We start from the raw sequence: 55815 nt of genomic DNA, 5'->3' as shown, positions 1-55815 counted from the left end.
TTCGCGATCAAAGCGCTGGAGCTTCTGGATCAACTGCACGTCCTGCAACAGGGTCGGACCGTTGGGGCCTGCGGTCTGCGAGTTCTGGTTATCGCCGACAGCCGCTCCGTTATCCCGGGTCAGGGTCGCCGCGTTGACAGACAAAGACAACAGGCTGGCGGTCAACACAACAAAAGCGCGGCGATGGGAGTGAATCCCGTGGCCAAGGGAAGTGTTCATAAAGATGTTCCTCTGATGTTATAGAGCGCATCCATGTGCGCCATCCAGAGGCTAGTGCTCGAAAAAGCAAAACCTAAATAGAAATGCCATACCGCGTTGATAGAAAAAACCTTGTAGGGACTCGAGCGGAAACCGCGTATCACGCGCGATTGATGGCATTTTGCAAACTTTTCATCCAGACCCGGGTCGATAGCTGAGACTTTTCAGGCCAGTGTGTTAAGCAGGACTCGCTGGACTGACTTACACTGGCATTCATCTTTCATCTGTCAAAAGGAATAACTCATGGGCGTGCTAAGCGAGTTCAAGGCCTTCGCGGTCAAGGGCAATGTCGTCGACATGGCCGTCGGGATTATCATCGGCGCCGCTTTCGGCAAGATCGTTTCGTCCTTCGTTGGCGACGTGGTCATGCCTCCGGTTGGCCTGCTGATCGGCGGGGTGGATTTCAGCGACCTGGCCATTACGCTCAAGGCCGCCCAGGGTGATGCGCCCGCAGTCGTATTGGCCTACGGCAAATTCATCCAGAGCACTATCGACTTCATCATCGTCGCGTTCGCCATCTTCATGGGCGTCAAGGCCATCAACCGCCTCAAACGCGAAGAAGCCGTGGCCCCGAGTGCGCCCCCTGTGCCGACCAAGGAAGAACTGCTACTGAGCGAAATCCGCGACCTGCTGAAGGCCCAGAACGAACGCTCCTGATGACATGAAAAGGGCGTCCTCAGGACGCCCTCTTCCTACCAATAATTTTCCACCGCCACCTGGCCCGGCCGACGGCTCAAGCTCAATTGCAGCCCCCTGGTCTTGAGCAACTGGCGCGTGTCATCGATCATTTGCGGATTGCCGCACAGCATGACGCGGGAATGCTCTGGCGTCAGCTCGACACCGGCCGCCCGCTCCAGCTCGCCATTCTCGATCAACGTGGTGATTCGCCCACTGAGCGCCCCCGGCCGCTGTTCACGGGTGACGGTCGCAATGAACCGGAACTTGTGAGCGAACTCGGCCAGGTAATCGCGCTGGGTCAACCCCTTGATCAGCTCCTGATACGCCAACTCCCGGGCCTCGCGCACGCTGTACACGAGGATGATCCGCTCGAATCTTTCCCAGGCTTCGAAGTCCTGCAGGATCGAAAGAAACGGCGCGACGCCCGTCCCGGTGGACAACAGCCACAGATCCCGTCCACCCACGAAGCGATCCAGCGTCAGGTAGCCAAACGCCAGGCGCTCCACCAGCAAATCGTCGCCCGGTCGCAAACGGCTCAGTTCACTGGTGAACTCACCCTGGGGAACGACAATGGAAAAGAATTCGAGAAACTCGTCGAACGGCGAAGACACCATGGAATAGGCGCGCCAGACCGTCGTGCCGTCCGCCTTGGTCACCCCCAGCCGGGCGAATTGACCGGCGCGAAAACGAAAGCCGCGGTCGCGGGTAGTGCGCAACGTAAACAGATGAGACGTCACCGGCTGGACGTCGAGCAGGGTCTGACGGGTGAACTTCTCTTCGCTGACAGTCATGAGCCACTCCAATGGGGCGAGATCATAGTGTCCCGCAAAGTGGTCAACATAACCACTGACAAACAGTAATGGCATTTAGTCATGATCTTGCGTTCAAATTCGTTTATCCCTCACAAAACTTATACAACCATAAGATTTTGTAAAATAAACAATTAAACAACCATAAAGAACGTAAGGCGAAATAAAAAATTCAACTGAAAGTTAGGAATAGTCCTACACTCAAAATTCCATCATGGATTGGATCCCACAAGGATGTATCAACCCAGGAGAGAGCGATGGACAAGTGGAAGGACTTGCAGCTGAGGAAGTTAGCCCATGAGAAAGACTTGCAGACCGCCTATCGTCTAGTGCTGAATTTCTTTAACAATCAAGGATTTGAATATTGCGCATTCGCAGCCTACCTCGGCACTCCCGACCAGCACACCAGCAAGGTGAACTTGAATAATTACCCCTATGGGTGGAACAAGTTTTATGAACAGAACGGCCATGCTTTCAATGATCCAATAGTGGCGCATTGCAATCAATCGCCGCTTCCCATCCTGTGGGATGAAAACGTTTTTGCACAAGCTCCAAAGTTATGGCGCGAACTTAACCGCCAGGGCCTCAAGTATGGTTGGACCCAGGCTGTACATGGTGCACCGGGGAGCCATTGCAGCCTGTTCAGCCTGGCACGAACCCACGGTCCCATCGACATCGAGGAGCACTATAGCAATCTCGGCTACGCCATCTTCGCCAGTCAAACGCTGCATGTGCTGGCGAGCGAGAAATTATCCGACGTCGTCGGGCAGAAATACCATCTGTCCCCCCGGGAAATCGAAGTGTTGAGGTGGTCCGCCGAAGGCAAGACAGCGTCCGAGGTGGGCAGAATCCTTTGCCTTTCCGAACGCACGGTGAATTTCCATGTTTGCAGTTGCATGCGAAAACTCAATGTCAGCAACAAGATTTCAGCCGTCGCCAAGGCGGCCCACATCCACGTGATCTGAACAGCAAGCCGGCACCGAACAGAAAACCCACGAGTAAAGTCCAACAAAAAAACGTAACATTTACGGTTCCCCTTGAATGATGACGCGCCTGGCGCGCGACGCAGTTCATTCAAGCGGTCCCGCTCAGATACCAGCCCCAGGGCAGCGGGACATTCGTTGATTTGCAGAGTCCCAGCCATGCCCTTGCTCGAAAGCCCCTTCGCCCAACTCGACCTGATCCGCCAACCCGAACAGCAGAACGAACCTCTGCAAGCTTTCGATGCGGCCGATGAATACCTGCTCGCGCACCTGGCCGGGCAACAGCCCGCCGCGTCGACCCGGGTCCTGGTGCTCAACGACAGCTTCGGCGCTCTGGCGGCCAGCCTGGCCGGCAAGGTCGAGGTCACCAGCAGCAGCGACTCGTTCCTGGCCTTGCAGGCCCTGGGGAAAAACCTGGTGCGCAATGGGCTGCCTTTCGATGCGGTGCCGACTGTGCCGGCCAGCGAGCCGTGGGATGGGTTTTTCGATCGGGTCCTGATCAAGGTCCCGAAAACCCTGGCGCTCCTGGAAGAACAACTGATTCGCTTGCAAGGCCACCTGGCCCCGGGCGCCCAGGTGATTGCCGCGGCGATGGTCAAGCACTTGCCACGGGCCGCGGGTGATTTGCTGGAGCGCTACATCGGTCCCGTGATGGCTTCCCTGGCGGTGAAAAAGGCGCGGCTGTTGATTGCCACGCCCGAAACCAAGGCGCCCGCCGTGTCGCCCTACCCCACCCGCTATTGGCTGGACGAACCCAGGATCGAACTGCGCAACCACGCCAACGTCTTTTGCCGTGAAGGCCTGGACATCGGCACCCGTGCGTTCCTGCCGCACTTGCCGCAGAACCTCGGGACAGCCCGCGTCGCAGACCTGGGATGCGGCAACGGCGTACTGGCCATCGCCAGCGCACTGCACAATCCCGAGGCCCACTACACCCTGGTGGATGAGTCGTACATGGCCGTGCAATCGGCAGCCGAGAACTGGCGGGCCGCATTGGGCGAGCGCGACGTGACCTTGCGCGCCGCCGATGGCCTGGCCGGGCAGCCAGCCCAGTCACTGGATGTGGTGCTGTGCAATCCACCCTTCCACCAGCTGCAGGTCGTGGGGGATTTCCTCGCCTGGCGCATGTTCCAGCAAGCGCGCGAAGCCTTGGTGGTGGGTGGTGCGCTGTACATCGTCGGCAACCGCCACCTGGGTTACCACAGCAAACTGGCGCGGCTGTTCCGCGGAGTCGAGCAAGTGGCCGCGACGCCGAAATTCGTGATCCTCAAAGCGAGGAAATAACCTGGGGAGCGAGGCTTGCCCCACAAATCATCAGTGAGTGGTCAGGCCGGCAGCGTTCATGAACATGCGCATCAGGCTGGCGACGATGAACAACGCCAGCACACTCCCCGCCCAGATCGCCAACAACCAGCCGAGCCGCTGCCAGAGCGGTTTGCGCTCGGCAGCCTCGATCTCTTTCAAATCAGGTTTGGCCATGTCCAGCGCTCCGCCGGTCGATCAATGGTAGCCGTCATCGTGGGTCACCTTGCCGCGGAACACGTAGTAGCTCCAGAAGGTGTACACCAGGATCAACGGGATGATGAACAACGTGCCGACCAGCATGAAGCCCTGGCTCTGGGGCGGTGACGAGGCGTCCCAGATCGAGATGGACGGCGGCACGATGTTCGGCCACAGGCTGATGCCCAGGCCGCTGTAGCCCAGGAAGATCAACACCAGCGTCAGGATGAACGGGGTGTAATGGGCATTGCGGGCCACCGCACGGAGCAACCCGTACAGCGTCACCAACACCAGGATCGGCACCGGCAGGAACCAGAACAGGTTCGGCAGGGTGAACCAGCGCGCCGCGATGTCGGCGTGGGCCAGGGGAGTCCAGAGACTGACGACACCGATCACCGCCAGCACAACGAACGCCAGGGGCCGGGCCAGGTCATGCATCTGCTCTTGCAACTTGCCTTCGGTTTTCATGATCAGCCAGGTGCAGCCAAGCAACGCATAAGCGACGATCAACGCCAGGCCGCAGAACACCGTGAACGGCGTGAACCAATCCAGCGAGCCACCGGCGAACTGGCGATTGACCACCTCGAATCCGTCGATGAACGCCCCCAGCGCCACACCCTGGAAGAAGGTGGCCGTCAGCGAGCCACCAATGAATGCCTTGTCCCAGAGGTGACGCTTCTCAGCCTTGGCCTTGAAGCGGAACTCAAAGGCCACGCCGCGGAAGATCAGGCCGATGAGCATCAGGATCAACGGCAGGTACAGTGCCGAAAGCACCACCGAGTAGGCCAGCGGAAACGCTCCGAACAGCCCGGCACCGCCCAGAACCAACCAGGTTTCGTTACCGTCCCAGACCGGTGCCACGGTGTTCATCATCACGTCGCGGTCGCGGTCGCCCTTGACGAAGGGGAAGAGAATGCCGATCCCCAGGTCGAAGCCGTCCATGATCACGTACATCATGATGCCGAAGATGATGACCACGGCCCAGATCAGCGGAAGATCAATACCCATGATTCAATTCCCCTTGTTCGAGCGTTCGTTATGGTCCATGTCGTCGCCGTCATCGGCGGCCGACAAGGGCCGGGCCGGCGTACGTTTCTGACCCGGGCCACCGTCGCTCGGCTCCGTTTCGTGGGCCTCCGGCCCCTTGCGCACCAGACGCATCATGTAGCTCAGGCCGGCGCCGAACAGCGCGAAATACACCACGACGAACAGCAGCAGGGTGATGCTCATCTGCGCGAAGCTGTGGCCGGACGAAGCATCGGCCGTGCGCATCAAGCCATAGACCACCCACGGCTGGCGGCCGATCTCCGTGGTAAACCAGCCGGCCAGTATCGCGACCAGTCCGGACGGCCCCATCCACAGCACCATGTAGAGAAACGGTCGGGATTGATAGATCCGGTCGTTGCGGCGCAGCCACAAGCTGCATAGCCCAGTGAAAATCATCAGCAAGCCGAGGCCGACCATGACCCGGAACGACCAGAACACGATGGTCGAGTTCGGTCGGTCCTCAGGCGGGAATTCCTTGAGGGCCGGCACTTGCTTGTCCAGGCTGTGGGTCAGGATCAGGCTGCCTAGGTAAGGAATTTCCACAGCGAAGCGGGTTTTTTCTGCTTGCATGTCCGGCAATCCGAACAGGATCAGCGGGGTCGGTTCATTGCCAACGTTTTCCCAATGCCCCTCGATGGCGGCGATTTTCGCCGGCTGGTGCTTGAGGGTGTTCAAGCCATGGAAGTCGCCGATGACTGCCTGCACCGGCGCCACCAACAAAGCCATCCACATGGCCATCGACAACATACGGCGGATGGCCGGGTTATCGCGCCCGCGCAGTAAATGCCAGGCCGCCGACGAGCCGACAAAAAACGCCGTGGCGACAAACGCCGCCGTGGACATGTGCAACAGTCGATAAGGGAACGAGGGGTTGAACACCACCGCCAGCCAATCCACCGGAATCACCCGGCCATCGACGATTTCGTAGCCCTGCGGGGTCTGCATCCAGCTGTTGGAAGAGAGGATCCAGAAGGTCGAGATCAACGTGCCGATGGCTACCATGACCGTGGAGAAGAAGTGCAGGCCGCGGCCAACGCGATTCCAGCCGAACAGCATCACGCCCAGGAAACCCGCTTCGAGGAAGAACGCCGTGAGCACCTCGTAGGTCAGCAACGGCCCGGTGATCGCACCGGCGAAGTCCGAGAAACGGCTCCAGTTGGTGCCGAACTGATAGGCCATGACCAGGCCGGACACCACCCCCATACCGAAGTTGACGGCAAAGATCTTCGACCAGAAGTGGTACAGGTCGCGGTAGGTGTCATCACGGGTCTTGAGCCACAAGCCCTCGAGTACCGCCAGGTAACTCGCCAGGCCAATGGTGATGGCGGGAAACAGGATGTGGAACGAGATGGTGAACGCGAACTGGATTCGGGCGAGATCGAGCGCCTCCAAACCGAACATAAATCTTCCTCTGTCAGGTAAACCGGCTGCGGGTGGGGCTTGCATCGCGTCCCACAGCGAATAGGAGTGCGATGCTTTTCAAATCGTTCTTTTTAAAACCGTCACAACGCAGGACTCTGGCCCGGAGGCCGTCAGCACAACGCCCCGAAGGAAATTGACCTGGGTCAAGCAATGTTCAAAGAGTAGCCGCATTCCGCTTGAGGAACCGCGTGGTCTTTTGCCGCGTGGCAGGTTGTCTCAGTACCCATGCAAGGAACCGCGCGCCCTGCTGAAGTCCTTTGTGGCACCGTCCCGCTATGCGGGAGCAAAGCTTGCTCGCGAAACAGACCTCCGATCCCTTGAAAGACTGCGTCGTCTTCATCGCGGGCAAGCCTTGCTCCCACAGAATCTTCACGCCAGCAGGATTGCTGGCTAGAGATCGATGTTTGGCTAACTATTTTTCCCGCGACCGCAACCTCCGGTTACAGCTCGGTGATAATCTCATTGCCCTCATCACCGGACCTCTTCCAGATGCCCAGCCAAGCACCGCTGCTGCTCCGTCACCACCGTCCCTTCATCGCCTTCTGGCTGGCCCGGATCTTTACCGCCAGCGGCTTCCAGATGCTCACCGTGGCCATTGGCTGGAACCTCTACCAACTGACCGGCAACGTATTGGACCTGGGGCTCGTCGGGTTGGTGGAGTTCGCCCCACGCGTGCTGTTCATGCTGCACACCGGGCACGTGGCCGACCGCTATGACCGCCGCAAGGTCGCGGCCATCTGCCAGTCGTTGCAGGCGATGATCGCCCTGGCGCTGGCAATTGGCAGCGCCACCGACCAGGTCACGCGGGAGATGATCTTCATCTTCGCCTTCGTGCTCGGCGCCGCCCGCTCCTTCGAATTGCCGACCACCCAGGCGTTGCTGCCGAGTATCGTGCCCACCGCGTTGTTTCCCCGTGCCGTGGCCGCCGCGCAGTCGGCCCAGCAATCGGCCACCATCGTCGCCCCGGCGCTCGGCGGCTTGCTTTATGCCTTTGGCAGTGTCTGGGTCTACGGCCCGACGGTGCTGCTTTACTGCATCGCCTGCTGCCTGATGCTCAACCTGCCCGCCCGCCAGACACCGTTGAACACCGGCAAGGCGACCCTGGATTCGCTGCTGGCCGGGATTCGCTTTATCCGCAGCCGTCCGGACATCCTCGGGGCGATTTCCCTGGACCTGTTCGCCGTGCTGCTGGGCGGCGCGACGGCGCTGCTACCAGTGTTCGCCAAGGACATCCTGCTCACCGGTCCCTGGGGCCTGGGCCTGCTGCGCTCGGCACCGGCAGTGGGGGCCTTGCTGATGTCGCTGTGGCTGGCGCGGTTCGCGGTGGAACGCAAGGTCGGCCGGGTGATGTTCACCGCCGTGGGCGTGTTCGGCGTCGCCACCATCGCCTTCGGCCTGTCCACCTCGTTCTGGTTTTCCCTGGCGGTGCTGGTGGTGCTGGGCGCGGCGGACATGATCAGCATGGTGATCCGCGCCTCCTTCGTGCAGTTGGAGACGCCGGATGAAATGCGTGGTCGGGTCAGCGCAGTGAACGGGTTGTTCATCGGTGCTTCGAACCAGTTGGGCGAGTTCGAATCCGGCCTGACCGCCCACTGGTTCGGCACAGTGCCGGCGGTGGTCATGGGCGGCGTGGGGACGCTGTTGGTGACCGGGGCCTGGATCAAACTGTTCCCGACCCTGGCCCACCGCGACCGTATGCACGAACCGCTGGACGCGAACGCCTGATATCCCTCAGGCCAGCAACTCCGCCGCCACCACACTCCTCACGCCCTTGCCGGACAGTTGCTCCACCAGCGTCAGCGCAAACGCCACGGCGGCGGCCGAGCCCTGGGCGGTGATGCAGTTGCCGTCCACCACCACCGGCTGGTCGACGAAGGTGCAACCCGACAACTGTTGGCTCACCGCCGGCAGGCAGGTCATGCGACGTTGGCGTAGCACGCCTGATGCTTGCAGTACCAGCGCCGGGGCTTCGGCAATGGCGGCGAAGAACCGACCGGTGGCCGCGTGGTCCTTGATCAGTTGTTGCAGCGGCTGATGGGCCGCCAGGTGCTGCGCGCCGATAATGCCGCCGGGCAAGACGATCAGATCGAACGTCTGCACCAGCAGGTCCACCAGCATGCCATCGGCGGTCAAGCGCGTGCCGCGGGCGCAGGTGAGCATCCGCCGCCCTTCGATGCTCGCCACCACCACTTCGACCTGGGCGCGACGCAGCACATCGATCAGGGTCACGGTCTGCAGGTCGTCGACACCCTGGGCGACGGCGATCAGGGCTCGGGGGATCTTGGTTCCAGGAATCATGGGGACTCTCCACGGGGTCATGCCTGTAGTGTAGGACCTGCCGCCGAGGAGGTTATTTGATGTACAGCTGGGTCGACATCCGGTTGCCCGGGGCGTTGATCGACTGGTTGCTGAAGCTGAAGGTGCCTTCTTGCCGACCCTTCAGGTCGAAGATGTACAAATAGCCAACGACTTTGGTCCGCGTCGAACAATCGTTGAGATTGCCATTGCTGAACGCACACACCGGCGAGCGGGTGCCGTCGACTTCGAAGCCGTCCAGGGTGACGTGGGGCTGGCGGCCATAGCCGACTTCCAGCACGTAGACCTTGATGTTCGGGCCACTGTGGTCGCAACGGGTCTGCGCCTGCCCGGCCGCGATGTCCTCGAAGCCACAGGCCGGCGATTCGACCTTGAGCACCTTGACCTCGCTCAACGGTGGCGCCGACGCGGCGTTCGCCGCCTGCCCGGTTAACCACAAGCCCAGCGCACAGCCCACTGCCGTCATCCATTTTTTGTTCATGCAATACATAGCGATCTCCCGAAACCGCGCGCAGTATGGCCCAGTTGTCACGTTGGCAAAACATCGGCGAGGATCGCAGCCATATCGCTACGCTGCTGGTATCATGCGCGGCTTTTTCCGACCCGCAGAAAATTCCAGGCGCCACGGGCGACCTGTGCTTTGCTGTTTGAGGTCGATACATTCACGGCGCCCGGCGCGCCACGGGGAGCAGACATGCTGGAAAGGCTGTTTCAACTCAAGGCACACAACACCAACGTGCGGACCGAGATCCTGGCGGGCGTCACGACCTTCCTGGCCATGGCCTACATCCTGTTCGTCAACCCGAGCATCCTCGGTGAAACCGGCATGGACAAAGGCGCGGTGTTCGTCGCCACCTGCCTGGCGGCGGCCATCGGCTCCACGGTCATGGGCCTGATCGCCAACTACCCGATCGCCCTCGCGCCGGGCATGGGCCTCAATGCCTTTTTCACCTACACCGTGGTCCTGCACATGGGCCATACCTGGCAAGTCGCGCTGGGGGCGGTGTTCGTCTCTGCCGTGCTGTTCTTCCTGCTGTCGATCTTTCGTATCCGCGAGTGGATCATCAACAGCATCCCGCTGGCGCTGCGTTCGGCCATCGCCGCCGGCATCGGCCTGTTCCTGGCGCTGATCGCCCTGCATAACGCCGACATCGTGGTGGGAAACCCGGCGACCATGGTCGGCCTCGGCGATCTGAAGAAACCGGCACCGATCCTCGCGACCCTGGGCTTCGTCCTGATCGTCGCCCTCGAGGCGTTGAAAGTGCGCGGCGCAGTGCTGATCGGCATCCTGACAGTGACCATCGTCTCGATCCTGATGGGCTTCTCGCCGTTCGGCGGTGTCATCTCCACGCCGCCGTCCCTGGCCCCGACCTTCCTGCAACTGGACATCAAGGGCGCCTTGGATATCGGCCTGGTGAGCGTGATCTTCGCCTTCCTGTTCGTCGACCTGTTCGACAATTCCGGCACCCTGATCGGCGTCGCCAAGCGCGCCGGGCTGATGGGCAAGGACGGCCACATGCCGAAGATGGGCCGCGCGCTGATCGCCGACAGCACCGCTGCCATGGCCGGCTCGCTGCTGGGCACCTCCACCACCACCAGTTACATCGAATCGGCGGTGGGCGTCAGCGCCGGCGGCCGCACGGGGCTGACCGCCATCGTCGTGGCCATCCTGTTCCTGCTGGCGCTGTTCTTCTCGCCGCTGGCCGCTAGCGTGCCGGCCTTCGCCACCGCACCGGCCCTGCTGTTCGTGGCCGTGCTGATGACCTCCGGCCTGGCGGAAATCGACTGGGACGACATCACCGTTGCCGCCCCTGTGCTGGTCACCGCCCTGGCCATGCCATTCACTTACTCCATCGCCAACGGCATCGCCTTCGGTTTCATCGCCTGGACCGCCATCAAGCTGGTGTCCGGCCGTGGCCGTGAGCTGAACCCGGCGCTGGTCATCCTGTCGATCCTGTTCGTGATCAAGTTGGGTTGGTTCAACGCATGACTTTCGATTCCCAGGCCTACGCCACCCAACTCCAGGACAAGGTCACCCGCTTGCGTGACCTGTTGGCGCCGTTCGATGCTCCGCAGCCGGACGTCTTCGACTCGCCGTTGCAAAACTTCCGCCTGCGTGCCGAGTTCCGTCTCTGGCGCGAGGCCGGCGAGCGGCATTACGCGATGTTCTCCCAGGAGGACAAGCGCACGCCGATCCTCATCGAGCAGTTCCCCATCGCCAGCCTGCGCATCAATCAGTTGATGCCGCAACTCAAGGCCGCCTGGCAGGCCAGCGCGCCCCTGAGCCATAAGTTGTTCCAGGTGGAGTTCCTGACCACCCTGGCCGGCGATGCGATGATCACCCTGTGCTATCACCGCCCGCTGGACGAGCACTGGCACGCCGCGGCGTCGAAACTGGCGAGCGACCTGGGCGTCAGCATCATCGGTCGTTCCAAGGGCAAGCGCGAAGTGATCGGCCACGACTACGTGGTGGAGAAACTCGACGTGGGCGGTCGCACCTTCAGCTATCGCCAGCCGGAAGGCGCCTTCACCCAGCCCAACGGCACGGTGAACCAGAAGATGCTCAACTGGGCTTACGAGGCGTTGGGCGATCGCAGCGACGATCTGCTGGAGCTGTACTGCGGCAATGGCAACTTCACCCTGCCCCTGGCCACCCGCGTGCGCAAGGTGCTGGCGACAGAGATCAGCAAGACTTCGGTGAACGCGGCGCTGAGCAACCTCAGCGAAAACGCTGTGGATAACGTCACGCTGGTGCGCCTGTCGGCCGAAGAGCTGACCGAAGCCCTGAACGAAGTCCGCCCGTTCCGGCGCCTGCAGGGCATCGACCTGAAAAGCTATGAGTTCGGTAGCGTCTTCGTCGACCCGCCCCGTGCCGGCATGGACCCGGACACCTGCGAGCTGACCCGGCGGTTCGAGAACATCCTGTACATCTCCTGCAACCCGGAAACCCTCGCGGCCAACATCGCGCAATTGCACGACACCCACCGCATCATGCGCTGCGCGCTGTTCGACCAATTCCCCTGGACCCATCACATGGAGTCCGGGGTGTTGTTGACTCGGCGTTAAGCGCTGACGGGACAGGGCAAAGCTATGTGAGTGCATGGCTTGCCCGCGATACAGGCGACTCAATTTTTGAAAACCGCGTCGCCTGTATCGCGGGCAAGCCTTGCTCCCAGAGATAAGTGCCCTCGCCACAAGTAATCCCTTCCCCCCAAACCCAAGGCAATGTTCGATCATCGAACACTTATTAGCCCATGACAGCGGCTTCGTTTGACCAAATTAACCATCTAGTACAATTTATCTCCACCGGCATACAGCTGCGTCATGCCAACAATAAAAGTGGAGAAAATCGCAATGCCTCCGATCATCCTGGTGCTCAACGGCCCGAACCTGAATCTGCTCGGCACTCGCGAGCCGGCGACCTACGGCCATGAAACCCTGGCGGACATTTCGGCACTGTGCGGTCGCGCCGCCGAAGAATTGGGCCTGGCGGTGGAGTTTCGCCAGACCAACCAGGAAGGCGAATTGCTCGACTGGATTCACGGTGCCCGCGGCCGGTGTGCCGGTATCGTCATCAATCCGGCGGCCTGGACCCACACCTCGGTGGCAATCCGCGACGCCCTGATCGCCAGCGAAGTCCCGGTCATCGAAGTCCACCTGTCCAACGTCCACGCCCGCGAGACCTTCCGCCACCACTCCTTCGTCTCATCCATCGCCATCGGCGTGATGTGCGGGTTTGGCAGCCACGGCTATCGCCTGGCACTGGAACATTTCAGCCAGCGGTTGAAGGGTTGATGCGTATGTCGAATATCACCGTGCTTGCCGGCCTGATCGGCGCGGGCATCCAGGCGTCGCGCACACCTACCCTGCACGAACAGGAAGGCGATGCCCAGGGCATGCGCTACCTCTATCGGTTGATCGATCTCGATGCACTGCACCTCGACAGCAGCGCCCTGCCCGATCTGCTGAAGGCTGCCGAGCGCATGGACTTCACCGGCCTGAACATCACCTTCCCCTGCAAGCAGGCGATCATCCCGCTGCTTGATGAGCTGTCGCCCGAGGCCCGTGGCATCGGCGCGGTCAACACCGTGGTGCTCAAGGACGGCAAGCGCATCGGCCACAACACCGATTGCCTGGGCTTTGCCGAAGGTTTTCGCCGTGGCCTGGGTGATGCGCCACGGTGTCACGTGGTCCAGATGGGGGCTGGCGGTGCCGGCGCGGCGGTTGCCCACGCGCTGTTGGCGGAAGGCGTGCAAACACTGGACATTTTTGACGTCGAGGCCGACCGTGCCGAAGCCTTGGCCCATAACCTGAACCAGCACTTCGGCGCCAGCCGCGCCCGGGCCGGGCATGACCTGCCCAGCGCCATGGCGAACGCGGACGGCCTGGTCAACACCACGCCCATGGGCATGGCGAAACTACCGGGCACGCCGGTGCCGGTCGAGCTGCTGCGCAGCGAATTGTGGGTGGCGGAAATCGTCTACTTCCCGCTGGAAACCGAACTGCTGCGCCATGCCCGCGCCCTGGGCTGCCGCACGCTGGACGGTGGCAACATGGCGGTGTTCCAGGCGGTGAAAGCGTTCGAACTGTTCAGCGGCGTCGCGCCGGACGCGCAGCGGATGCTGGCGCATTTCCAGAGCATGAATCACTGAAACCAGCTCCCCGCCCCTATGGGAGCCTGTTCCCACTGGGGCCCCAGGATCAGGCTTGCAGGTAGCGCAACACCGACTCGCAAATCATCTGCCGATGGCGCTGCCTGATCGCTTCGTCCGAAAAATCGATCTGGAAGATCTCGCCGAACGTCTGGCGGTTGGACACGCGATAGAAACAGAACGAGTTGATCAACAGGTGCACGTCCAGCGGCTCGAGGCCGGCGCGGAACACGCCCTCCTCGGCGCCGCGGCGCAGGATCACGCCCAGGGAGTCGAGAATGGTATTGGTCATCGCCTTGATCGCGCCGGATTGCTTGACGTATTCGGCGTTGTGGATGTTCTCGATGCAGACGATGCGCACGAAATCGACGTTGCGGTCGTGGTGGTCGAAGGTGAACTCCACCAGGCGTCGGATGGCATCCACCGGTGCGAGCTCGGCCAGGTGCAGGCGGCTCTCGGTGTTGCGGATGTTACCGTAGAGTTTTTCCAGCACCTCGACGTACAACTGCTCCTTGCTGCCGAAGTAGTAATAGATCATGCGCTTCGAGGTGTGGATGCGCTCGGCGATGGCATCGACCCGGGCACCAGCCAAGCCTTGCTGGACGAACTCGACGATGGCTTCCTGGAGGATGTTTTCCCGGGTTTTCTCCGGGTTGTTCTTGCGTCCCTTGCGCGTTGCGACGACAGGCGCGTCAAGTTCTGTCGCTGGCTCTGGATTCATAGTCATTGCGGGCTCACGGCCATCACTGCACAAGCCGACGATTATGGGCCGCGCCGTGCAGTGAAGAAAGCCACGGGGCGGCCCATTACCGCCACCGTTACGATTTACCTACAACTTGGCGTGTCGCAAACCACCGCTGCGGGATTTGGCCATGGCCGCCAACCGCACCGCGACGTTGGCCGCGCCGTAGCCGGCATAGCCGTTCTTGCGCTGGATGATTTCAAAGAAAAACCGCCCTTCGAACGGCTCGGTGTAGACGTGGAACAGCTCGCCCCCTTGGCCATCCCGGTCGTACAGCACATTGAAATACGCCAGTTCGCTGAGAAACTCGTCGTCGAAATCGAAGCGCGCCGCCAAGTCGTCGTAATAGTTGAGCGGGATGTCCAGCAACGGCACCCCGGCCTCCTTGGCCCGGCTGACCTGGGCGAAGATGTCATCGCAGTCGAAAGCAATGTGATGCACGCCGGAGCCGCGATAACTCGACAGCGCGTGGGAGATCGCGGTGTTGCGGTTTTCGGAAATGTTCAGCGGCAGTCGAATCGAGCTGCAACGACTGCGCAACGCCCGGCTCTTGACCAGGCCATAAGGGTCGGGCAGCACCACTTCGTCGTCGGCCTCGAAATCCAGCAGGCTCTTGTAGAACAGCACCCAACTGTCGAGGCTGTCGGCCGGCAGCGCCATCGCCATGTGGTCGATGCGCTTGAGCCCGGCACCGATGACGGCACCCGGTTGCAGGTTGAAATCGGTGCCGTAGACATCGGCGTCCTGGTCCACCAGGTAGATCAGGCTGCCATCCGGTGCGCGCACCGCCGCCAGCTCCAGCTCGTTGGGCCCCACCAAACCACGATAGGGCTGGCCCTTGTAGGCCACGGCGCGTTTCAGGGCGCTGGCGCTGTCCTTGACCCGCGCGGCGGTGGCGCACAACGATGGCCCGTGGGCCTCGAAAAAACTGTGGCCGAAGGAATAGGGTTCACTGTTGAGAATCAGGTTGATGTCGCCCTGGCGCAGCAGGCTCACGTTCTTGGAGCGATGCTGGCCCGCCTTGACGAACCCGAGGCGCTCCAGCCAATGGCCCAGCTTGGCGCCGAGGTTGTCGTCGACGGCGAACTCCAGGAACTCGATGCCGTCGTACTCGCTGGCCGGCGGGGTGGCGAAGAGGATATCGGCCGTGCTCGCAGGTGCAGCCTCCGTGGCCAGGCGCTGGCGGGTCTTTTCTTCCAGGTACAACAACGAACGCAGGCCGTCGGCGGCATTGGCCCTCGGCGGTGCGGCGCGAAAACCGTCATTGAAGATTTCCAGCGACAGCGGCCCGGTGTAGCCACTCTTGATGATCGGCGCCAAAAAGCCTGGCAAATCGAATTCGCCCTGGCCCGGGAAGCAGCGGAAATGCCGGCTCCACTCCAGCACATCCATCGCCAGGATCGGCGCGTCGGCCATTTGCACGAAGAAAATTTTCTCGCCGGGGATCTGCGCAATGGCGCTCGGGTCACCCTTGAGGGACAAGGTGTGGAAGCTGTCGAGCAACACGCCGAGGCTCTCGTGATCGGCCTGGCGCACGATGTTCCAGACCTGTTGATAAGTGTTCACATGCCGGCCCCAGGCCAGGGCTTCATAACCGATGCGCAAGCCACGGGCTCCGGCCCGTTCGGCCAGCAAGCGCAGGTCATCGATCAGAATGCGTTCGTCGCCGAGGCTATCGGCCGAGGCATTGCTGCACACCAGCACCAGGTCGGTGCCCAGCTCCTGCATCAGGTCGAACTTGCGCTCGGCCCGCTCCAGATTGCGTGCCAAGCGATCGCGGCGGCAGCCTTCGAAGTCACGGAACGGCTGAAACAGGGTGATGGCGATGCCCAGGTCGGCACACATCTGGCGAATGTCCCGAGGGCTGCCGTCGTAGTAGAGCAGGTCATTTTCGAAGATCTCCACCCCGTCGAAACCGGCGGCGGCAATGGCTTCGAGTTTTTCCGGCAGGGTGCCGCTCAAGGATACGGTTGCAATGGATCGCTGCATGACTTCGGCTCCCGCACAACGTGCGCCGCTTTTGAAAGAGTGAGCCGATTATTGGTGGGTCATTTCCTTTGGGCAATTCAATATGTACCATTCGGTTAGTTTTTTGGGCGATTATCGAACAAAATGCCGGTTGCTCAATTGACGATTTTTTGTCCACTGCGCACCATCGCCCCACATCGACGCCGGCCCTGAACACCGGCACCGATGAACAGCCCCAGACCAACCCATAAGAATTTCAAAAACGGGTACACACTATGATTCCTTCCCAAAGCTCCCGCCTTGCTGCTGGCCTGGGTGCCTCGACTGGCGGTATCGGCGACAAGATCCGTGGCGCCATGGCCGTGGGCAAGACCCGTTGGGTCATGCTCGCCCTGGTGTTCTTCGCCACCACCCTGAACTACATCGATCGCGCCGCCCTGGGCGTGATGCAGCCCATCCTCGCCAAGGAAATGAGCTGGACGGCGATGGACTACGCCAATATCAACTTCTGGTTCCAGGTCGGTTATGCCGTCGGCTTCGTGCTGCAAGGCCGATTGATCGACCGGATCGGCGTCAAGCGCGTGTTCTTCTGCGCCGTGCTGCTCTGGAGTCTGGCGACCGGCGCCCATGGCCTGGCCACTTCGGCGGTGGGCTTCATGGTCTGCCGCTTCATCCTCGGCCTGACCGAAGCCGCCAACTACCCGGCTTGCGTGAAGACCACCCGGTTGTGGTTCCCGGCCGGTGAACGCGCGGTCGCCACCGGCATCTTCAACGCCGGGACCAACGTCGGTGCGATGTTCACCCCGATGCTGCTGCCATTGGTGCTGCACGTGTGGGGCTGGCAGGCGGCATTCCTGTGCATGGCCGCACTGGGCGGTATCTGGTTGCTGTTCTGGGGCCTGAAGTACTTCAACCCGGAAGACCACCCTACCGTCAAACAGTCGGAACTGGATTACATCCAAGGCGCAGGCGAACCGGACCAGGTCCGCGTGCCGTTCTCGCGCATCCTGCGCATGCGCGGCACCTGGGCATTCGCCCTGGCCTACTCGATCACCGCGCCGGTGTTCTGGTTCTACCTCTACTGGCTGCCGCCGTTCCTCAACCAGCAATACAACCTGGGGATCAACGTGACCCAGATGGGCATTCCGCTGATCATCATCTACCTCACCGCCGACTTCGGCAGCGTGGGCGGCGGGATCCTCTCTTCGTTCCTGATCGGACGCGGGCTCAATCCGATCAAGGCGCGCCTGGTGTCCATGCTGTTGTTCGCCTGCTGCATCATCGGGGTGATCCTGGCCGCCGGCGCCAGCAACCTGTGGATGGCAGTGTTTGCCATTTCCCTGGCCATCGGCGCGCACCAGGCCTGGACCGCCAATATCTGGGGCCTGGTGATGGACTACACGCCCAAGCACATGATGAGCACGGTGTTCGGTTTCGGCGGCATGTGCGCGGCCATCGGCGGGATGTTCATGACCCAGTTGGTGGGCCACATCCTGACGGTGACCAACAACAACTACACCGTGCTGTTCACCCTCATCCCGGCGATGTATTTCATTGCCCTGACCTGGCTGTACTTCATGGCGCCGCGCAAGGTGCCGACACTGGAAAGCTGACGCCAGCCAGCCCAGGATCCTGCATCCCCCTGTGGGAGCAAGGCTTGCCCGCGATGCAGACGACTCGGTTCACTTAAGACCGCATCGTCTGCATCGCAGGCAAGCCTTGCTCCCACACTCCCCTCTTCACGTTCTGCGTCACCCCCGTCGCTGTTGCCACGCCGCCGCCAACCCACTCAAGCAGATCAGGGTAATGCCCACCACCGTGGTCAACGTTGGCGTATGGCTGAACAACAACCAGCCCAATAACCCAGCGAACACGATCTGGCAGTAGCCGAACGGCGCGAGCAACGCCGGGGCGGCGAAGCGGAAGGCCTGGGTCAGCATCAGGTGCGCCGTCATCCCGCACGTTCCCAGCGCCAGCATCATCGCGCCGTGCACCAGGCTCGGCACTTGCCAGAAGAACGGCACCAGCGCACTCATCACCAAGGTATTGCACAGGCCGGCGAAGAAATTGCTGGTGGTCGGGCTGTCGACCTCACTGAGCTTGCGCGTGAGCAGTTGGTAGAAGCAGAAGAACAACGCCGAACAGAACGGCAACACCACCGCCGGGGTGAACAGGTCGCCGCCGGGATGGACGATGATCAATACCCCGATAAAACCGAAGATCACCGCCACCCATTGTCCACGCGTCACCCGCTCGCCCAGCAACGGCACCGACAACGCCGTCACCAGCACCGGGGCCAGGAAGTTGACCGCCGTCGCCTCGGCCAACGGGATGTACAGCAGCGCCGTGGTAAAGAACAGGCTGGTGCCCAACAGGCACAAGGCCCGGGCCAGTTGCCAGAGCGGACGCTTGGTACGCAGCACCCGCAAGCCCGAACGGGGCAGGAAAATACCGGCCATCAACAAGGTGTGCACCAGGTAACGGGCCCACACCACCATGATGATCGGATAAAAACCCGACAGATACTTGGACAACGCGTCATGACTGGAGAACAGGAACGTTGCGACCAGAATCAGCACGATGCCCTTGAAAGGCCGATTGACGCCGGAGAGCGGGGTGCTGACGGTCATAAGGGAAACCTGCGTTGCTGGATGTAAGGGCCGTGACGCACGCTGCAGTGCTTGGGCCGGGAAGGACCGGATAAGTTCTGCAGCCCGAAGTGTAATGAAAATCCGCGAACCCGGCAGGATCGCTTTACCCATGAACCAAAACCCGTATCCGTTGCCTGACAGCTCAAGCGCGGCGCGCACCTTGGGCGCCTGAACGCTAGACTCACCCCAACGGCAGGCACACTCTTCACAGGGCCAATCAGAGGATTTCGCCATGTTATGGAAAAAAGGTCGCCGCAGTGACAACGTGGTGGACGCTCGCGGGGACGACGGGGGCGGTGGCGGGCTGCGTTTCGGCGGCGGCAAGGGGTTGAGCCTGACAGCCATTGTCCTGATCGTCGGCATCGGCTGGATCACCGGCCAGGACCCTATGCAGATCCTCGGTCAACTGGCCGGGCAGATGGACCAGTCCGCCCCCACATCATCGCAAACCCGCCAGGCGCCACCGGCCAACGACGAACAAGCCGAATTCGTGCGCGCGATCCTCGGCGACACCGAAGACACCTGGGGCCAGATTTTCCAGCAAGCCGGGCGCCAATACCAGCAACCGAAGCTGGTGCTGTTCAGCGGTCGGGTCAACTCGGCCTGCGGCCTGGCCTCTTCGGCGACCGGGCCGTTCTATTGCCCGGCGGACCGGCAGGTCTACCTGGACATGAGTTTCTTCAAGGAAATGACCCAGCGTTTCGCGGCCGCCGGCGACTTCGCCCAGGCCTACGTCATTGCCCATGAAGTCGGCCACCATGTGCAGACGTTGCTCGGCGTGTCGGCGAAAATCCAGCAGGCACGCCAGCAAGGCCGGCAGATGGAAGGCGACGGCGGCTTGCTGGTTCGCCAGGAGTTGCAGGCCGATTGCCTGGCTGGCGTCTGGGCCAACCATGCGCAAAAACGCCTGAACTGGCTCGAGCCCGGCGACATCGAAGAGGCCTTGAACGCCGCCAACGCCATCGGCGACGACCGCTTGCAGCAACAGGGCCAGGGCCGCGTGGTGCCAGACTCCTTCACCCATGGCACCTCGGCGCAGCGCGTGCGCTGGTTCAAGGCCGGCTTTACCCAGGGCCAGGTCGGCCAGTGCGACACCTTCGCGGCGAAAAACCTGTAGATGATGAAGTGGGGGACGTTGATCGGCCTGTCGCTGTGTTGCCTGCTCGCCCAGGCAAACGAACACGGCGTGAATGAGGTCGCTCAAGGACGCCTGCAACTCCAGGGCGGTGCCATGGCGGTTGCCGTAAGCCCGCCGCCCGCGTCCATCCAGCGCGTGCTGATCATCGTCCACGGGCGGTTGCGCAACGCCGACACCTATCTGCGCAGCGCCGAAACAGCAGCCGGGCTCGCCGGGCAACTGGACACGACCCTGATCATTGCCCCGCAGTTTCTCAACGAGCAGGACGTGGCTCGCCATCAACTGCCCAATGACCTCCTGCGCTGGCAAGGCAATGACTGGATGGCCGGCGGTTTATCCACAGGGCCGAATCCGGTGAGTTCGTTCCAGGTCCTGGACGACATCGTGGCGCGGGTCAGCGACCGCCAGCAGTTTCCCGAAGTGAAGGAGATCGTCATCGCCGGCCACTCCGGCGGCGCCCAGGTGGTCCAGCGCTATGCCCTGCTCGCCCATGGCGAATACCGGATCAGCCCGCGTTTCGTCGTTGCCAACCCATCGTCCTATGCCTATTTCGACGGACAGCGGCCCATGGCCTTTGCCCTTGCCAGTTGCCCGGGCTTCAATCATTGGAAATATGGCCTGGAAAATCTGCCCACCTATGCCGTCGGACAAACACCGGCTCAGTTGGAAGAAAACTACGTCAAGCGCGACGTCGTCTATCTGCTGGGACAACAGGACGTCGACCCGGAACAGCCGGCGCTGGATAAAGGCTGTGAGGCACAGACCCAAGGACCGTATCGGTTATTGCGCGGGCACTTCTTTTTCGACTACCTGACCCGGCGCCATCCCGTGGGGTTGAACCAGCGACTGATCGAAGTGCCCGGGGTCGGGCATAGCGGCGAGGGAATGTTCAATTCGGCGCAGGGGCTAAAGGCGTTGTTCGAGCCGTGAGCCTTGTGTCGACCGGAAGCGATCAGCCAGTCCACACAAAATCTCAAGCCAACAGCATCCGCCGCAACTCGAAACAGTCCCGCGCATGCCAATCCGTCAGCTCCGGCCAGGGATTGTCCGGCAGGTTCACCAGCACCGTGCGCGCACCCGCCGCGCGGCCGCAGTCGAGGTCGAAGCGGTAGTCGCCAACCATGACCATCGTCTCGGGCGCAACGGCCCAGGCCTCGGCCAACTTCAACAAGCCACCGGGGTGTGGCTTGGGCGGCGCTTCGTCACGGCCCAGCACATCCTCCACGGCAAAACAGTCCGCCAGGCCGATGGCCTCGAGGGTCACGTGGGCCAGCTCGCGGGCGTTACGGGTCAGGATGCCCAGCCGATAGCCGCGCCCCGCCAGCTCCCGCACCAGCTCGACCGCTCCGGGCGCGGGCCTGGACCCCAGCGCCAGGTCCCGCTCGTGCTCCAGCAGCCAGGCATGCTTGGCTGCCGCCTCCTGCGCCGGCAACGCGGCCAGGTGGGTCAGGATGTCATCCTCAGGGGGAATCGCCAGGGCCACGCGGATCGCCGCAAAATCGTGCACGGCGATGGTCAGCGTGCCGTCCATGTCGAACACCCAATGCCGGACATCCGCCAGGCTCATGCCCAATCCTTGCGATGGCGAATCAGGCCTTCCTGGGTCACCGAGGCCACCAGTTGCCCGGCGCGGTTGAACACGCTGCCACGGGAAAACCCACGGGAATTACCGGCCCAAGGGCTGTCCATGGCATAGAGCAACCAGTCGTCGGCGCGCAGGTCGGCGTGGAACCACAAGGCGTGATCGAGGCTGGCGACCTGCATGTCCTTGTGCCACACCGATTTGCCATGGGGCAGCATCGAGGTGGTCAACAGGCCGAAATCCGACGCGTAGGCCAGCAGGTATTTGTGCAAGGCCGGAGAGTCCGCCAGGGCGCCGTCAGCCCGGAACCATACGTACTTGATCGGGTCCGCCGGCTGCGGGTTGTAAGGGTCTTTTTCGGTGACCGGGCGCACCTCGATCGGCTTGGGGCACAGCAGTTTTTCGCGCATGTGTTCGGGCAACAGGTGCGCACGCTGCTGAGTCAGTTCGAGTTCGGAAGGCAGGTTCTCCGGCCCCACCACCTGCGGCATGCTGCTCTGGTGCTCGAAACCCTGTTCGTCGTACTGGAAGGAAGCACTGCAGGTGAAGATCGGATGACCTTTCTGGATCGCCGTGACCCGGCGGGTACTGAAACTGCCGCCGTCGCGTACCCGATCCACCTGGTAGACCACTGGCAACGCCGCGTCACCGGGGCGCAGGAAATAGCCGTGCATCGAATGCACATGGCGCGCCGGCTCCACGGTCTGGCTGGCCGCCGACAGCGACTGGCCGAGCACCTGGCCGCCGAACAGTTGGCGGAACCCCAGGTCCTGGCTGCGCCCGCGAAACAGGTTCTCTTCGATCGATTCCAGGGTCAGCAGGTCGACCAGATCTTCCAACACGTGGCTCATTCAGACTTTCCTCACACAGCACAATACCGCGCAGTCTGTGCTGCGGCGGTGGATCGATTGTCGGCCCGGGCCGTTCAGGCGGGCATTGTGACATCCATGTTAACCCTGCAGGGTCTGTAACCACTGCTCCCGATTGATGCGATAGAGCACATGGTGCCGCAATGGATGACCGACGGCGAGTTTGGGGTGTTCGAAGTCGTCCGCCGGGTCGTGTTGCATGCCGATGGCCTGCATGACCTTTTGCGACGGCAGGTTATCGACGGCGGTGAACGCCACCACTTCCTCCAGCGACAACCGGTCGAAGGCACAACGCAACGCCGTCCATGCTGCCTCGCTGGCATACCCCAGCCCCCAATGTCGCCGGGCCAGGCGCCAGCCTATCTCGACGGCCGGGGTAAAGTGCGCGTCGAAACCGACCACGCCGAGCCCGGTGAAGCCGATGAACGCGCCGGTGTCCTTGCGTTCCAGTGCCCACAAACCAAAGCCATGCTCGGCAAAATGCCCACGCACGCGGCCGATCAAGGCAGCACTTTCCAGGCGACTCAGGGGGGCCGGGAAATAACGCATCACCTGCGGATCGGCCGACATGGCCGCAAACTCCGCCAAGTCATCATCACGCCACTGCCGCAAGAGCAGGCGTGCGCTTTGCAGTTCGAGTATCGGCTCCATCTTCGCTCCCTTTCCATGCCCCAGAGTCTACAACGCTGGTAGGGTTTGTACGAAAAGTGCCTGCGCGACGATCAGGCTGCGTTGAAAACAGGCTCGTGCGCGAGTCCGATCGGAATGCTCATGTACTCCAGTACACTGCGCTTCCTCGCCTGTTTTCGCCTTGCCTGATCGCCGCTCGGCGACTTTTCGTACAAACCCAGGATCCGTCACATCACCACCGCTGAAAACACCATGCCCCTGCCGCTTATCTATCACGAAGACTACAGCCCCGACTTCCCGGCCGAACATCGCTTCCCCATGGACAAGTTTCGCCTGCTGCGCGATCACTTGGTGGACAGCGGGCTGGTCCATGACGCCGACCTGCTGCGCCCGGCGCTCTGCCCGCCGGATATCCTCGCCCTGGCTCATGACCGCGCGTACATCGAACGCTACATGGGCGGCGAGTTGTCCCGTGAAGACCAACGGCGACTCGGCCTGCCCTGGAGCGAGGCCTTGGCCCGCCGGACAGTACGCGCCGTGGGCGGCTCTATCCTGGCCGCCGAACAGGCCCTCGAGCATGGATTGGCCTGCCATCTGGCCGGAGGCACCCATCACGCCCATTACGACCACCCGGCCGGCTTTTGCATTTTCAATGACCTGGCGGTGATCAGCCGTTACTTCCTGGCCAGCGGCCGGGTCTCGCGGGTGTTGATCTTCGACTGCGATGTGCATCAGGGCGACGGCACCGCCCGAATACTCCATGACACGCCGGACGCCGTGACAGTTTCCTTGCATTGCGAAAAGAATTTTCCCGCACGCAAGGCCCAGAGCGACTGGGACATCCCCCTGCCCATGGGCATGGAGGACGCGGCCTACCTGAAGGTGCTGGACGATGCCCTCAACTACCTGCTGCCGCTCTACCAACCGGACCTGGTGCTGTACGACGCCGGCGTCGATGTGCACAAGGACGACGCCCTCGGTTACCTGAAGCTGACAGACGAAGGCCTCGCCGCCCGCGACGAGCGCGTGATGCGCCATTGCCTGGGGCGCGACATCCCGGTGGTCGGCGTGATCGGCGGCGGCTACAGCAAGGACCGCAAGGCGCTGGCCCGCCGCCACGGGATCCTGCATCACAGCGCACAACGGGTGTGGACGTCATCAGGTTGTCATTGAAACCTGGGCGCGTTACCCACAGTGTCTGTGGAGCGGCCTGTGGATAACCTGAGCGAAACGGCCTCCAGGCTATGCCGCACAGCGCTTGCAGGGCCCTGGATGTTTTTTGATCACTTGTTGGAAAGCACCACTGAATGTGCAAGCGGTGCTGGTAGAATGCCCCGCCTATTCCAGCCCCCACAGTTCAAATCATGACCTCGACCGCCCAGCCCTCTACCCCCACCATCGCCATCATCGGCGGCGGCCCCGCCGGCCTGATGGCAGCCGAGGTGTTGAGCCAGGCCGGCGTCCGGGTGGATCTGTACGACGGCATGCCTTCGGTGGGCAGGAAATTCCTCCTGGCCGGCGTGGGCGGCATGAACATTACCCATTCCGAAGACTTTCCCGCGTTCCTGTCCCGCTATGGCGAACGAGCACCGAATATCGCCCCGCTGCTGCGGGCGTTCGGGGCGGATGATTTATGCAAATGGATTCACGGGCTGGGCATCGACACCTTTGTCGGCAGCTCCGGACGGGTGTTCCCGACCGACATGAAGGCAGCCCCGCTGCTGCGCGCCTGGCTCAAGCGCCTGCGCGAAGCCGGCGTAGTGATCCACACGCGCCATCGCTGGCTCGGCTGGAACCCCGATGGCAGCTTGCGAATCGCGGCGCCGGAAGGGGAAAAAGCCCTACGACCCAACGCGACATTACTGGCGCTGGGCGGCGGCAGTTGGTCGCGCCTGGGCTCCGACGGTGCCTGGATGCTGCCCTTGGAACAGCGCGGCGTCGCCCTCGCGCCGTTGCAACCTAGCAATTGCGGCTTCGACGTGCAGGCCTGGAGCGAGTTGATGGTCAGCAAATTCGCCGGCGTCCCGCTGAAAAATATCGCCATCGGCTTGAACGACGACGTGCCGCGCCTCGGCGAATGCGTGATCACCGCCACCGGCATTGAAGGCAGCCTGATCTACGCCCTGTCGGCGCCGATTCGCGACGCCATCGACCAGCACGGCAGCGCGACGATCCATTTGGACCTGCTGCCAGGCCGGCCTGTGGACAAAATCCAACAAGCCCTGAACAAACCACGCGGCTCGCGCTCGATGGCCAAACACCTGCACAGCCAACTGGGGCTCGATGGGGTCAAGGCGGCGCTGTTGCGCGAACTAACGCCCGCCGAATGCTTCGCGGCCCCGGCGCACCTGGCCCAGGCGATCAAGGCCCTGCCGCTGACGCTGGTGAAGCCCCGTCCCCTGGACGAAGCCATCAGCAGCGCTGGCGGGGTGAAGTTCGAAGCCCTGGACGAACGCCTGATGCTCAAGCAAGTGCCCGGCGTGTTCTGCGCCGGGGAAATGCTCGACTGGGAAGCGCCGACCGGTGGCTACCTGCTGACAGCATGCTTTGCCAGCGGTCGGGCGGCAGGGTTGGGGATGCTGGAGTTTCTACGAAACAGCCAGTAAGCCAAATAAGCTGAGAGCTGCGAGCGTAAATCTTTAGCTCGAAGCTCGAAGCTTGCAGCTACCTTTAAGGCTTACGCTTACGCGGTCCGGTATTGAACACCGGCACTTTGCGCACCGGCTTGATCGCTGGCTCCACGGGGCCCGAATCACCACTGTCTACCCATTTGCCCAGGTTGCGCTTGCCGCCACCGCCGGAAACCTTCGGTTTCTTCGGCTTTTTCGGTTTCTTGATCACCTGGCCGCTGGCGTCGGTGTCCGGCACCCGGTGCTCAGGCTCGAAATCCTGCTCCATCTGGCGAGCCAGCGTTTTGCGCGTCAGCATCTCGATGGCCGACAGCAGGTTCACCTCATCGGCGCAGACCAGGGAAATCGCCTCCCCGCTAGAGCCCGCCCGACCGGTGCGACCGATCCGGTGGATGTAGTCCTCGGCGACGATCGGCAGGTCGAAGTTCACCACCAGCGGCAAGTCCTCGATGTCCAGGCCACGGGCCGCGACGTCGGTGGCCACCAGGATCTGGACCTCACCCAACTTGAACCGGTCCAGCGCACGCTGGCGGGTGGCCTGTGGTTTGTCGCCATGAATGCCATCGGCATTGACGCCAATGCCCTGGAGTTTCTCCACCAGCGCATCGACACCATTGCGGGTCTTGGCGAAAACCAACACTTGTTTCCACTTGTTCTTGCGCAGCAAGTGCACGAACAGCTCCGGCTTGCGCTTCTTGTCCACCGTCACCACCCACTGCTTGACGGTGCTGGCGGCGACGTTGCGCGGGCTCACTTCAATGCTCAGCGGGTCGTTGAGCATCTGCCCGGCCAACAGGCGGATCGCGTCGGAAAAGGTCGCCGAGAACAGCAGCGTCTGGCGCTTCTTCGGCAACGCCTTGTAGATGTTCGCCAGTTCCTCGGAAAAACCCAGGTCGAGCATGCGGTCGGCTTCGTCCAACACCAGGGTCTGCAACTGATTGAACTTCACCGCGTTCTGGCGGAACAGGTCGAGCAGGCGGCCCGGCGTGGCGACCAGCAGGTCAACGCCCCGACGCAGCTTCATCATCTGCGGGTTGATGCTGACGCCGCCGTACACCGCGTAAGTGCTCAACGGCAGGTTCTGCGCGTACTGGCGCACGCTTTCATGGACCTGCTCGGCCAGTTCACGGGTTGGCACCAGGATCAGCGCCCGCACCGAGTTGGCGGCGACCTTCGGCCCTTCGGTGGTCAGCACCTGCAGCAACGGCACGGCGAAACCGGCGGTCTTGCCGGTGCCGGTCTGGGCCGCGGCCATCAGGTCGCGACCGGCCAGCACCGCCGGCATGGCTTGGGCCTGCACCGGGGTCGGGGTCTGGTAGCCAAGCGTCTCGAGGGCGCGCAACAAGGGTTCGATCAGGCCAAGGGTGGCGAAAGTCATGGGAGTACCGTAGGAAAATTCAGTGCAGGGTGTGTGCAAAGGTGCAATGCGCCAAAGTTTACCCTAAATCAGGATTCGGCCGACGCAGGCTTGGGCTTGCGCCACTGCGGCAAGCCGATCAACACCACGGCACTGATGATCACCAGCATCGCCATGCCCTCCTCCATGCCAATGCTTTCACCGGCAAACACGATGCCCAGCAACACCGCCACTGCCGGGTTGACGTAGGCGTAGCTGGTGGCCGCTGCCGGCCGCACATGCTTGAGCAGGTACATGTAGGCGTTGAAGGCGATGATCGAACCGAAGCAAGTCAGGTAGGCCAGTGCGAACCAGCCTTCCAGCGGCGGGACGCTCGCCAGGCGTTCGCCGCTGGCCACGCTGCCGATCAACAACACCACGCCGCCCGCGAGCATTTCCACGGCACTGGCCATCGCCCCCGCCGGCAACGGCACATGTTTGCTCAGCACCGAACCGAAAGCCCACGACGCCGCCGCGAACACCAGCAAGGTCGCTCCCAAGGGGCTCGACTGCAAGTTGGAACCCAGGTTAAGCATGGCGATGCCGATCAGCCCCAGCACAATCCCCGCCCACTCCAGGCGGGTGTTACGCGTGCCCCAGAAATAGCCACAAAGCAAGGTAAACAACGGCACCGTCGCCACGGCCAGCGCCGCCACCCCGGACGCCACGCCCGTATGCTCGGCCACACTGACCGCACCATTGCCGAAACTGAGCAACAACACACCAATGACCACCCCGGCCTTCCATTGCGCCCAAGTCGGCGCCGGCGCCCCGCGCCAGCGCAGGAAGCCGTACATCAGCGATCCGGCCAGCACAAAACGGATCCCGGCCAACAGCAAGGGCGGCCAATGCTCAACCCCGATGCGAATCACCAGGTAGGTCGAACCCCAGATGACATACAGGGCAAAAAAAGCCGCAATCAACGGCAAGGGAAAACGGCGTGGGCCAGGCATGGACGGCTCGGAATCAGGACAGTGAGGGAAGCTATTCTAGAAAGGCAACACAGGGAAAATAAGTTACAAAACCTGTTTATCCGAGCCATACACTTTTCAAAACACGGAGATGAACGCTATAAACCGTGTTTTCCAAAGATCGCTCATCAGGAGCCCGAACCGTGGACAAATACGATCGCATGCTGCTCGGCGCCCTGTTGGAAAACGGTCGTGCCTCCTACGCCGACCTGGCCCGCAAAGTAAACCTCTCAGCCCCGGCCGTGGCCGAGCGGGTCGCCAAACTGGAAGCCTGCGGCGTGATCACCGGTTACCAGGCCAAAGTCGACATGGCGAAGATCGGCCTGCCGATCCAATGCGTCATCGAACTGCGGATGAACCAGCACGGCAAACAATCGACCTACGACGAACTGTGCAAAATCCCACAACTGACCGAATGCCATCGGGTCACCGGCGACCCATGCGTGATCATGCAAGCGGCGGTCGGCTCGATGCCGGAACTGGAAGAGCTGATCAACCGCATCGCCCAGTTCGGCTTCAGCAAGACCTCGATCGTGCTGTCCAGCGCCATTGAAAAGCGGGTGCCGTTGGGGCAGTTGGAAGGCAACGGCAAATAACCTGCTTCCACTAGGTCTAGAACCCGCGATGCCGCTTGAGATGCTCATTGATCTTCGCCGCCGGCACTTTCTGCAAGCTGCACAGCAAGTCATGGGACAACGCTCGCAGCCCGTGCTTGTGCCGCAGTTCCGAGGCCAGGTGGGCGGTGAGGTTGGCGGCCATTTCGGCGTCGGCCATGGCCCGGTGGGCCTGGCCGGTATGGGGCAGGCCGGCGAAGACGTTGAGGGTGCCGAGCTTGTGGTTGGGCGCCGCCGGCATCAGGCGCCGGGCCAACAGCAGTGAGCAGGCAAAATTTTGCAGGCGGGTGCGTTTGATGCGCCCCAGTTCGAAGTCCCAGAACTTCTGGTCGAACGCGGCGTTGTGCGCCAGCAGTGGCGTGGTGCCGACGAATTCGTTGACCTCGTTCATCACCTTTTCCGCCGACGGTGCGTTGCGCAGCATGGCATTGCTGATGCCGGTCAGTTGCTCGATGAAGGCCGGGACACGTACGCCCGCGTTCATCAGGCTCTGATAGCGGTCGACGATCTGGCCGCGCTCAAGCATCACCACGGCGATTTCGGTGGCTCGACAACTGCTGCTCGGGGTAATGCCGGTGGTTTCAAAGTCGATGACTGCAATGCGTTCCAAACCTGCTGGACTCCCTGGAAATCAATTCTTGAGCAACAACGCGCCTTCGATCGGCACGTAGCGGCTGGCGGCGCGGATCAGCGAATTGGCGGTCAGCCCCGGCACGCCATAGGCCACCGCCTGCACGCCGTGCTTGTGGATGATGCGTTCGAGCAGCATGTCGAAATCGCCGTCACCCGAGGCCAGCACCACTTCGTCGACGTGGTCGGCGGCGTCCATGATGTCCAGCGTGATGCCTACGTCCCAGTCACCCTTGGCCGAGCCGTCGCTGCGCTGGATGTAGGGCTTGAGCTTTACGATGAAGCCCAGGTTGCGCAGGATCTGCTGGAATTGCTGCTGCTTGCTGTCGCCGCGGTCGATCGCATAGGCGTAGGCCTCGACGATCTGCCCATGCTTGCTGACATCGGCCCACAGGGCGGCGTAGTTGAAATGGCAGCCATAGGCCTGGCGCACGGTGTAGTAGAGGTTCTGGACATCGGCGAACACTGCAATTTTTTTCACCGCGTTTCCTCTTGAATGCACACGCACACAGACCACCGGGGCCGAAAAGTCGCCCAGTATGCCAGCCAGAAGGATTGTTCCGCGAATAATCGGTCCGGGGCACCAGGGCACCCCGGACGAATGGCAGGTCAGACGTAGGAATCGTCGTCGCCGAAGAAAGACGAATCGTCGGTGTAGTCCGCGTCGCTGAAACCGCCCTGGTCATTGCCATAGCTGTCGTTGTCCGCCACGCGCTGGTCGTCGCCCCAACCACGGTCAGCGTTGTCGTTGCTGGGTTGGACCGGTTCTTCCTTGATGATTTCGACGATTTCCTGGGGTTGCTGGTTGCTGTGGAACAGGCTGCTGATGCCTTGGGCCAGCATCACGCCACCTGCCACGCCAGCCGCGGTTTTCAACGCGCCGCCCAGGAAGCTGCTCGCGGCCGGGGCTTGCTGTTGCGGTGCGCCATAATTGACCGGTGGCGCACCGAAACCTTGCTGGGGTTGCGCATTGAAAGGCGGTGCATTGAAGGACGGCTCGCGCCAGCCGCCACCGCCGGATGCCGGAGCGCTCGGCGCAGGTGCCGGGCGCGAATCCCGGGAGCTGCTGCCGAAAATACTCGAGAGAAAACCACCCCCGCCACTGGGTGCCGAAGCCTGGTTGCGGGCCTGTTGCAGTTCGCCGCGCAATTGCTCGACTTGCTGGTTGAGCTGCTTGTTCTGCTCATCGAGACGCTTGATCGCCGCCTCTTGCACCAGGATCGCCTGAGCCATGAAGTAGCCCGCTGCGGGCTGGCTCGCCAGGTGTTCCTTGATCCGCGCCTCGGCCTGGGCGTCGCGCGGGGCTGAATCCCTTTCGGCCTGTTGCAGCCGTGAAAACAGTCCATCGATCAGGGTTTGTTCTTCGCTGTTCATGGCGACCTCATCAGATTGCCGGGTAGAAAACCATGCCGGTCCCAAGGACCGGCGCCCATCAGTAATGGGGCTCGGCAACCAAGTTTCAACGGTCTTTACCTGATGTTTACGTTTGCTTGTGGCACGGCCTGATCGGTTAAAGTGTCTGACCGCTTTATTGAGCTGCGATACCGACCCATGAATCCGTTTGACGTGCTGCGCGACTCTTTGTATTTCTTCAAACGCCATCTGGGCCGGATCGCCCAACTGTGCCTGCCACTGGTCGTACTCGAAGCCGTGTTGCAACAAGGGGTCGACAACATCGCCGATCCCGAGGGTTTTCCCGGCTACAGCCTGATCCTCGGGTTGTTGGTCTATCCCCTGTACACCGCCGTGTTGATCCTGTTTCTCGATGCCCGGACTCGTGGCGAATCACCGCGCTCCCGTGACCTGCTCGCCGCCGCCGTCGCCCTGTGGCCACGCTTTGCCTTGCTGACGGCCATCAATACGTTGCTGATCCTGGTGGGCGTCTCGCTGTACCTGTTGCCAGGCCTGTGGTTGATGGTGACCCTGGCCTTCAGCGAATACCTGCTGGTATTGAGGGGCCTGGCACCGCTGGCAGCGATGAGGGAAAGCCTGAACCTGACCCGAGGTCATTTCTGGCGGATCCTGCTGTGCATACTCGCCGTGATGGGCCCACTGTGGCTGCTCAAGGGCGCCAGTGTCTCGGTGTACCCGCATCCCCACCCGCTGGTCAGCCTGCTGATCGACAGCGCGCACAGCTTCTTGCAACTGTTCACCAGCGTGGTGCTGTTCCGGATGTTCATGCTGATTGCCGAAAAACCTCAGCCATGACCCGTCCATTGCGCAACATTTTGCTGGGCCTGGCGTTGATCCTCGGCGTCGCGGTCTTCGCCGTCTACGGCCTGACCTGGCGCCCCCAGCCGCGGGAAACGCTGCCGGTCAGTTGTACCGCCAATGCCGCACCGTTGGTGCCCGGCCAGGCCTTGAAGGTGATGACCTGGAACGTGCAATTTCTGGCCGGCAAACGCTACGTGTTCTGGCATGACCTGGCCCAGGGCGACGACGAAAGCCCGACCCTGGAGGACATGGCCTTCAGCCTCGACGAAGTGGCACGGGTCATCCGCGACGAACAGCCCGACGTCGTGCTGCTCCAGGAACTGGACGACGGCGCCAAGGCCAGCGACTACCAGAACCAGCTGAAGTTGCTACAGGAACGCCTCGCCGACCTCTACCCCTGCGTGATCAGTGCCTTCGACTGGAAGGCCGATTTCATCCCCGCCCCGCACATCTTCGGCAGTGTCGGCCGGCAGTTGGCGACCCTGAGTCGCTACCGCATCGACCGGGCCGAGCGGGTGCAGCTACCGGTGGCCGAGGCCAACTTCATCAGCCGCCAGTTCCAGCCGAAAGACGCCTTGTTGGTGAGCTATTTGCCGCTCAGCGACGGCAGCCAACTGGCGGTAGTCAACACCCATCTGGAGCGGGCCACGCAGCCGGACCAGACCCTGGCGAACCAGGTCAGCGCCGTGGCCGGGGCACTCGACAAATTCGAATCCCAGGGTGCGCCCTGGCTGATCGGCGGCGATTTCAACCTGCTGCCCCTCGGCCAATACCGGCGCCTGCCCGACGAACAACGCACGCCCTACTCCGCCGACAGCCCACTGCACCTGCTGTGGGAAAAATACCCGATGATCCCCACCAACGACGAGGCCAGCGGCATCGACCGCGAACACTGGCTGACCCACTACCCGAACGACCCCGGCCTCAACGGCCCCGACCGCACCGTCGACTACCTGTTCTACAGCCCACGGATCAAACGGGTCGAAGCCCAGGTACGACAGGACGATACCTTGCGCATTTCCGATCATCTGCCGGTGATTGCGCGATTTTTGTTGCCGGCGATGCCTTAGGCTTTGTATTTCATATCCTGAATTCCCTCAGCTCACTTACGCGGCTTCACCCGCGCCGTCGCCTCCGCCACCAGCGGATCGTCCGGCCAGTAATGCTTGGGATAACGCCCCTTGAGGTCCTTCTTCACCTCGGCGTAGGTGCTGCGCCAGAAATTCGCCAGATCCTGGGTCACCTGCACGGGGCGGCGCGCCGGTGACAGCAGGTGCAGCTTGACCACCTGCCGGCCGCCGGCGATGCGCGGGGTGTCGGCCAGGCCGAAGAGTTCCTGCAAGCGCACCGCGAGAATGGGCGGATGCTCGCTGTAGTCCAGCCGGATCGACGAGCCCGAGGGCACGCTCAGGTGATGGGGTGCCAGTTCATCCAGGCGTTGCGGCAACGGCCAGGGCAACAGGTCGTGGACAATGCTCGACAGGTCCAGGTTGGCGAAATGGCTGAGGCGCGAAACCCGCCCCAGGTACGGCATCAGCCAATGTTCGAGGCTGTCCAGCAACGCCGCGTCGCTGACGTCGGGCCATTCGCTCTCGCTCTTCGCTTCCAGGTCGAGCCGACGCAACAGCGCCACCCGCGCCTGCCATTGCCGCAACTCTGGGGTCCAGGGCAGCAGCTCCAGGCCCTTGCGCCGCACCAGGTTCACCAGGGCCTGGTTGCGGGCCGACTCATCCAGGCCGGTCAACGGTTCACGGCTGAGCACCAGTTCGCCGACCTTGCGCTGGCGCTCGGCCCGCAGCACGCCTTCGCGCTCGTCCCAATCCAATTGATCCACCACGCGCACCTGCTCGGCCAACACCGAATCGAACAGCGCCGGGTCGAAATCCGTTGCCAGATAAATGCGTTCCTCACGCTGCCCCTGACGGCTGCCGAGGTCGGCGATCACCAGCCAGGGTTGTTTCATCAGGCTATCGACTTCGGCGAACAACGCCGCACGGCCGTTGGCCAGACGATACTCGGCGCCGCCGGCACGGCGCTGCTGGGCGACGCGATCCGGATAGGCCAGCGCCAGCAAGGCGCCGAGCCAGCGCGGATGATCGGAATCGGCCACGGCTTCTTCGGCCTTGCCGCGCAGGTAACCGCGATATTGCCGGGCCAGTTGCCGCGCCCGCTGCACCCCATTCTGACCGCCCCGTGCCGCCCGTTCTTCGCCGGACAGTAACATCAGGCGACTGTGCAGATCCGCGCCCGCCCCCCGCAGAATGTCGCGCTCGCCCAGCAGCGCGGCGACGTTGCAGGCCATGTCCGCCAACCCCAGCGCCTGCCCGCGCAGCAGCAAATGGGCGATGCGCGGATGGGCCGGCAGCTCGGCCATGGCCTGACCGTGACGGGTCAGTTGCTCGCCATCCAGCGCGCCCAGGCGTTGCAACAGGTCCCGGGCCTGGGCATAAGCGGCCGGCGGTGGGACATCGAGCCAGACCAATTGCTGCGGCGCGACACCCCAGCGCCCCAGTTGCAGGGCCAGCCCGGCCAGGTCCGCCGAGAGGATTTCCGCGCTGCCATAGGCGGCCAGTTGTTCATGCTGGTCTTCGGACCACAACCGGTAGCACACCCCCGGCTCCAGGCGCCCGGCCCGACCGGCCCGCTGAGTGGCGCTGGCCCGGGAGATGCGCTGGGTGTCGAGGCGGGTCATGCCACTGCCCGGATCGAAACGCGGGACGCGAGCCAACCCGGCGTCGACCACCACCCTCACGCCGTTGATGGTCAGGCTGGTTTCGGCGATGTTGGTGGCCAACACAACCTTGCGCAAGCCCGGCGGCGCCGGGTCGATGGCCGCGCGCTGGGCGCCAAGGTCCAGCTCACCGTGCAGCGGGCACAACAGCACATCGCTGCGTTCGCCCAGGGCATCGGCCAATTGCTGATGGACGCGACGGATCTCCGCTTGCCCCGGCAGGAACACCAGGACGCTGCCGGTTTCGTCGTGCAGCGCTTCGAGCACCGTCTGCACCAGTCGCGGCTCGATGAACTCGCCTGGCTGGAACGGACGGCCCCAACGCACCGCCACCGGAAACATCCGCCCTTCACTGCGCAGGATCGGCGCGTCATCCAGCAACCCGGCCAGGCGCTCGCCTTCCAGGGTGGCCGACATCAACAGAATCTTCAGCGGCTGATCATCGCGAAACAGTTCCCGACCGTTGAGGCTCAGGGCCAGGGCCAGGTCGGCATCCAGGCTGCGTTCGTGGAACTCGTCGAAAATCAGCAAGCCCACGCCTTCCAACGCCGGATCATCCTGCAAGCGGCGGGTGAGAATGCCTTCGGTGACCACTTCGATGCGGGTCTTGGGGCCGACCTTGCTGTCGAGGCGAATCCGGTAGCCGACCGTTTCGCCGACCTTTTCCCCCAGCTCGCTGGCCAGTCGCTCGGCCGCCGCACGCGCGGCCAGGCGCCGCGGTTCGAGCATGAGGATGGTCTGCCCGGCCAGCCAAGGCTCGTTCAGCAAGGCCAGGGGAACGCGGGTGGTTTTACCGGCGCCGGGCGGCGCTTCGAGCACGGCTTCGTGGCGGGACGCCAAGGCTTGACGCAGGGCGGGTAAAACTTCATCAATCGGCAAAGAAATCATGCTGGCTCCAAGACAGAGGGCCGAGTATAACGGCGAACTGTTTAGCGTGGTCCGGACTCCAACCAGCAACACCTTTACCTGTTCAGGAGATTGTTATGCGTATTCCCTTTCGCGTGATCGGCGGCGCCCTGGTCGTGACCCTGCTGACCCAGCTCAGTGCCTGCGGCTCGATCTTCTACCCGGACCGTCGCGGCCAGATCGACGGCAAGATCGACCCGGCGATTGCCGCGCTCGACGCCGTCGGCCTGCTGTTCTACATCATCCCCGGCCTGATCGCGTTCGCCGTGGACTTCGCCACCGGCGCCATCTACTTCGAGCCAGGCAAGACCGCCCAGATCGCACCGGAAAAACTCAAGCCCGCCATCAACGCCGACGGCAGCGTCGATAACCACAAATTGCAGGCCATCCTGGAAAGCGAGCTGGGCCGCAGCTTCCCGCTGGACGATCCACGCCTGATCCAGCACAAGGGCAGCGCCCAGCAATTGGCCGCCCTCGGCCTCAAGCCAGCCGCGTAACAGACGTCAAGAAAGGAACCACCGAGCCATGACCACCGGTAACGAACACGCTCGTCTGCTACGCCTGGCCACCCGCGCTTCGGTGGCCGTGGCGCTCACCCTGGTGATCGCCAAGGCACTGGCCTGGTGGCTCAGCGGCTCGGTGAGCATGCTCGCCGGCCTGACAGACTCGGCGCTGGACGGCGTCACCTCGCTGCTCAACCTGTTGGCGGTGCATTACGCACTACGCCCCGCCGACGATGACCATCGCTACGGTCATGGCAAGGCCGAATCCCTGGCCGGCATGGCCCAGGCGCTGTTTATCGGCGGCAGTGCGGTATTGATTGCCTTGCAGGCGTTCGAACGCTTGAAAAACCCGGTGCCGGTGGACGCGCCCTGGCTGAGCGTCGGCGTGATCGTGTTCTCCCTGGTGCTGACCCTGGCCCTGCTGGCGTTGCAGCATCGGGTCATCCGCGCCACCGGCTCCAACGCCGTGCGCGCCGATTCGCTGCACTACCGCTCCGACCTGTTGCTCAACGGCAGCATCCTGATCGCGCTGGTACTGGCCGGGTTCGGCTGGTATCAACTCGACGCCTGGTTCGGCCTCGGGATCGCCGTGTACATTTTCTGGAGCGCAATCCAGATCGCCCGGGAAAGCTTTGCGGTGCTGATGGACGAAGAACTGCCGCCCGACGTCAGCCAGCACATGCTGGAACTGGCCTGCGCCGTGCCCGGCGTGCTCGGCGCCCATGACCTGCGCACGCGGATATCCGGCAACCACTGGTTCGTGCAACTGCACCTGGAATTGCCGGGGGAACTGACCCTCTCAGTGGCCCACGGCATCAGCGACCAGGCCGCCGACGCCATCCATGAGGCTTATCCGAAGGCCGAGGTGTTGGTGCATGCTGATCCGACCGAGGTGGTGAAAGGCGCCAAGGCGTAGCCGTCTCCACAGAAAATCCCCTCGCCACAAGAACAGGTTCCCTACTGATCTCAATAGGTCACCTGATACCCACGACTGCTCAAGCAACTGCCCTCGGCCTGGCGATAGGTCTGCACCACTTCCGGGGCCGGCGGGTAGGTGTAGTTGCGCGGATCGAAGCCACTCTGCTGCACCGCCCAGCGATAGCAGTCGTAGCCATCCTGGTTGACCTGTTCGGGCGACTGGCCGTTGACCGGGTAGGCCACCACGTCAAAGCTGTTGCCTTGGGGTTGAGGCGATGGATTGACCACGGGCGGCTCGACCACGACGTAATCCTGGGTGCTGGCCTCGTAGACGTAGTAGGCGCCAGCGGCGAGGAAGAACAGCGAGCTGCCGATCCACACCTCCCGGGCGTAATCGGGCAGGTAGCGGGTACGAATGCCCCGTGGCGGCTCGACCACCACGTAACGTGGCCCATGGGGGCGATACCAGTAGCCGCCCGAATAGAAATAGTCCTGGCCGCGATAGGGGATGCGATAGTTGCGTTCCGGGAAACGGTCGATCACATAGCCAGGGCGATACTTTGGCCCCGGCCCCCAGCCATTGCCACGACCGTCCGGCCGGCCCTGCCAGCGCTGGTCGGGGCGATGGTCCTGATCGGAGCGATGGTTCCAGTCTGGCCGTTGGCCGCCACTCGGATAGCCGTCGCTGCGACGGGGAATATCCCGGTAATAGCCCGGTTGCGGTTCCCGGGTCTGGGTCACGCTGTCGGGCCGGCCCTGGATAGGCAGGTTGTTACCGGGTTGCGGCTGTGGACGGCCATGAACGTTGGTGTCCAGGGGAACGCGATAATCGTGCTGGCCGCCTTGGTATTGAGGCAGCGGCTTGACCTCGAACTGACGGCTGTTGTCGCCTCGAATGATCTCGTTGCTTTGCGGCCGTGGCTGGTTCGAATAGCCCTGGCCGCTGCCCCGTCCTTCATGGCCGCGGTCGCCGTCCGGCCCACCGCGGTTTTGCTGATCGTCGGCCACTCCCTGCGCACTGACACTTGCCAACAACAGACCAACACCTGCCAAACGCCAGATGCGCGACTTCATGAAATTCCTCACAACAGTTCGGGGCCTGATCGTAAGACTGGAAAAGCCCAGGCCGGTTCGGCAACAGATTATCAGCCACGGGGTTTATTTCGCAGGCATTAAAAAAGGGAGACCCGTCGGCCTCCCTTTGAAAAATCTAGTCCGTGCTCGACGCTTTTGACGCCGGCTCACCTCACACGGTCTTCTGGACGGTGTGCAGCTCGGGGGCCTGCCAGTACCGGTGGGTACTGCGGCCGCAGCCGGCCGGATTGGGCGGGCTGCACTGGACTGTTTGTCCGAGCAGTGATCTTGGTGGTAAGCATAGGCCTGGAGCAGCGACAGATGATTGCGAAGATTGCTTGAATAAACACCACTTGCGCAATTTTTAACCCCGGATAGATAATCCGTCGCAATTATCAAGATAAAGGCCCGTTCAATGAGCAAACTCGACCGTTACGACCTGAGCATTCTGGCGGAATTGCAGCGCGACGCGCGCATCTCCAACCAGGAACTGGCCGAGCGCATTGGCCTGTCACCCTCCCCCTGTTCGCGACGGGTCAAGCAACTGGAGGATGACGGCTACATCACCCGCCAGGTCGCCCTGCTCGACCGCAAAATGCTCGGCCTGAGCCTGACGGCCTATGTGCTGATCGGCATGGACCGCCACACCCCCGAGCGCTTCGAGAATTTCGAAGCCGCCATCCGCAACCTGCCGCAAGTGCTGGAATGCAGCCTGGTGACCGGCATGGACGCCGACTACCAGCTCAAGGTCGTGGTGCCCGACATGGACCATTACCAGAAACTGCTGCTGGGGCACCTGACCCGGATCGACGGCGTCACCAGCGTGCGGTCCAGCTTTGTGTTGAATCAGGTACTCAGCAGCACCGAACTGCCGTTGACGCATCTGCGCAACTGACCGCTGTTGTGGCGATGGAGCTTGCTCCCTCGCCACAACGCGTCAGTCCAGGCGATGAATAGCTGCGACACACCGCCGCAGGCCAATCCCTCCCCCGCGCGCCATGCCGTATACTCGCCCCGCCTTTGCAACCCCGCCCACGCCGGAGTGTCCTGATGGATCCTGCTGTTTTCGAAGAGTGGATGATGACCGGCCTGGTCAGCATCCTGATCATTTTCATGGGTTTTATCGTCTGGGACCTGGCGAAGAAATCCAAGGCCGGGCGTTTCGGCTCGTTCATCCTGTTTTTCGTGCTGGGCCTCGGCGTGGCCGCGTTCGTGATCAAGAGCGTGGTGATCGGCCTGATCGAATCCGGGACGTTATAAGCGCGCCGGCACTTCTTTCCACTGGCCCTGATCGAGCCCATCGATCGTCCAATCGCCGATCCTGACCCGTACCAGACGCAGTGTCGGCAGGCCCACGGCGGCGGTCATGCGCCGCACCTGGCGGTTGCGCCCTTCGCGTATCACCAGTTCCAGCCAGCTCGTGGGCACGCTCTTGCGAAAACGCACCGGCGGATTGCGCGGCCACAATTGCGGTTCCTCCAGTTCGCGCGCCTCGGCCGGCAAGGTCATGCCGTCGTTCAACTCCACGCCCTCTCGCAAACGCTGCAATTGTTCGGCGCTCGGCTCCCCCTCCACCTGCACCCAGTAGGTCTTGGCCAACTTGTGCCTGGGATCGGCGATGCGCGCCTGCAATTGCCCATCGTTGGTCAGCAACAGCAGCCCTTCGCTGTCACGATCCAGCCGTCCGGCCGGGTAGATGCCGGGCACGTCGATGAAATCCTTGAGCGTCGCCCGCCCTTCGCCGTCGCTGAACTGCGTCAGCACATCGAAGGGTTTATTGAACAGGATGAGCCTGGGCTCGGCCGGCGGCGCCTTGGCCACACGGCGCGGACCAGGGACGTGCGGCTTCGCACCGGGACGGCGGGAAGCGGGACGCGGGGGACGGGACATGGCGAATACAACATCTAACGGTCAGGGCCGACCATGCTAGTGGCCCGACCGTTAAATAACCACCCTCCGATCAGCGGAACGGTGGTTCGTCGAAACTGCGCAACTTGCGTGAGTGCAGGGAGTTGAGCTCGGTGCGCAACAGGTCCAACGCCGCGATACCGATCTTCAGGTGTTGGTTGACCGCCCGCTCATAGAACGCGTTCGCCGAACCCGGCAGCTTGATTTCACTGTGCAGCGGCTTGTCCGACACACAGAGCAACGTGCCATACGGCACTCGCAGGCGATAACCCTGGGCAGCGATGGTGCCGCTTTCCATGTCCACCGCCACGGCGCGGGACAGGTTGATCAACGGGCGCTCCTGGGCCCAGCGCAATTCCCAGTTACGGTCGTCGTAGGTCAGCACGGTGCCGGTGCGCAGGCGTTTCTTCAACTCCTCGCCCTTTTCGCCGGTGACGTTCGCGGCGGCCTGCTGGAGCGCCAACTGCACTTCGGCCAGAGCCGGGATCGGAATGTTCGGCGGCACCACGCGGTCGAGAATGCCATCGCGGCGCATGTAGGCGTGGGCCAGCACGTAGTCGCCGATGGTCTGTGACTGCCGCAGCCCGCCGCAGTGTCCGATCATCAGCCAGCAGTGCGGGCGCAGCACCGCCAGGTGGTCGGTGATGTTCTTGGCGTTGGACGGGCCGACGCCGATGTTCACCAGGGTCACGCCATGGCCATCGCTGGCCTGCAGGTGATAGGCCGGCATCTGATAGCGGTGCCAGACCACGCCCGCGGCAATGGCCGACGCTTCGTCGTGGCTCATGCTCTTGTCGATGATCACGTTGCCCGGCAAGACCATGCGCACGAAACGCGGATCACTGCGCAACTGCTCCAGGCCATGGACGATGAACTGGTCCACATAGCGGTGATAGTTGGTCAGCAGGATCCACGGTTGCACATGGCGCCAATCGCTGCCGGTGTAGTGCACCAGCCGGCGCAGGGAGAAATCCACCCGGGCGGCGTCGAACAGCGCCAGGGGCAGCGGGTCGGTGTTTTCCCAGTCGTAGAGACCATCGGCGATGCCATCGGTGGCGGCCGACAGGTCGGTGCTGGGGAACACCCGCGCCAACACCGCAGCGGTCACGCCGGAACCGGCCAGTTCATCACCTTGCTCCACCACGTACGGATACGGGATGTTCTGCTCGCTGACGCCCACTTCCACGGTGACGGTAAAGTCGTGCATCAGCGGGGTCAGTTGTTCCAGCAAGTACTTACGGAACGCGGCAGGATGGGTCACGGTGACGCTGTAGGTGCCCGGCAACTGGACCTTGGCGTAGGCACGGGTGGTCTGCGGAACTTCGCCATGGCAGTGATAGGTCAGGCGCAGGGCGGGGTAGCGAAACAATGCACGTTGCTCGGCGTCCGGCTCGATGCGGTCCTTGAGATAACGCATGAGCGCCTGGTTCAGCGCAGTGGTCGCACGCTCATGCAGGGCCGCCAGCCGATCCACGGCTTGTTCGGCGGTTTGAACGACAATAAACGCTTCGGTCACGATCAGCTTCCTGTGTTCTGGCTTGCAGGCCTTCATCTTGCCTGTATCGTCGTCCGACGGGAACAGTGGCGTATTGACCAAACCCTGACAGGGCCTTCTGAGGGAGCGAGCGGGCTCGCTCCCTCAGAAGGCCGGTGCCAGACGCCAACTTCTCAAAACCCTCGTGGGGTCGAGCGGGCCACGATGGCTTCGACATTCAAGCCACGGGGCAAGGTGCCGTATGCACGGCCTGCGGCGCCCAGGCGGCTGGCGATGAACCCATCGCTGACGTCGCTGTTCCCCGCTTCGAGCAGCAGCCTGGCTTGCAGGCCGACGGCGATGTCTTCGGTCAGTTGCCGGGCGCGGTACTGGATGTCGGCGGTGTCCTTGAGCGCGGCGTGCAATTGATTGATGTGACCCGCCAGGCGTTTGTCGCCGTGACCGTCGCCCAGCTCGCTGAACAGCACTTCGAGCACCCCCGCCTCCTTGGACAGGGCCCGCAACACGTCGAGACATTGCACGTTGCCGGAACCCTCCCATGTCGAGTTGACCGGCGCCTCGCGGTACAGCCGTGGCAGGATGCTGTCTTCGACGTAGCCGGCGCCCCCCATGCATTCGGCGGCTTCGTTGATCATCCCGGGGGCGCGCTTGCAGATCCAGTATTTGCCCACCGCCGTCACCAGGCGGGCGAACCGGGCCTCGTGCTCATCGCTCAAGTGATCCAGCGCCCGGCCCATGCGCAGGCTCAGGGCCAGGGCGGCCTCGCTTTCCAGGGCCAGGTCGGCCAGCACGTTTTGCATCAGCGGTTGTTGGTTCAACAATTTGCCGCTGACCATTCGGTGCGCACAGTGATGGCTGGCCTGGGTCAGTGCCTGGCGCATCAGGGCGCTGGAACCGACCATGCAATCGAAACGGGTCATGGCGACCATCTCGATGATCGTCGGCACGCCTCGGCCTTCTTCACCGATCATCCAGGCCAGGGCGCCGCGGAACTCGACTTCGCTGGAGGCGTTGGACCAGTTACCCAACTTGTCCTTCAAGCGCTGGATGTAGAACTGATTGCGGGTGTCGTCCGGACGATGGCGCGGCAGCAGGAAACAGCTCAGGCCCTTGTCGGTCTGGGCCAGGGTGAGGAAGGCGTCGCACATCGGCGCCGAGCAGAACCACTTGTGTCCCACCAGTTCATAGGCCTGGCCCGGGCCGCTGGCGCCCACCGGGTAAGCCTTGGTGGTGTTGGCCCGCACATCGGTGCCGCCCTGTTTTTCGGTCATCGCCATGCCCAGGGTGACACCGGCCTTGTGGGCCATGCCGACATTGCGCGGGTCGTACTCGGTGGCGAGCACTTTCGGCAACCAGCGCTCGGCCAGGTCTGGCTGCAAGCGCAACGCCGGTACGCTGGCGAACGTCATGGTCAGCGGACAGCCGCTGCCGGCTTCGGCCTGGCTGTGCAGGTACGTCATCGAGGCCCGGGCGACATGGGCACCGGGTTGCGGATGCGCCCAGGGCAGGCTGGGCAAGCCATGCTCGACGGCCGTGCGCATCAACTGATGATAGGCTGGATGGAATTCCACCAGGTCAATGCGATGGCCGTAGCGGTCGTGGCTGGAAAATACCGGCTTGTTCCGGTTCGCCAGGAACCCCGCTTCCATCAGCGGCCCACCGGCCAGCGCACCGTATGCATCGATCCGCGCCAGGGCCCAGCCCGCCCCGAAACGCTGCGACCACTGCTGCAGCGGCAGGTCGATGCGGTACAGGTTGACGCCATCCAGGGACGGCGGCTGGTTGGTGACGTCGTGGGTTTCGGCGAACTGGTGCAGGTTCATGACGGGGCTCCTCGGTCGGCCAGCAGAGATTCAGTTAAGCACCGCCTCCAGGCCGAACAAAGTGTCATACCCGCCTAAATACCGGCGCTTTCACCCTGCCTGGGACACAGCACCCGCCGTTGCAGAATCGCCTGCAACGCCTCGAACTTGACCGGCTTGCCCAAGTATTCGATCAACGCACCCGACGGACCATGCTGATGCGCCAGGTTCGGACCGAACACCACGACCGGCAACTTTTCATAGCCGGACAGCGCGTGGATCTGACAGCAGACCGAGACGCCGTCCAGCGATACCTGGCAATCGAGCAGCACTACGTCAAAGCGCTCGTCCTGCAACAAATCCAGTGCTGCGCGGCCACTGTCGGCGGTGCGCACCCGGTAACCCAGCTTGAGCAACATACCGCGCATCACCAGCTGATCGATCGCATCGCCATCGGCCAACAGCACCGTGCAATCCTCGGGCTGCCGCGAGCCCGGGCGCGGGTTGCAGGAAAACGCCGAAGGCGCTTGCGCCGACAGCGCAACATCAAATTCGACATCCAGCTGAAAACGGCTGCCACGGCCGGGCTCGGAGGTATGGGTCAGGCGCCCGCCCAGCAGTTCCACCAGTTGCCGACAGATCGCCAGGCCCACACCGAGACCACCGTATTCGCGGGTCATCGAACCGTCGAGCTGGAAGAAGTGCTGATACAAGGTCGCCTCCCCCAGATCCGTGAAACCGATGCCGGTGTCGATCACCGCGAACGACAAGGCCAACCGATCGAGCTCCGTCGGCCTGCCACTGACTCGCAACGCGAGGCCGCCGACCCGGGTGAACTTAATGGCGTTATCCAGAAGGCACTCCAGGCATTGGGCCAGTTTGCCACTGTCTCCAAGCAACCGATCCGCCAGGCCTGGGGCGATGTCCACCTTGAAATCCAGCCCCTTGGCCGCCGCATTGGCGGCAAACTGCACCTGCAACCCATCGATCACCCCGCGCAGGCTGAAGGGCGCCTGGTAGACCTTGAGCTTGCCGGCCTGCAACTCGGTGAGGGTAAGGATGCCATTGACCATGCGCATCATGTCCCGTGCCGAACCGGCAGCGGTCCGCTGATACTGGGTCAGTTCCTCGTCCAGCTCGACGGTTTCCATCAGTTCCAGCGAGCCGATCACGCCATTCATCGGCGTACGCAACTCGTGGGTCAGGGTGGCGAGAAATTCATCCTTGAGCTTGTTGCCGTGGGCCAGCTGCTGGTTGAGCATTTCCAGCTTCTGCCCGGCGTCGAACAGGGTCTGGGCCTGCTGTTCGCGCATGGCATTGATGCGGTCGGCCAGGGCCAAGGACAACAACGCGACCTCGAGGGCCGAGCCAATCTGGCTGGCGTACATGGTCAAGAACACGTTCGGCAGATAACCGAGCACCATCAGCGTATTGACGACGCCCCCCAGCAAGAACGCCGACCAGGCAATGATGAAATAACGCGCCACCCGCAAGCCGCGCCACCAGGCCAACAGCCCCGCGGCAAAAATCACCACCGAGAAGACCAGTGCCAACACCGTCGCCAGGCGCAACGCCAAGGCATAGCTGGTCATCAGCGACAGACCCACCACCGTCGCGCTGTAGGCGATCAAGGCCAGCAGCAGGCGGTCGAGCCAACGGCTGTGCTGGGCGGTTTGCAGGAAGCGGCAGGCAAACTGGCTGCCGAACAGGCCCGCGCAGCCGATGAAGAACGGCGTCGCGGCGTTGGCCCACCAAGGGTTGTCCGGCCAGAAATACTCCACCGCCGCGCCATTGACCGATAACTGATACAGGCCGAACGAGGCAATGTAGAAGATGTAATAGAGGTAGCTGGTGTCGCGCACGCTCAGGTAAATGAACAAGTTGTAGACCAGCATCCCCAGCAGCACGCCATAGATGATCCCCAGCATATACAGGCGCAACGGCTGTTGCTCCAGATAAGCGGTGCTGGACCACAGCGTCAGCGGCGCCTGGATAGAGCCCTGGCTCTGCAATCGCAGGTACAGGGTCTGGCGTTGGTCTGGTTTGAAATCCAGGCTGAACAGGTAGTTGTTCTGGCGAATCTCGCGGCTGGCGAACGGCAACGCGTCCCCGGTCTGGCGAACCAGGCGATAGGCGCCTGCGGCGTCAGGCTGGTACAGGTCGAGATGGTCCAACGGCGGATACGCCAGCTCCAGTAGCCAGGTGCGCTGGGCATCCGGATTGCCGGGGCGGTAATGCAAATCGATTTTCAGCCAGAACACCGATCGCGAGTAACCGGCGTTCAGCGTGGCTTTGTCATGGGGCTTGAAGGCAGGGGTCGTCGACAGGGCCAGGATGTCGTCGAGGGTGGCCGTGCCGCTTGCATCTTCGAACACTTGCAAGGCATGGCCCAAGGGCAGGCTTTGGGTGAACTCATCGAACTCGAGGGCGCCCGCCAAGGGCGACAAACACATCAACAACATCAGCAAATAACGCATTTTAGCCCCAGCGCGGCTTGTCCGGTTGAATCAGGAAGCCCCCCATTCCCTGAGTAGACGTAACACCGGCATGACCTGTTATTGGTTGGATCCATCCCTAGCATAGCCGTTGATGGCCAATTTGCACCATTGAATTTTTTCCTACAAAAGGCTCTAGAACGGGCATTTCAGAGCAAACCATTGAGCTAGAGCTGTTGCTTCGGTCAGGTTACGTTCCTCTGATACCCAGCTCACCAGTGAATCCCGTCATCGCATGAATTTCCCCCATCAGAGGTACGCGCCGATCAAAGGCGTTTGGTGGTAAGCTCGCGCACCATGAATACCTACAGCTCTCGCCCCGTTGTTCTCTGCCTCTCCGGCCACGATCCCAGTGGCGGCGCCGGTTTGCAGGCCGATATCGAAGCCCTGCTCGCCCAGGGCTGCCATGCTGCCCCGGCCGTGACCGCCTTGACCGTGCAAGACACGGTCAACGTCAGCGATTTCCGCGTACTCGATCGGGAATGGGTCCTGGCCCAAGCCAATGCGGTGTTGAACGACGCCCAGGTCGCGGCAGTCAAGCTGGGGATGCTCGGCTCGCTGGAAATGGTCGACACGGTGGTCGAGCTGCTCCAGGCGCACCCGCACCTGCCCATGGTCTGCGACCCGGTGCTGCGCGCGGGCGGTGGTGGACGCCTGGGCAAGGATGAAGTCGGCTACGCCATGCGCGAACGCTTGCTGCCCCTGGCGATCATCGCCACCCCCAACCTGCCCGAGGCACGCATTCTCGCCGAGTTGCCCGAGGGCAGCGCCGACGAATGCGCTGAAAAACTGCTGCCCTTCGTCAAGCACCTGCTGATCACCGGTGGCCATGGCGATGAGCATGAAGTCCACAATCGGCTGTACAGCCGCGACGGTCGCCGGGAAACGTTCACCTGCCAGCGCCTGCCCGGCAGCTACCACGGTTCCGGCTGCACCCTGGCCAGCGCATTGGCCGGTCGACTGGCCCAGGGCGAGCAACTGGCCAGCGCGGTCAAGACCGCACTGGACTACACCTGGCGAACCCTGCGCGACGCCGAGCAACTGGGCAAAGGCCAGTTCGTACCACGTCGCCTGCCGCTGGATTTCTGCTCGTAACGTTCCAATTCATTACACCGGAGGCCTGTGGCATGAAATTACGTGGCCTTTACGCCATCACCGACAGCCAGTTGCTGGCCGGCAAGTTTCTCGCCTATGTCGAAGCCGCGCTGGAGGGTGGCGTCACCCTGCTGCAATACCGCGACAAAAGCAGCGACGAGCCCCGTCGCCTGCGCGAGGCCGAAGCGCTGCGCAGCCTGTGCGAGCGCTACAAGACCCAATTGATCATCAACGACGACGCCGAACTGGCCGCGCGCCTGGGCGTCGGCGTCCACCTGGGCCAGACCGACGGCCCGCTGGCGCCCGTGCGTGCGCTGCTCGGGTCCAAGGCGATCATCGGTTCGACCTGCCATGCCAGCCTGGAACTGGCCGAACAGGCCAACGCCGAAGGCGCCAGCTACGTCGCGTTCGGCCGGTTTTTCAACTCCAACACCAAGCCCGGCGCCCCCAGTGCAAACCTTGAACTGCTCGAACAGGCACGTATCAAACTGCACATACCGGTGTGCGCCATTGGCGGCATCACCCTGGACAACGCCCCGGCGCTGGTCGCCCACGGCGTCGACCTGCTGGCCGTGGTCCATGGCCTGTTCGGCGCCGACAGCACTGCCGAAGTGACACGCCGTGCCCGTGCCTTCAACGATCTGTTGCAGATCCAGTAATCCCTTTTTCGTTTTCGAGAGCCCAACCATGTCCCGTTCCGAAACCCTGTTTGCCAACGCCCAGAAACACATCCCCGGCGGCGTGAACTCTCCTGTCCGTGCGTTCAAGAGCGTGGGCGGCACCCCGCTGTTCTTCAAGCACGCCGAAGGCGCCTACGTGACCGACGAGGACGACAAGCGCTACGTCGACTACGTCGGCTCGTGGGGCCCGATGATCCTCGGCCACAGCCATCCGGACGTGCTGGAAGCGGTGCGCAACCAGTTGCAGCACGGCCTGTCCTACGGCGCGCCAACCGCCATGGAAACCGAGATGGCCGACCTGGTCTGCTCGATCGTGCCGTCGATGGAAATGGTGCGCATGGTCAGCTCCGGCACCGAGGCGACCATGAGCGCGATCCGCCTGGCGCGGGGCTACACCGGTCGCGACAGCATCATCAAGTTCGAAGGCTGCTACCACGGTCACTCCGACAGCCTGCTGGTCAAGGCCGGCTCCGGCGCCTTGACCCAAGGCGTGCCGAGCTCGGCCGGCGTACCGGCCGCGTTCGCCAAGCACACCCTGACCCTGCCGTTCAACGACCTGGAAGCAGTCGAGAAGATGCTTGGCGAAGTCGGCCAGGAAGTGGCCTGCATCATCGTCGAGCCCGTAGCCGGCAACATGAACTGCGTACCACCGGCCCCGGGCTTTCTCGAAGGCCTGCGTAGCCTGTGCGACCAGCACGGCGTGGTGCTGATCTTCGACGAAGTGATGACCGGTTTTCGCGTGGCGCTCGGTGGCGCCCAGGCCCATTACGGCGTCACGCCGGACCTGAGCACTTTCGGCAAGATCATCGGCGGCGGCATGCCGGTCGGCTGTTTCGGCGGCAAGCGCGCCATCATGGAATGCATCGCACCGCTGGGCCCGGTCTACCAGGCTGGCACCTTGTCGGGCAACCCGCTGGCCATGGCCGCCGGTTTGACGACCCTGCGCCTGATCAGCCGCCCAGGCTTCCACGCCGAACTGACCGACTACACCACCCGCCTGCTCGACGGTTTGCAGCTTCATGCCGACGCGGCCGGTATTCCATTCGTCACCACCCAGGCCGGCGGCATGTTCGGCCTGTATTTCAGCGGCGCCGATGACATCGTCACCTTCGAAGACGTGATGGCCAGCGATGCCGACCGCTTCAAGCGCTTCTTCCACCTGATGCTCGAAGGGGGCGTGTACCTGGCGCCGAGTGCGTTCGAAGCCGGCTTCACCTCCATCGCCCACGGCGAGACCGAGCTGAAGATCACCCTCGACGCGGCCGAACGGGCCTTCGCTGCACTGAAATAAGCCTGTGGATAACTGACGCTGGCTGACACCAGCGTCAGCGATAGCTGACAACCTCCCACCCTTTTCCTACGTATTTCTCTGCAAAGCGGCTGTTGGGGCTCCTTCGCAACAGAAAAACGAGTAAAGACTTTGTAAGGATGGCCCTGCTTATTTCATAATGCGCGCTTATTGGATCCCCCGGAGGGTCCGCGCGCCCCTCAGAGGTAAGTCGATTCCCATGAACCGCACCGGCCGCACCCTTGCCCTGGGCTGCCTGTTGCTCCTTCAGCCGCTGCTCGCGAATGCGCAGGCAGGCGGCAACTCGTTGTTGATCCCGGCACTGGGCCGTTGCACGCTCAATACCCAGCCACAAGATCTCGCACCGGCACTCGACGCCTGTCGAAAAGCGGCAGATGCGGGTGATGCACAAGCACAATACGAGTTGGGTGAGTTCTACTACGAAGGCAAGGCTGCGCCGCGTGACCTCAAGCAAGCCCTCAACTATTTCGAAAAAGCCTCCTTGCAAGGCCACGCCCAGGCGCAATTCAAGCTTGGCGGCATGTTCTTCCATGGCGAAGGCGTACCGGCCAATAACGTCCAGGCCTATATCGTCCTGAAAATGGCGGCGGTCAACGGCGCCGAAGATGCCCTGGACACCGCCGACGAAGTCGCCGAACAGATGCCTCGCGACGAACTGGAAGTCGCCACCCAGGTACTGGGACAGATCTTTCGCAAATACCTGATGGAATTGCAGAACGCCGACGGGCGCACGCCTTTCTCGCCCCTGCCCTGAGGCCCCTCGTCACAAGACTGTGCCCGACCTTACAAACTGGTATTGCCCAGGGCCAAGTCTTACTTCTCAGGCATCGGCATCGGAAACGGCATGACATTGCCACCCGCACCACGGGCTTCACTGATTTTCGCCACGCCCAGGCGCTCCACCTCGTCGATGCGCACGATCGAATGCATCGGCACGAAACTGCGCACCACACCTTCGAACTGCGCCTTGAGCTTTTCTTCGCTCGGGTCGACGACCACTTGCGTGCGCTCGCCGAAGACGAACTCTTCCACCTCTAGGAAACCCCACAGATCACTCTGGTAGATCTGCTTGGCGTACATTTCGAACACCTGGCCCTGATTGAGGAAAATCACCTTGTAGATTGGAGCTTCACGTTTGGTCATGGCGGGCGAAAGGCATCGACGGCTAAAAATGAGGGCGCGGACTATAGCATAGCCACTGCTCGCACAACGGTAGGAACTACGGTACTTGTTCCCTATAATGCGCGGTTCTTTGAATCACGTGATGACCCGTCCATGGCCAAGAAGCTTTACATCGAAACCCACGGTTGCCAGATGAACGAGTACGACAGCTCGCGCATGGTCGACCTGCTGGGCGATCACCAGGCCCTGGAAGTCACCGCCCGTGCCGAAGACGCGGACGTGATCCTGCTCAACACCTGCTCGATCCGCGAGCGCGCCCAGGACCGGGTGTATTCCCAACTGGGCCGCTGGCGCGAACTGAAGCTGGCCAACCCGGAAATGGTCATCGCCGTAGGTGGCTGCGTGGCCAGCCAGGAAGGCGCCGCCATCCGAGATCGCGCACCCTACGTGGACGTGGTCTTCGGCCCGCAGACCTTGCACCGCTTGCCTGAGATGATCGACGCCGCGCGCGTCACCAAGCTGCCGCAAGTGGATGTTTCGTTCCCCGAAATCGAGAAATTCGACCACCTGCCCGAACCGCGCATCGACGGCCCAAGCGCCTACGTATCGGTCATGGAAGGTTGCAGCAAGTACTGCACCTTCTGCGTAGTGCCCTACACCCGCGGTGAAGAAGTCAGCCGGCCATTCGACGACGTGATCGCCGAGATCATCCACCTGGCGGAAAACGGCGTGCGCGAAGTGACGCTGCTGGGGCAGAACGTCAATGGCTATCGCGGCCTGACCCACGACGGGCGCCTGGCGGACCTCGCCGAACTGATCCGCGTCGTGGCGGCGGTGGATGGCATCGACCGCATTCGCTACACCACCTCGCACCCACTGGAATTCTCCGACAGCCTGATCCAGGCCCACGCCGAGGTTCCCGAGCTGGTCAAGCACCTGCATTTGCCGGTGCAATCGGGCTCCGACCGGATCCTGGCGGCGATGAAGCGCAACCACACCGCGCTGGAGTACAAATCCAAACTGCGCAAGCTGCGGGCGGCGGTGCCGGGGATCTGCATCAGCTCGGACTTTATCGTCGGTTTCCCCGGCGAAACCGAGAAAGATTTCCAGCAGACCATGAAGCTGATCGAGGACGTGGGCTTCGACTTCTCCTATTCCTTCGTCTACAGCCAGCGCCCCGGCACCCCGGCGGCCGACCTGGCGGATGACACCCCCGAGGAAGTGAAGAAGGAGCGACTCAACGCGCTGCAACATCGCCTCAACCAGCAAGGTTTCGAAATCAGCCGACAAATGGTCGGTTCCGTCCAGCGAATCCTGGTAACCGACTACTCGAAGAAAGACCCGGGCGAATTGCAGGGGCGCACCGAAAACAACCGCATCGTCAACTTCCGCTGCGACACCCCGGCCCTGATCGGCCAGTTCGCCGACGTCCACATCGACTCCGCGCAGCCGCACTCCCTGCGCGGCTCGCTCATCCAGTAACCCCGCTCCCTGTGGAAGCAGGACTTGTGGGAGCAAGGCTTGCCCGCGATACAGGCGCCTCAATTCTTGAGGAACAGAACTGCATTCATCGCGGGCAAGCCTTGCTCCCACAAGATTGCGCTGCTTAAGAGCTTTCGCACCCAGCCTACTGGCGTTATCCTTGATTTCATCTTAATTGCCCCTGGGCGGCTAAAAACGACCTTGAACGCACCCATCGAACCCCATCGTTTCATTCTCGAGCCCTTCGAGGCTCGCCGCTTCGCCAATCTGTGCGGGCAATTCGACGAGCACCTGCGCTTGATCGAAGAGCGCCTGGCCATCGAGATCCGCAACCGCGGAAACCAGTTCGAACTGATCGGCGAACCCAAGCACACCACCTCCGCGGAACACCTGCTGCGTCGTCTCTATCGGGAAACCAAGGGAAGCGAGCTGTCGCCGGACATGGTCCACCTGTTCCTGCAAGAGTCGGCCGTCGAGGAACTCGACAACCACGCACCCGCGGAACCTGCCGTGGCCCTGCGTACGAAAAAAGGCATGATCCGCCCGCGCGGCGTGAATCAGCAGCGCTACGTGAAGGAAATCCTGGCCAACGACATCAACTTCGGCATCGGCCCGGCCGGTACCGGCAAGACCTACCTGGCCGTGGCCTGCGCCGTCGATGCGCTGGAACGCGAACAGGTGCGGCGCATCCTGCTGGTGCGTCCGGCGGTCGAAGCCGGGGAAAAACTCGGCTTCCTGCCCGGCGATCTCTCCCAGAAGATCGACCCGTACCTGCGCCCACTCTATGACGCGCTGTATGAAATGCTCGGTTTCGAACACGTCGCCAAGCTGATCGAACGCCAGGTCATCGAAGTCGCGCCGCTGGCCTACATGCGTGGTCGGACCCTGAACAACAGCTTTATCATCCTCGATGAAAGCCAGAACACCACCGTTGAGCAGATGAAGATGTTCCTGACCCGGATCGGCTTCGGCTCCACCGCCGTCATCACCGGGGACATTACCCAGGTCGACTTGCCCCGTGGCACCAAGTCCGGGCTGCACCATGTGATTCAGGTGCTCAAGGAAGTGCCGGGCATCAGCTTCACGCATTTCCAACCCAAGGACGTGGTGCGCCATCCGCTGGTGCAGCGCATCGTCGAAGCCTACGAGCGCTTCGAGACCCGCGCGGCGCAAGAAGTATCCACCGGCAAAGGCAACAGCCACGATGCTTGAACTCGACCTGCAAGTGGCCAGCGAACACGCCGCCCCCAGCGAAGCCCGGTTCCGCCAATGGTGCGAACTGGCCCTGCGCCAGCGCAGCGCCGACTCAGAGCTGACGATCCGCCTGGTGGACGAGCCCGAAGGCCGCGAACTGAACCACACCTGGCGCCAGAAAGACTACGCCACCAATGTGCTGTCATTCCCCGCCGACGTGCCGGACGAACTGCTCGATATCCCGCTGCTGGGCGACCTGGTGATCTGCGTCCCGGTGGTCGAGCGCGAAGCCGCCGAACAAGGCAAGACTGCCGAGGCCCACTGGGCCCATCTGGTGATTCACGGCTGCTTGCATCTTCTGGGTTACGACCATATAGAAGACGACGAAGCCGAGGAAATGGAAGCACTGGAACGAACGTTGCTTGCAGAGTTGGGTCATCCCGACCCTTACGCCGGCGACGAACATTGATACATCAACCTGTAACGACAAAGGATTCAGAGTAATCGCTATGAGCGAAGATCGATCGAGCAACGGGCAGAAGTCATGGCTGGGCAAGCTCACCCAGGCTTTTGCCCATGAGCCGAAAAACCGCCAGGAACTCCTGGAACTGCTGCGCGACGCCCACCAGAACAAACTGCTGGACAGCGAAGCGCTGGCTATCGTCGAAGGCGCCATCCAGGTCGCCGACCTGCAAGTACGCGACATCATGGTCCCGCGCTCGCAGATGGTCAGCATCAAGGCGACCCAGACCCCACGCGAATTCCTGCCCGCCGTGGTCGACTCCGCTCACTCGCGTTACCCGGTCGTCGGCGAGAGCCATGACGACGTCATGGGTGTGCTGCTGGCCAAGGACCTGCTGCCGTTGATCCTCCAGGAGAACGGCGACAGCTTCAACATCAAGGACCTGCTGCGCCCAGCCACCTTCGTACCCGAGTCCAAGCGCCTGAACGTGCTGCTGCGTGAATTTCGCGCCAACCACAACCACATGGCCATCGTCATCGACGAATACGGCGGCGTGGCCGGCCTGGTGACCATCGAGGACGTGCTGGAGCAGATCGTTGGCGACATCGAAGACGAGCACGACGTCGAAGAAGACAGCTACATCAAGCCACTGCCTAGCGGCGACTTTTTGATCAAGGCCCTGACGCCGATCGAGAACTTCAACGAGTTCTTCGACAGTGAGTTCTCCGACGACGAGTTCGACACGGTCGGCGGCCTGGTAATGAGTGCTTTCGGACACCTGCCCAAGCGCAACGAAACCACGGAGATCGGCGCCTGGCGTTTCCGCATCCTGAATGCCGACAGCCGTCGGATTCATCTGCTACGCCTGTCTCCCATTGGCCGATAACCCCTGCAAGACCCGTTAAGGACAAACATGCGCTGGATAACCCGTCCCGGCTGGCCCGGTAACCTGCTGGCCGTGGCGGCCGGCGCCATCACCACCCTGGCCCTGGCGCCATTCAACATCTGGCCGCTGGCATTGCTGGCGGTCGGGCTGTTCTACGCCGGGCTGCGCGAGCTCTCGCCACGCCAGGCCCTGGGCCGTGGCTGGTGCTTCGGTTTTGGTCTGTTTGGCGCTGGCACCAGTTGGATCTACGTCAGCATCCACAACTTCGGCGGCGCTTCGATGTTGCTGGCCGGCTTCTTGATGTTGCTGTTCATCGCCGCCATCGCCTGGTTCTTCGCCCTGCCCGCCTGGCTCTGGGCGCGCTGGTTGCGGCGCAACGAGGCGCCATTGGCCGACGCCTTGGCCTTCGCTGCCCTGTGGCTGGGCCAGGAAGCTTTTCGCGGCTGGTTCCTTACCGGTTTCCCGTGGCTTTATTCCGGCTACAGCCAACTCGACGGCCCGCTGGCCGGCCTCGCGCCGCTGGGCGGGATGTGGCTGATCTCCTTCACCCTGGCCCTGACCGCCGCGCTGCTGTACAACGCGCGCCGCCTGCTGCTCAGCGGGCGCAAAGGCTTTATCGCCGCTGGCATCGCATTGCTGGTCGGCCCATGGGTGGCTGGCATGGCGCTCAAGGGCCATGCCTGGACCAGCCCCTCGGGCGACCCGCTGAGCGTCGCGGCGATCCAGGGCAACATCGAACAAAGCATGAAGTGGGATCCGGCGCAGCTCAACGCGCAACTGGAGCTGTACCGCGACATGAGTTTTACCTCCAAGCGCGTGGATCTGCTGATCTGGCCGGAAACCGCGGTGCCAGTGCTCAAGGAATCGGCCCAAGGCTACCTGGACATGATGGGCAGCTTCGCCGCCGATCGGCACTCAGCCCTGATTACCGGCGTGCCGGTCCGCCAACTGGTGCGCCACGAGAAGCGTTACTTCAACGGTATCACGGTGACCGGCGAAGGCGACGGCACGTACCTGAAGCAGAAACTCGTGCCGTTCGGCGAATACGTGCCGTTGCAGGACATCTTGCGCGGCCTGATCGCGTTCTTCGACCTGCCCATGTCGGATTTCGCCCGGGGCCCGGCCGACCAGCCATTGCTGCAAGCCAAGGGTTACCAGATCGCCCCATTCATCTGCTATGAAGTGGTCTATCCGGAATTCGCCGCCAGCCTCTCGGCCCGCAGCGACCTGCTGCTGACCATCAGCAACGACACCTGGTTCGGCACCTCCATCGGCCCGTTGCAACATCTGCAGATGGCCCAGATGCGCGCCCTCGAAGCCGGACGCTGGATGATCCGCGCCACCAACAACGGCGTGACCGGCCTGATCAACCCGTTCGGCCAGATCACCCAACAGATCCCGCAATTCGAACGCGGCATCCTGTACGGCGAAGTAGTGCCGATGCACGACCTGACGCCCTATCTGCAATGGCGATCGTGGCCGTTGATCATCCTGTGCGGGTTGTTGCTGGGCTGGGCGTTGATGGCGAGTCGGATAGCCAGGACCGTTTGACTGATTGCACGGTCCTGTGGCGAGGGGATTTATCCCCTCGCCACAATAGATGTCTTCCCATGGATGGGCCTCATTCGCCGCAATCATAATCAGCGATAGAACAACCAATACCCCACCAACCCTGCCGCCTCATTCATCAACTGCCCTGACTGCCAGATCGACTTGAACTCCGGCATCCAGCCACCCAACGGACGGCCATTGTCAGGCCCGAGGAAGCCCACGGGTGCAGGCACCACTTCAAACCCGGCCCGCTCGAAGCTCAAGACCGCCCGCGGCATGTGCCAGGCCTGGGTGACGACCACGACTCGCTTGATACCTTCCGGCAGCAGGATCTCGGCGCTCATCCGGGCGTTTTCCCAGGTCGTGCGGCTACGCTCCTCCAGCCAGCGCACGTTGACGCCGAAATCCTCGTCCATCGAGTCGGCCATCAGCCTGGCCTCGCTGGGCGGGGTACCGTAGTGCAAGCCGCCGGTGGCCAGCACGGGCAAGCCCGAAGCCTTG

55 protein-coding genes (2 of these 55 cut by a window edge) are annotated in these 55815 nt (G+C 62.5%); 29 read left to right on the top strand and 26 right to left on the bottom strand.

From position 1 onward, the window contains the following. Positions 1-219, bottom strand: the 5' portion of a protein-coding gene (gene katB / locus N4Q37_RS12375) for a catalase KatB (RefSeq protein WP_260958285.1). 1323 nt of this gene lie to the left of the window's left edge; the window shows 219 of its 1542 coding nt (coding positions 1-219); it begins with the start codon at positions 217-219; its stop codon lies off the left edge, out of view. A gap of 282 nt (positions 220-501) precedes the next feature. On the opposite strand from katB, the gene mscL reads away from it, so the two are divergent. Beyond that, the gene (mscL, locus tag N4Q37_RS12370) at positions 502-915 is read left to right on the top strand and encodes a large-conductance mechanosensitive channel protein MscL (RefSeq protein ID WP_260958284.1); all 414 of its coding nucleotides are present in this window, start codon (positions 502-504) and stop codon (positions 913-915) included. A gap of 35 nt (positions 916-950) precedes the next feature. Here mscL and N4Q37_RS12365 read toward each other — a convergent pair whose 3' ends face one another. Continuing rightward, entirely contained in the window at positions 951-1727 is a 777-nt protein-coding gene (locus N4Q37_RS12365) for a ferredoxin--NADP reductase (RefSeq protein ID WP_260958283.1), read from the bottom strand. Positions 1728-2002: 275 nt separating this feature from the next. On the opposite strand from N4Q37_RS12365, the gene N4Q37_RS12360 reads away from it, so the two are divergent. Continuing rightward, a complete protein-coding gene (locus N4Q37_RS12360; protein WP_260958282.1) occupies positions 2003-2710 on the top strand; it encodes an autoinducer binding domain-containing protein in 708 nt (235 codons plus the stop codon). A gap of 177 nt (positions 2711-2887) precedes the next feature. After that, positions 2888-4012, top strand: a complete 1125-nt coding sequence (locus tag N4Q37_RS12355; RefSeq protein ID WP_260958281.1) for a methyltransferase — start codon at positions 2888-2890, stop codon at positions 4010-4012. A 30-nt stretch (positions 4013-4042) separates the two neighbouring features. Here N4Q37_RS12355 and N4Q37_RS12350 read toward each other — a convergent pair whose 3' ends face one another. Genes N4Q37_RS12350 through N4Q37_RS12340 form a run of 3 tightly spaced genes read right to left on the bottom strand, consistent with a single transcriptional unit; the run spans position 4043 to position 6676 of the window. Continuing rightward, positions 4043-4207 (bottom strand): DUF2474 domain-containing protein, encoded by a 165-nt coding sequence (locus N4Q37_RS12350; RefSeq protein ID WP_260958280.1) that lies wholly within the window; start codon positions 4205-4207, stop codon positions 4043-4045. A 21-nt stretch (positions 4208-4228) separates the two neighbouring features. Continuing rightward, positions 4229-5236, bottom strand: coding sequence for a cytochrome d ubiquinol oxidase subunit II (cydB, locus tag N4Q37_RS12345; protein ID WP_260958279.1), 1008 nt, complete (start codon positions 5234-5236; stop codon positions 4229-4231). A gap of 3 nt (positions 5237-5239) precedes the next feature. After that, the gene (locus N4Q37_RS12340; RefSeq protein WP_260958278.1) at positions 5240-6676 is read right to left on the bottom strand and encodes a cytochrome ubiquinol oxidase subunit I; all 1437 of its coding nucleotides are present in this window, start codon (positions 6674-6676) and stop codon (positions 5240-5242) included. Positions 6677-7186: 510 nt separating this feature from the next. Here N4Q37_RS12340 and N4Q37_RS12335 point away from each other — a divergent pair. Then, positions 7187-8422 (top strand): MFS transporter, encoded by a 1236-nt coding sequence (locus N4Q37_RS12335; RefSeq protein WP_260958277.1) that lies wholly within the window; start codon positions 7187-7189, stop codon positions 8420-8422. Between the two features lie 6 nt (positions 8423-8428). On the opposite strand, the gene N4Q37_RS12330 is transcribed toward N4Q37_RS12335, so the two are convergent. After that, on the bottom strand, positions 8429-8995 hold the full coding sequence (locus N4Q37_RS12330) for a DJ-1 family glyoxalase III (protein ID WP_260958276.1): 567 nt from the start codon (positions 8993-8995) through the stop codon (positions 8429-8431). A gap of 52 nt (positions 8996-9047) precedes the next feature. Next, the gene (locus N4Q37_RS12325; protein ID WP_260958275.1) at positions 9048-9503 is read right to left on the bottom strand and encodes a YolA family protein; all 456 of its coding nucleotides are present in this window, start codon (positions 9501-9503) and stop codon (positions 9048-9050) included. 204 nt (positions 9504-9707) lie between these two features. Here N4Q37_RS12325 and N4Q37_RS12320 point away from each other — a divergent pair, with 204 nt between their 5' ends. From N4Q37_RS12320 to N4Q37_RS12305, 4 genes are all read left to right on the top strand, one after another. After that, the gene (locus tag N4Q37_RS12320) at positions 9708-11003 is read left to right on the top strand and encodes an NCS2 family permease (RefSeq protein ID WP_260958274.1); all 1296 of its coding nucleotides are present in this window, start codon (positions 9708-9710) and stop codon (positions 11001-11003) included. After that, entirely contained in the window at positions 11000-12079 is a 1080-nt protein-coding gene (gene trmA / locus N4Q37_RS12315; RefSeq protein ID WP_260958273.1) for a tRNA (uridine(54)-C5)-methyltransferase TrmA, read from the top strand. Before N4Q37_RS12320 ends, trmA begins: the two co-directional genes overlap by 4 nt. Positions 12080-12367: 288 nt before the next feature. Continuing rightward, positions 12368-12808: a type II 3-dehydroquinate dehydratase gene (gene aroQ, locus N4Q37_RS12310; protein ID WP_260958272.1), complete on the top strand. Its 441-nt coding sequence runs from the start codon at positions 12368-12370 to the stop codon at positions 12806-12808. A 5-nt stretch (positions 12809-12813) separates the two neighbouring features. Continuing rightward, entirely contained in the window at positions 12814-13665 is an 852-nt protein-coding gene (locus N4Q37_RS12305; protein ID WP_390897921.1) for a shikimate dehydrogenase, read from the top strand. 49 nt (positions 13666-13714) lie between these two features. On the opposite strand, the gene N4Q37_RS12300 is transcribed toward N4Q37_RS12305, so the two are convergent. Continuing rightward, the gene (locus tag N4Q37_RS12300; protein ID WP_260958270.1) at positions 13715-14392 is read right to left on the bottom strand and encodes a TetR/AcrR family transcriptional regulator; all 678 of its coding nucleotides are present in this window, start codon (positions 14390-14392) and stop codon (positions 13715-13717) included. A 102-nt stretch (positions 14393-14494) separates the two neighbouring features. Next, positions 14495-16396 (bottom strand): 3-dehydroshikimate dehydratase QuiC, encoded by a 1902-nt coding sequence (gene quiC / locus N4Q37_RS12295; protein ID WP_260958269.1) that lies wholly within the window; start codon positions 16394-16396, stop codon positions 14495-14497. A 254-nt stretch (positions 16397-16650) separates the two neighbouring features. Here quiC and N4Q37_RS12290 point away from each other — a divergent pair, with 254 nt between their 5' ends. Beyond that, positions 16651-17988, top strand: a complete 1338-nt coding sequence (locus N4Q37_RS12290; RefSeq protein WP_260958268.1) for an MFS transporter — start codon at positions 16651-16653, stop codon at positions 17986-17988. A 138-nt stretch (positions 17989-18126) separates the two neighbouring features. On the opposite strand, the gene N4Q37_RS12285 is transcribed toward N4Q37_RS12290, so the two are convergent. Continuing rightward, complete coding sequence (locus N4Q37_RS12285) at positions 18127-19005, bottom strand: DMT family transporter (RefSeq protein WP_260958267.1); 879 nt, start codon at positions 19003-19005, stop codon at positions 18127-18129. A 253-nt stretch (positions 19006-19258) separates the two neighbouring features. Between N4Q37_RS12285 and ypfJ the strand changes: the two genes are divergently transcribed. Together ypfJ and N4Q37_RS12275 are read left to right on the top strand one after the other, a co-directional pair. Further along, the gene (ypfJ, locus tag N4Q37_RS12280) at positions 19259-20143 is read left to right on the top strand and encodes a KPN_02809 family neutral zinc metallopeptidase (RefSeq protein ID WP_260958266.1); all 885 of its coding nucleotides are present in this window, start codon (positions 19259-19261) and stop codon (positions 20141-20143) included. Continuing rightward, a complete protein-coding gene (locus tag N4Q37_RS12275) occupies positions 20144-21094 on the top strand; it encodes an alpha/beta hydrolase (RefSeq protein WP_260958265.1) in 951 nt (316 codons plus the stop codon). A 43-nt stretch (positions 21095-21137) separates the two neighbouring features. Here N4Q37_RS12275 and N4Q37_RS12270 read toward each other — a convergent pair whose 3' ends face one another. From N4Q37_RS12270 to N4Q37_RS12260, 3 genes are all read right to left on the bottom strand, one after another. After that, positions 21138-21731, bottom strand: coding sequence for an HAD family hydrolase (locus tag N4Q37_RS12270; protein WP_260958264.1), 594 nt, complete (start codon positions 21729-21731; stop codon positions 21138-21140). Then, on the bottom strand, positions 21728-22597 hold the full coding sequence (gene tesB, locus N4Q37_RS12265; RefSeq protein ID WP_260958263.1) for an acyl-CoA thioesterase II: 870 nt from the start codon (positions 22595-22597) through the stop codon (positions 21728-21730). Before tesB ends, N4Q37_RS12270 begins: the two co-directional genes overlap by 4 nt. Before the next feature lie 99 nt (positions 22598-22696). Further along, positions 22697-23266 (bottom strand): GNAT family N-acetyltransferase, encoded by a 570-nt coding sequence (locus N4Q37_RS12260; protein WP_260958262.1) that lies wholly within the window; start codon positions 23264-23266, stop codon positions 22697-22699. Between the two features lie 231 nt (positions 23267-23497). Between N4Q37_RS12260 and N4Q37_RS12255 the strand changes: the two genes are divergently transcribed. Next, the gene (locus N4Q37_RS12255; protein ID WP_260958261.1) at positions 23498-24418 is read left to right on the top strand and encodes a histone deacetylase family protein; all 921 of its coding nucleotides are present in this window, start codon (positions 23498-23500) and stop codon (positions 24416-24418) included. A gap of 191 nt (positions 24419-24609) precedes the next feature. Further along, complete coding sequence (locus N4Q37_RS12250; RefSeq protein WP_260958260.1) at positions 24610-25851, top strand: TIGR03862 family flavoprotein; 1242 nt, start codon at positions 24610-24612, stop codon at positions 25849-25851. Positions 25852-25915: 64 nt separating this feature from the next. Here N4Q37_RS12250 and N4Q37_RS12245 read toward each other — a convergent pair whose 3' ends face one another. Together N4Q37_RS12245 and yedA are read right to left on the bottom strand one after the other, a co-directional pair. Further along, positions 25916-27253, bottom strand: coding sequence for a DEAD/DEAH box helicase (locus N4Q37_RS12245; RefSeq protein ID WP_260958259.1), 1338 nt, complete (start codon positions 27251-27253; stop codon positions 25916-25918). 68 nt (positions 27254-27321) lie between these two features. After that, entirely contained in the window at positions 27322-28224 is a 903-nt protein-coding gene (gene yedA, locus N4Q37_RS12240) for a drug/metabolite exporter YedA (RefSeq protein WP_260958258.1), read from the bottom strand. A 161-nt stretch (positions 28225-28385) separates the two neighbouring features. Between yedA and N4Q37_RS12235 the strand changes: the two genes are divergently transcribed. Then, on the top strand, positions 28386-28838 hold the full coding sequence (locus N4Q37_RS12235) for an Lrp/AsnC family transcriptional regulator (RefSeq protein WP_260958257.1): 453 nt from the start codon (positions 28386-28388) through the stop codon (positions 28836-28838). A gap of 16 nt (positions 28839-28854) precedes the next feature. On the opposite strand, the gene N4Q37_RS12230 is transcribed toward N4Q37_RS12235, so the two are convergent. The 3 genes from N4Q37_RS12230 to N4Q37_RS12220 form a co-directional block, all read right to left on the bottom strand. Then, the gene (locus N4Q37_RS12230; RefSeq protein ID WP_260958256.1) at positions 28855-29466 is read right to left on the bottom strand and encodes a 3'-5' exonuclease; all 612 of its coding nucleotides are present in this window, start codon (positions 29464-29466) and stop codon (positions 28855-28857) included. Positions 29467-29487: 21 nt separating this feature from the next. Then, positions 29488-29967, bottom strand: a complete 480-nt coding sequence (locus tag N4Q37_RS12225) for an NYN domain-containing protein (RefSeq protein ID WP_260958255.1) — start codon at positions 29965-29967, stop codon at positions 29488-29490. Positions 29968-30095: 128 nt separating this feature from the next. After that, the gene (locus tag N4Q37_RS12220) at positions 30096-30860 is read right to left on the bottom strand and encodes a DUF2076 domain-containing protein (RefSeq protein ID WP_260958254.1); all 765 of its coding nucleotides are present in this window, start codon (positions 30858-30860) and stop codon (positions 30096-30098) included. 177 nt (positions 30861-31037) lie between these two features. Between N4Q37_RS12220 and N4Q37_RS12215 the strand changes: the two genes are divergently transcribed. Continuing rightward, positions 31038-31694, top strand: a complete 657-nt coding sequence (locus tag N4Q37_RS12215; RefSeq protein WP_260958253.1) for a YciC family protein — start codon at positions 31038-31040, stop codon at positions 31692-31694. Beyond that, positions 31691-32770 (top strand): endonuclease/exonuclease/phosphatase family protein, encoded by a 1080-nt coding sequence (locus tag N4Q37_RS12210; protein WP_260958252.1) that lies wholly within the window; start codon positions 31691-31693, stop codon positions 32768-32770. Before N4Q37_RS12215 ends, N4Q37_RS12210 begins: the two co-directional genes overlap by 4 nt. A gap of 32 nt (positions 32771-32802) precedes the next feature. Here the strand turns inward: N4Q37_RS12210 and hrpB are convergent, their stop codons facing one another. Continuing rightward, the gene (gene hrpB / locus N4Q37_RS12205) at positions 32803-35319 is read right to left on the bottom strand and encodes an ATP-dependent helicase HrpB (protein ID WP_260958251.1); all 2517 of its coding nucleotides are present in this window, start codon (positions 35317-35319) and stop codon (positions 32803-32805) included. 95 nt (positions 35320-35414) lie between these two features. Between hrpB and N4Q37_RS12200 the strand changes: the two genes are divergently transcribed. Both N4Q37_RS12200 and N4Q37_RS12195 read left to right on the top strand, forming a co-directional pair. Further along, positions 35415-35834 (top strand): polyribonucleotide nucleotidyltransferase, encoded by a 420-nt coding sequence (locus tag N4Q37_RS12200; protein WP_260958250.1) that lies wholly within the window; start codon positions 35415-35417, stop codon positions 35832-35834. Between the two features lie 28 nt (positions 35835-35862). After that, positions 35863-36756, top strand: coding sequence for a cation diffusion facilitator family transporter (locus N4Q37_RS12195; RefSeq protein WP_260958249.1), 894 nt, complete (start codon positions 35863-35865; stop codon positions 36754-36756). Positions 36757-36806: 50 nt separating this feature from the next. Here N4Q37_RS12195 and N4Q37_RS12190 read toward each other — a convergent pair whose 3' ends face one another. Further along, a complete protein-coding gene (locus N4Q37_RS12190) occupies positions 36807-37832 on the bottom strand; it encodes a DUF6515 family protein (RefSeq protein WP_260958248.1) in 1026 nt (341 codons plus the stop codon). A 415-nt stretch (positions 37833-38247) separates the two neighbouring features. On the opposite strand from N4Q37_RS12190, the gene N4Q37_RS12185 reads away from it, so the two are divergent. Then, entirely contained in the window at positions 38248-38727 is a 480-nt protein-coding gene (locus N4Q37_RS12185; protein WP_144929880.1) for an Lrp/AsnC family transcriptional regulator, read from the top strand. Positions 38728-38882: 155 nt separating this feature from the next. Further along, a complete protein-coding gene (locus N4Q37_RS12180; protein ID WP_007937369.1) occupies positions 38883-39092 on the top strand; it encodes a DUF2788 domain-containing protein in 210 nt (69 codons plus the stop codon). Here N4Q37_RS12180 and N4Q37_RS12175 read toward each other — a convergent pair. The 4 genes from N4Q37_RS12175 to N4Q37_RS12160 all read right to left on the bottom strand — a co-directional run bounded on the left by N4Q37_RS12175 (position 39087) and on the right by N4Q37_RS12160 (position 45514). Beyond that, positions 39087-39653: a pseudouridine synthase gene (locus N4Q37_RS12175; RefSeq protein WP_260958292.1), complete on the bottom strand. Its 567-nt coding sequence runs from the start codon at positions 39651-39653 to the stop codon at positions 39087-39089. The genes N4Q37_RS12180 and N4Q37_RS12175 overlap by 6 nt on opposite strands. 139 nt (positions 39654-39792) lie before the next feature. Next, positions 39793-41292 carry an AMP nucleosidase gene (gene amn, locus N4Q37_RS12170; RefSeq protein WP_260958246.1) on the bottom strand — a complete coding sequence of 500 codons (1500 nt, stop codon included), beginning with the start codon at positions 41290-41292 and terminating at the stop codon, positions 39793-39795. Positions 41293-41408: 116 nt separating this feature from the next. Further along, positions 41409-43058, bottom strand: a complete 1650-nt coding sequence (locus tag N4Q37_RS12165; protein ID WP_260958245.1) for an acyl-CoA dehydrogenase family protein — start codon at positions 43056-43058, stop codon at positions 41409-41411. Positions 43059-43132: 74 nt separating this feature from the next. After that, complete coding sequence (locus N4Q37_RS12160; RefSeq protein ID WP_260958244.1) at positions 43133-45514, bottom strand: hybrid sensor histidine kinase/response regulator; 2382 nt, start codon at positions 45512-45514, stop codon at positions 43133-43135. Between the two features lie 315 nt (positions 45515-45829). On the opposite strand from N4Q37_RS12160, the gene N4Q37_RS12155 reads away from it, so the two are divergent. From N4Q37_RS12155 to N4Q37_RS12140, 4 genes are all read left to right on the top strand, one after another. After that, positions 45830-46627 carry a hydroxymethylpyrimidine/phosphomethylpyrimidine kinase gene (locus N4Q37_RS12155; protein ID WP_260958243.1) on the top strand — a complete coding sequence of 266 codons (798 nt, stop codon included), beginning with the start codon at positions 45830-45832 and terminating at the stop codon, positions 46625-46627. Positions 46628-46659: 32 nt separating this feature from the next. Next, entirely contained in the window at positions 46660-47286 is a 627-nt protein-coding gene (gene thiE / locus N4Q37_RS12150) for a thiamine phosphate synthase (protein WP_260958242.1), read from the top strand. A gap of 28 nt (positions 47287-47314) precedes the next feature. After that, positions 47315-48598 (top strand): glutamate-1-semialdehyde 2,1-aminomutase, encoded by a 1284-nt coding sequence (gene hemL / locus N4Q37_RS12145; RefSeq protein ID WP_260958241.1) that lies wholly within the window; start codon positions 47315-47317, stop codon positions 48596-48598. Positions 48599-48815: 217 nt separating this feature from the next. Continuing rightward, positions 48816-49370: a tetratricopeptide repeat protein gene (locus tag N4Q37_RS12140; RefSeq protein ID WP_260958240.1), complete on the top strand. Its 555-nt coding sequence runs from the start codon at positions 48816-48818 to the stop codon at positions 49368-49370. Positions 49371-49429: 59 nt separating this feature from the next. On the opposite strand, the gene N4Q37_RS12135 is transcribed toward N4Q37_RS12140, so the two are convergent. Continuing rightward, positions 49430-49759 (bottom strand): DUF1820 family protein, encoded by a 330-nt coding sequence (locus N4Q37_RS12135; protein WP_260958239.1) that lies wholly within the window; start codon positions 49757-49759, stop codon positions 49430-49432. A gap of 132 nt (positions 49760-49891) precedes the next feature. Between N4Q37_RS12135 and miaB the strand changes: the two genes are divergently transcribed. The 5 genes from miaB (at position 49892) to lnt (ending at position 55314) form a co-directional block, all read left to right on the top strand. Then, positions 49892-51220 carry a tRNA (N6-isopentenyl adenosine(37)-C2)-methylthiotransferase MiaB gene (gene miaB, locus N4Q37_RS12130; protein WP_260958238.1) on the top strand — a complete coding sequence of 443 codons (1329 nt, stop codon included), beginning with the start codon at positions 49892-49894 and terminating at the stop codon, positions 51218-51220. Between the two features lie 201 nt (positions 51221-51421). Beyond that, on the top strand, positions 51422-52432 hold the full coding sequence (locus tag N4Q37_RS12125) for a PhoH family protein (RefSeq protein WP_260958237.1): 1011 nt from the start codon (positions 51422-51424) through the stop codon (positions 52430-52432). Next, complete coding sequence (ybeY, locus tag N4Q37_RS12120; protein WP_260958236.1) at positions 52425-52883, top strand: rRNA maturation RNase YbeY; 459 nt, start codon at positions 52425-52427, stop codon at positions 52881-52883. Before N4Q37_RS12125 ends, ybeY begins: the two co-directional genes overlap by 8 nt. Before the next feature lie 40 nt (positions 52884-52923). Continuing rightward, positions 52924-53763, top strand: coding sequence for an HlyC/CorC family transporter (locus N4Q37_RS12115; RefSeq protein ID WP_260958234.1), 840 nt, complete (start codon positions 52924-52926; stop codon positions 53761-53763). Between the two features lie 27 nt (positions 53764-53790). Next, a complete protein-coding gene (gene lnt, locus N4Q37_RS12110; RefSeq protein ID WP_260958231.1) occupies positions 53791-55314 on the top strand; it encodes an apolipoprotein N-acyltransferase in 1524 nt (507 codons plus the stop codon). 89 nt (positions 55315-55403) lie between these two features. Here lnt and N4Q37_RS12105 read toward each other — a convergent pair whose 3' ends face one another. After that, a protein-coding gene (locus tag N4Q37_RS12105) for a YdcF family protein (RefSeq protein WP_260958229.1) crosses the window boundary here: on the bottom strand, positions 55404-55815 show its 3' portion. The gene runs 350 nt beyond the window's last position; the window shows 412 of its 762 coding nt (coding positions 351-762); its start codon lies beyond the right edge, outside the window — the gene reads right to left on this strand; its stop codon occupies positions 55404-55406.

Source organism: Pseudomonas citri (assembly GCF_025336485.1).
In the GTDB taxonomy this organism is placed as follows: Bacteria; Pseudomonadota; Gammaproteobacteria; order Pseudomonadales; family Pseudomonadaceae; genus Aquipseudomonas; species Aquipseudomonas citri.
Note: the sequence above shows the minus strand (reverse complement) of the source record. Positions and strands in the feature narration are given on the sequence as shown.

Excerpts from the sequence above, each read along its gene's own strand:
- N4Q37_RS12210 (WP_260958252.1), top strand. The coding sequence starts at position 31,691 with ATGACCCGTCCATTGCGCAACATTTTGCTGGGCCTGGCGTTGATCCTC.
- N4Q37_RS12190 (WP_260958248.1), bottom strand. The coding sequence starts at position 37,832 with ATGAAGTCGCGCATCTGGCGTTTGGCAGGTGTTGGTCTGTTGTTGGCA.
- mscL (WP_260958284.1), top strand. The coding sequence starts at position 502 with ATGGGCGTGCTAAGCGAGTTCAAGGCCTTCGCGGTCAAGGGCAATGTC.
- N4Q37_RS12340 (WP_260958278.1), bottom strand. The coding sequence starts at position 6,676 with ATGTTCGGTTTGGAGGCGCTCGATCTCGCCCGAATCCAGTTCGCGTTC.
- ypfJ (WP_260958266.1), top strand. The coding sequence starts at position 19,259 with ATGTTATGGAAAAAAGGTCGCCGCAGTGACAACGTGGTGGACGCTCGC.
- N4Q37_RS12305 (WP_390897921.1), top strand. The coding sequence starts at position 12,814 with ATGTCGAATATCACCGTGCTTGCCGGCCTGATCGGCGCGGGCATCCAG.
- aroQ (WP_260958272.1), top strand. The coding sequence starts at position 12,368 with ATGCCTCCGATCATCCTGGTGCTCAACGGCCCGAACCTGAATCTGCTC.
- N4Q37_RS12285 (WP_260958267.1), bottom strand. The coding sequence starts at position 19,005 with ATGACCGTCAGCACCCCGCTCTCCGGCGTCAATCGGCCTTTCAAGGGC.
- N4Q37_RS12270 (WP_260958264.1), bottom strand. The coding sequence starts at position 21,731 with ATGAGCCTGGCGGATGTCCGGCATTGGGTGTTCGACATGGACGGCACG.
- hrpB (WP_260958251.1), bottom strand. The coding sequence starts at position 35,319 with ATGATTTCTTTGCCGATTGATGAAGTTTTACCCGCCCTGCGTCAAGCC.
- N4Q37_RS12250 (WP_260958260.1), top strand. The coding sequence starts at position 24,610 with ATGACCTCGACCGCCCAGCCCTCTACCCCCACCATCGCCATCATCGGC.
- N4Q37_RS12320 (WP_260958274.1), top strand. The coding sequence starts at position 9,708 with ATGCTGGAAAGGCTGTTTCAACTCAAGGCACACAACACCAACGTGCGG.
- N4Q37_RS12275 (WP_260958265.1), top strand. The coding sequence starts at position 20,144 with ATGATGAAGTGGGGGACGTTGATCGGCCTGTCGCTGTGTTGCCTGCTC.
- trmA (WP_260958273.1), top strand. The coding sequence starts at position 11,000 with ATGACTTTCGATTCCCAGGCCTACGCCACCCAACTCCAGGACAAGGTC.
- N4Q37_RS12220 (WP_260958254.1), bottom strand. The coding sequence starts at position 30,860 with ATGAACAGCGAAGAACAAACCCTGATCGATGGACTGTTTTCACGGCTG.
- N4Q37_RS12300 (WP_260958270.1), bottom strand. The coding sequence starts at position 14,392 with ATGACTATGAATCCAGAGCCAGCGACAGAACTTGACGCGCCTGTCGTC.
- quiC (WP_260958269.1), bottom strand. The coding sequence starts at position 16,396 with ATGCAGCGATCCATTGCAACCGTATCCTTGAGCGGCACCCTGCCGGAA.
- thiE (WP_260958242.1), top strand. The coding sequence starts at position 46,660 with ATGAAATTACGTGGCCTTTACGCCATCACCGACAGCCAGTTGCTGGCC.
- N4Q37_RS12165 (WP_260958245.1), bottom strand. The coding sequence starts at position 43,058 with ATGAACCTGCACCAGTTCGCCGAAACCCACGACGTCACCAACCAGCCG.
- N4Q37_RS12115 (WP_260958234.1), top strand. The coding sequence starts at position 52,924 with ATGAGCGAAGATCGATCGAGCAACGGGCAGAAGTCATGGCTGGGCAAG.
- lnt (WP_260958231.1), top strand. The coding sequence starts at position 53,791 with ATGCGCTGGATAACCCGTCCCGGCTGGCCCGGTAACCTGCTGGCCGTG.
- N4Q37_RS12140 (WP_260958240.1), top strand. The coding sequence starts at position 48,816 with ATGAACCGCACCGGCCGCACCCTTGCCCTGGGCTGCCTGTTGCTCCTT.
- N4Q37_RS12135 (WP_260958239.1), bottom strand. The coding sequence starts at position 49,759 with ATGACCAAACGTGAAGCTCCAATCTACAAGGTGATTTTCCTCAATCAG.
- tesB (WP_260958263.1), bottom strand. The coding sequence starts at position 22,597 with ATGAGCCACGTGTTGGAAGATCTGGTCGACCTGCTGACCCTGGAATCG.
- N4Q37_RS12180 (WP_007937369.1), top strand. The coding sequence starts at position 38,883 with ATGGATCCTGCTGTTTTCGAAGAGTGGATGATGACCGGCCTGGTCAGC.
- N4Q37_RS12195 (WP_260958249.1), top strand. The coding sequence starts at position 35,863 with ATGACCACCGGTAACGAACACGCTCGTCTGCTACGCCTGGCCACCCGC.
- N4Q37_RS12290 (WP_260958268.1), top strand. The coding sequence starts at position 16,651 with ATGATTCCTTCCCAAAGCTCCCGCCTTGCTGCTGGCCTGGGTGCCTCG.
- N4Q37_RS12260 (WP_260958262.1), bottom strand. The coding sequence starts at position 23,266 with ATGGAGCCGATACTCGAACTGCAAAGCGCACGCCTGCTCTTGCGGCAG.
- N4Q37_RS12215 (WP_260958253.1), top strand. The coding sequence starts at position 31,038 with ATGAATCCGTTTGACGTGCTGCGCGACTCTTTGTATTTCTTCAAACGC.
- N4Q37_RS12245 (WP_260958259.1), bottom strand. The coding sequence starts at position 27,253 with ATGACTTTCGCCACCCTTGGCCTGATCGAACCCTTGTTGCGCGCCCTC.
- N4Q37_RS12350 (WP_260958280.1), bottom strand. The coding sequence starts at position 4,207 with ATGGCCAAACCTGATTTGAAAGAGATCGAGGCTGCCGAGCGCAAACCG.
- N4Q37_RS12330 (WP_260958276.1), bottom strand. The coding sequence starts at position 8,995 with ATGATTCCTGGAACCAAGATCCCCCGAGCCCTGATCGCCGTCGCCCAG.
- hemL (WP_260958241.1), top strand. The coding sequence starts at position 47,315 with ATGTCCCGTTCCGAAACCCTGTTTGCCAACGCCCAGAAACACATCCCC.
- N4Q37_RS12155 (WP_260958243.1), top strand. The coding sequence starts at position 45,830 with ATGAATACCTACAGCTCTCGCCCCGTTGTTCTCTGCCTCTCCGGCCAC.
- amn (WP_260958246.1), bottom strand. The coding sequence starts at position 41,292 with ATGAAGGCCTGCAAGCCAGAACACAGGAAGCTGATCGTGACCGAAGCG.
- cydB (WP_260958279.1), bottom strand. The coding sequence starts at position 5,236 with ATGGGTATTGATCTTCCGCTGATCTGGGCCGTGGTCATCATCTTCGGC.
- N4Q37_RS12160 (WP_260958244.1), bottom strand. The coding sequence starts at position 45,514 with ATGCGTTATTTGCTGATGTTGTTGATGTGTTTGTCGCCCTTGGCGGGC.
- N4Q37_RS12255 (WP_260958261.1), top strand. The coding sequence starts at position 23,498 with ATGCCCCTGCCGCTTATCTATCACGAAGACTACAGCCCCGACTTCCCG.
- ybeY (WP_260958236.1), top strand. The coding sequence starts at position 52,425 with ATGCTTGAACTCGACCTGCAAGTGGCCAGCGAACACGCCGCCCCCAGC.
- N4Q37_RS12335 (WP_260958277.1), top strand. The coding sequence starts at position 7,187 with ATGCCCAGCCAAGCACCGCTGCTGCTCCGTCACCACCGTCCCTTCATC.
- yedA (WP_260958258.1), bottom strand. The coding sequence starts at position 28,224 with ATGCCTGGCCCACGCCGTTTTCCCTTGCCGTTGATTGCGGCTTTTTTT.
- N4Q37_RS12355 (WP_260958281.1), top strand. The coding sequence starts at position 2,888 with ATGCCCTTGCTCGAAAGCCCCTTCGCCCAACTCGACCTGATCCGCCAA.
- N4Q37_RS12360 (WP_260958282.1), top strand. The coding sequence starts at position 2,003 with ATGGACAAGTGGAAGGACTTGCAGCTGAGGAAGTTAGCCCATGAGAAA.
- N4Q37_RS12185 (WP_144929880.1), top strand. The coding sequence starts at position 38,248 with ATGAGCAAACTCGACCGTTACGACCTGAGCATTCTGGCGGAATTGCAG.
- N4Q37_RS12365 (WP_260958283.1), bottom strand. The coding sequence starts at position 1,727 with ATGACTGTCAGCGAAGAGAAGTTCACCCGTCAGACCCTGCTCGACGTC.
- N4Q37_RS12200 (WP_260958250.1), top strand. The coding sequence starts at position 35,415 with ATGCGTATTCCCTTTCGCGTGATCGGCGGCGCCCTGGTCGTGACCCTG.
- N4Q37_RS12325 (WP_260958275.1), bottom strand. The coding sequence starts at position 9,503 with ATGTATTGCATGAACAAAAAATGGATGACGGCAGTGGGCTGTGCGCTG.
- miaB (WP_260958238.1), top strand. The coding sequence starts at position 49,892 with ATGGCCAAGAAGCTTTACATCGAAACCCACGGTTGCCAGATGAACGAG.